General features: G+C 44.1%; 47 protein-coding genes (1 of these 47 running past the window's edge). 20 read left to right on the top strand and 27 right to left on the bottom strand.

Translation table 11 applies throughout. The annotated features are described in order from the left end of the window. From FFM80_RS09185 to FFM80_RS14715, 5 genes are all read left to right on the top strand, one after another. Nucleotides 1-262: the 3' portion of a phosphoglycerate dehydrogenase gene (locus tag FFM80_RS09185; RefSeq protein ID WP_137640513.1), read on the top strand. Its footprint begins 908 nt before the window's first position; only the last 262 of its 1,170 coding nucleotides appear in the window; its start codon lies beyond the left edge, outside the window; it ends in the stop codon at nucleotides 260-262. Nucleotides 263-274: 12 nt separating this feature from the next. Then, entirely contained in the window at nucleotides 275-709 is a 435-nt protein-coding gene (locus FFM80_RS09180; protein ID WP_137640512.1) for a GNAT family N-acetyltransferase, read from the top strand. Between the two features lie 151 nt (nucleotides 710-860). Continuing rightward, nucleotides 861-2,519: a peptide ABC transporter substrate-binding protein gene (locus tag FFM80_RS09175; protein ID WP_137640511.1), complete on the top strand. Its 1,659-nt coding sequence runs from the start codon at nucleotides 861-863 to the stop codon at nucleotides 2,517-2,519. A 678-nt stretch (nucleotides 2,520-3,197) separates the two neighbouring features. Further along, nucleotides 3,198-4,040 carry a helix-turn-helix domain-containing protein gene (locus tag FFM80_RS09170; protein WP_137634456.1) on the top strand — a complete coding sequence of 281 codons (843 nt, stop codon included), beginning with the start codon at nucleotides 3,198-3,200 and terminating at the stop codon, nucleotides 4,038-4,040. 87 nt (nucleotides 4,041-4,127) lie between these two features. Next, on the top strand, nucleotides 4,128-4,259 hold the full coding sequence (locus FFM80_RS14715; RefSeq protein WP_263390486.1) for a hypothetical protein: 132 nt from the start codon (nucleotides 4,128-4,130) through the stop codon (nucleotides 4,257-4,259). Between the two features lie 62 nt (nucleotides 4,260-4,321). On the opposite strand, the gene FFM80_RS09165 is transcribed toward FFM80_RS14715, so the two are convergent. Then, nucleotides 4,322-9,973, bottom strand: coding sequence for a SpaA isopeptide-forming pilin-related protein (locus tag FFM80_RS09165; protein WP_137640510.1), 5,652 nt, complete (start codon nucleotides 9,971-9,973; stop codon nucleotides 4,322-4,324). Between the two features lie 259 nt (nucleotides 9,974-10,232). On the opposite strand from FFM80_RS09165, the gene FFM80_RS09160 reads away from it, so the two are divergent. Then, nucleotides 10,233-10,442 carry a hypothetical protein gene (locus FFM80_RS09160; protein ID WP_137634458.1) on the top strand — a complete coding sequence of 70 codons (210 nt, stop codon included), beginning with the start codon at nucleotides 10,233-10,235 and terminating at the stop codon, nucleotides 10,440-10,442. Nucleotides 10,443-10,647: 205 nt separating this feature from the next. Here FFM80_RS09160 and FFM80_RS09155 read toward each other — a convergent pair whose 3' ends face one another. The 5 genes from FFM80_RS09155 to FFM80_RS09135 form a co-directional block, all read right to left on the bottom strand. Next, nucleotides 10,648-11,889, bottom strand: a complete 1,242-nt coding sequence (locus tag FFM80_RS09155) for an MFS transporter (protein WP_137640509.1) — start codon at nucleotides 11,887-11,889, stop codon at nucleotides 10,648-10,650. A gap of 1 nt (nucleotide 11,890) precedes the next feature. Further along, a complete protein-coding gene (locus FFM80_RS09150) occupies nucleotides 11,891-12,775 on the bottom strand; it encodes a shikimate dehydrogenase (protein WP_137640508.1) in 885 nt (294 codons plus the stop codon). A 26-nt stretch (nucleotides 12,776-12,801) separates the two neighbouring features. Further along, nucleotides 12,802-13,686 carry a shikimate dehydrogenase gene (locus tag FFM80_RS09145; protein ID WP_137640507.1) on the bottom strand — a complete coding sequence of 295 codons (885 nt, stop codon included), beginning with the start codon at nucleotides 13,684-13,686 and terminating at the stop codon, nucleotides 12,802-12,804. A 484-nt stretch (nucleotides 13,687-14,170) separates the two neighbouring features. Then, a complete protein-coding gene (locus FFM80_RS09140; protein WP_137640506.1) occupies nucleotides 14,171-15,010 on the bottom strand; it encodes an SDR family NAD(P)-dependent oxidoreductase in 840 nt (279 codons plus the stop codon). Between the two features lie 41 nt (nucleotides 15,011-15,051). After that, on the bottom strand, nucleotides 15,052-15,903 hold the full coding sequence (locus FFM80_RS09135) for a sugar phosphate isomerase/epimerase family protein (RefSeq protein WP_137634465.1): 852 nt from the start codon (nucleotides 15,901-15,903) through the stop codon (nucleotides 15,052-15,054). Nucleotides 15,904-16,120: 217 nt separating this feature from the next. Here FFM80_RS09135 and FFM80_RS09130 point away from each other — a divergent pair, with 217 nt between their 5' ends. From FFM80_RS09130 to FFM80_RS09120, 3 genes are all read left to right on the top strand, one after another. Beyond that, on the top strand, nucleotides 16,121-17,026 hold the full coding sequence (locus tag FFM80_RS09130) for a LysR family transcriptional regulator (RefSeq protein ID WP_137640505.1): 906 nt from the start codon (nucleotides 16,121-16,123) through the stop codon (nucleotides 17,024-17,026). 1,349 nt (nucleotides 17,027-18,375) lie between these two features. Further along, nucleotides 18,376-19,269, top strand: coding sequence for a LysR family transcriptional regulator (locus tag FFM80_RS09125; RefSeq protein ID WP_137640504.1), 894 nt, complete (start codon nucleotides 18,376-18,378; stop codon nucleotides 19,267-19,269). An 80-nt stretch (nucleotides 19,270-19,349) separates the two neighbouring features. Then, a complete protein-coding gene (locus tag FFM80_RS09120; protein WP_137640503.1) occupies nucleotides 19,350-20,789 on the top strand; it encodes a hypothetical protein in 1,440 nt (479 codons plus the stop codon). Between the two features lie 334 nt (nucleotides 20,790-21,123). Here the strand turns inward: FFM80_RS09120 and FFM80_RS09115 are convergent, their stop codons facing one another. After that, nucleotides 21,124-23,643: a PRD domain-containing protein gene (locus tag FFM80_RS09115; protein ID WP_137640502.1), complete on the bottom strand. Its 2,520-nt coding sequence runs from the start codon at nucleotides 23,641-23,643 to the stop codon at nucleotides 21,124-21,126. A 260-nt stretch (nucleotides 23,644-23,903) separates the two neighbouring features. Between FFM80_RS09115 and FFM80_RS09110 the strand changes: the two genes are divergently transcribed. Genes FFM80_RS09110 through FFM80_RS09090 form a run of 5 tightly spaced genes read left to right on the top strand, consistent with a single transcriptional unit; the run spans nucleotide 23,904 to nucleotide 26,930 of the window. Then, nucleotides 23,904-24,341 carry a PTS sugar transporter subunit IIA gene (locus FFM80_RS09110; RefSeq protein ID WP_137640501.1) on the top strand — a complete coding sequence of 146 codons (438 nt, stop codon included), beginning with the start codon at nucleotides 23,904-23,906 and terminating at the stop codon, nucleotides 24,339-24,341. 11 nt (nucleotides 24,342-24,352) lie between these two features. Next, nucleotides 24,353-24,847: a PTS sugar transporter subunit IIB gene (locus tag FFM80_RS09105; RefSeq protein WP_137640500.1), complete on the top strand. Its 495-nt coding sequence runs from the start codon at nucleotides 24,353-24,355 to the stop codon at nucleotides 24,845-24,847. Between the two features lie 30 nt (nucleotides 24,848-24,877). Beyond that, nucleotides 24,878-25,738 carry a PTS mannose/fructose/sorbose/N-acetylgalactosamine transporter subunit IIC gene (locus FFM80_RS09100; RefSeq protein ID WP_137640499.1) on the top strand — a complete coding sequence of 287 codons (861 nt, stop codon included), beginning with the start codon at nucleotides 24,878-24,880 and terminating at the stop codon, nucleotides 25,736-25,738. Nucleotides 25,739-25,740: 2 nt separating this feature from the next. Then, complete coding sequence (locus FFM80_RS09095) at nucleotides 25,741-26,586, top strand: PTS system mannose/fructose/sorbose family transporter subunit IID (protein ID WP_137640516.1); 846 nt, start codon at nucleotides 25,741-25,743, stop codon at nucleotides 26,584-26,586. Nucleotides 26,587-26,624: 38 nt separating this feature from the next. Next, complete coding sequence (locus FFM80_RS09090; protein ID WP_137640498.1) at nucleotides 26,625-26,930, top strand: DUF202 domain-containing protein; 306 nt, start codon at nucleotides 26,625-26,627, stop codon at nucleotides 26,928-26,930. A gap of 323 nt (nucleotides 26,931-27,253) precedes the next feature. On the opposite strand, the gene FFM80_RS09085 is transcribed toward FFM80_RS09090, so the two are convergent. Beyond that, a complete protein-coding gene (locus FFM80_RS09085) occupies nucleotides 27,254-28,930 on the bottom strand; it encodes a glycoside hydrolase family 13 protein (RefSeq protein ID WP_137640497.1) in 1,677 nt (558 codons plus the stop codon). A 603-nt stretch (nucleotides 28,931-29,533) separates the two neighbouring features. Between FFM80_RS09085 and recA the strand changes: the two genes are divergently transcribed. The 4 genes from recA (at nucleotide 29,534) to FFM80_RS09065 (ending at nucleotide 34,591) form a co-directional block, all read left to right on the top strand. Continuing rightward, nucleotides 29,534-30,613 (top strand): recombinase RecA, encoded by a 1,080-nt coding sequence (gene recA / locus FFM80_RS09080; RefSeq protein ID WP_137640496.1) that lies wholly within the window; start codon nucleotides 29,534-29,536, stop codon nucleotides 30,611-30,613. Nucleotides 30,614-31,071: 458 nt separating this feature from the next. Then, nucleotides 31,072-32,469, top strand: a complete 1,398-nt coding sequence (nhaC, locus tag FFM80_RS09075) for a Na+/H+ antiporter NhaC (protein ID WP_137640495.1) — start codon at nucleotides 31,072-31,074, stop codon at nucleotides 32,467-32,469. Between the two features lie 110 nt (nucleotides 32,470-32,579). Next, nucleotides 32,580-33,506, top strand: a complete 927-nt coding sequence (locus FFM80_RS09070) for an NADP-dependent oxidoreductase (RefSeq protein ID WP_137640515.1) — start codon at nucleotides 32,580-32,582, stop codon at nucleotides 33,504-33,506. 218 nt (nucleotides 33,507-33,724) lie between these two features. Further along, nucleotides 33,725-34,591 (top strand): fructokinase, encoded by an 867-nt coding sequence (locus FFM80_RS09065; protein ID WP_137640494.1) that lies wholly within the window; start codon nucleotides 33,725-33,727, stop codon nucleotides 34,589-34,591. Between the two features lie 766 nt (nucleotides 34,592-35,357). Here FFM80_RS09065 and FFM80_RS09060 read toward each other — a convergent pair. From FFM80_RS09060 to FFM80_RS09020, 10 genes are all read right to left on the bottom strand, one after another. Next, nucleotides 35,358-37,625, bottom strand: a complete 2,268-nt coding sequence (locus FFM80_RS09060; RefSeq protein WP_137640493.1) for a glycoside hydrolase family 65 protein — start codon at nucleotides 37,623-37,625, stop codon at nucleotides 35,358-35,360. 98 nt (nucleotides 37,626-37,723) lie between these two features. Further along, nucleotides 37,724-38,827: an ABC transporter ATP-binding protein gene (locus FFM80_RS09055; protein WP_137640492.1), complete on the bottom strand. Its 1,104-nt coding sequence runs from the start codon at nucleotides 38,825-38,827 to the stop codon at nucleotides 37,724-37,726. 36 nt (nucleotides 38,828-38,863) lie between these two features. After that, complete coding sequence (locus FFM80_RS09050; protein ID WP_137640491.1) at nucleotides 38,864-39,532, bottom strand: YesL family protein; 669 nt, start codon at nucleotides 39,530-39,532, stop codon at nucleotides 38,864-38,866. Between the two features lie 31 nt (nucleotides 39,533-39,563). Next, on the bottom strand, nucleotides 39,564-40,376 hold the full coding sequence (locus FFM80_RS09045; protein ID WP_137640490.1) for a carbohydrate ABC transporter permease: 813 nt from the start codon (nucleotides 40,374-40,376) through the stop codon (nucleotides 39,564-39,566). Then, nucleotides 40,376-41,236, bottom strand: coding sequence for a carbohydrate ABC transporter permease (locus FFM80_RS09040; RefSeq protein ID WP_137634483.1), 861 nt, complete (start codon nucleotides 41,234-41,236; stop codon nucleotides 40,376-40,378). The genes FFM80_RS09045 and FFM80_RS09040 overlap by 1 nt, the downstream gene beginning before the upstream one ends. Before the next feature lie 51 nt (nucleotides 41,237-41,287). After that, nucleotides 41,288-42,586, bottom strand: coding sequence for an ABC transporter substrate-binding protein (locus FFM80_RS09035; RefSeq protein WP_171001073.1), 1,299 nt, complete (start codon nucleotides 42,584-42,586; stop codon nucleotides 41,288-41,290). Nucleotides 42,587-43,380: 794 nt separating this feature from the next. Next, entirely contained in the window at nucleotides 43,381-43,518 is a 138-nt protein-coding gene (locus FFM80_RS14510) for a hypothetical protein (RefSeq protein ID WP_171001072.1), read from the bottom strand. A gap of 16 nt (nucleotides 43,519-43,534) precedes the next feature. Further along, on the bottom strand, nucleotides 43,535-44,815 hold the full coding sequence (locus FFM80_RS09030) for an alpha-amylase family glycosyl hydrolase (protein WP_137640488.1): 1,281 nt from the start codon (nucleotides 44,813-44,815) through the stop codon (nucleotides 43,535-43,537). A gap of 13 nt (nucleotides 44,816-44,828) precedes the next feature. After that, nucleotides 44,829-46,487: an alpha-glucosidase gene (locus FFM80_RS09025; protein ID WP_137640487.1), complete on the bottom strand. Its 1,659-nt coding sequence runs from the start codon at nucleotides 46,485-46,487 to the stop codon at nucleotides 44,829-44,831. A gap of 433 nt (nucleotides 46,488-46,920) precedes the next feature. Next, on the bottom strand, nucleotides 46,921-47,193 hold the full coding sequence (locus FFM80_RS09020; protein WP_137640486.1) for a helix-turn-helix transcriptional regulator: 273 nt from the start codon (nucleotides 47,191-47,193) through the stop codon (nucleotides 46,921-46,923). Nucleotides 47,194-47,300: 107 nt separating this feature from the next. On the opposite strand from FFM80_RS09020, the gene FFM80_RS09015 reads away from it, so the two are divergent. Beyond that, nucleotides 47,301-48,479 carry an AIPR family protein gene (locus tag FFM80_RS09015; protein WP_137640485.1) on the top strand — a complete coding sequence of 393 codons (1,179 nt, stop codon included), beginning with the start codon at nucleotides 47,301-47,303 and terminating at the stop codon, nucleotides 48,477-48,479. A 229-nt stretch (nucleotides 48,480-48,708) separates the two neighbouring features. Here FFM80_RS09015 and FFM80_RS09010 read toward each other — a convergent pair whose 3' ends face one another. From FFM80_RS09010 to FFM80_RS08975, 9 genes are all read right to left on the bottom strand, one after another. Continuing rightward, entirely contained in the window at nucleotides 48,709-49,665 is a 957-nt protein-coding gene (locus FFM80_RS09010) for a LacI family DNA-binding transcriptional regulator (protein WP_137640484.1), read from the bottom strand. 27 nt (nucleotides 49,666-49,692) lie between these two features. Further along, nucleotides 49,693-50,700, bottom strand: a complete 1,008-nt coding sequence (locus FFM80_RS09005; RefSeq protein WP_137640483.1) for a LacI family DNA-binding transcriptional regulator — start codon at nucleotides 50,698-50,700, stop codon at nucleotides 49,693-49,695. A 195-nt stretch (nucleotides 50,701-50,895) separates the two neighbouring features. Then, entirely contained in the window at nucleotides 50,896-51,258 is a 363-nt protein-coding gene (locus FFM80_RS09000; protein ID WP_137640482.1) for a hypothetical protein, read from the bottom strand. Between the two features lie 213 nt (nucleotides 51,259-51,471). Then, the gene (locus FFM80_RS08995; RefSeq protein ID WP_137640481.1) at nucleotides 51,472-53,712 is read right to left on the bottom strand and encodes a glycoside hydrolase family 31 protein; all 2,241 of its coding nucleotides are present in this window, start codon (nucleotides 53,710-53,712) and stop codon (nucleotides 51,472-51,474) included. A gap of 189 nt (nucleotides 53,713-53,901) precedes the next feature. Beyond that, nucleotides 53,902-54,201 (bottom strand): helix-turn-helix transcriptional regulator, encoded by a 300-nt coding sequence (locus tag FFM80_RS08990; RefSeq protein ID WP_137640480.1) that lies wholly within the window; start codon nucleotides 54,199-54,201, stop codon nucleotides 53,902-53,904. Further along, nucleotides 54,162-54,845 (bottom strand): FMN-binding protein, encoded by a 684-nt coding sequence (locus tag FFM80_RS08985; protein ID WP_137640479.1) that lies wholly within the window; start codon nucleotides 54,843-54,845, stop codon nucleotides 54,162-54,164. Before FFM80_RS08985 ends, FFM80_RS08990 begins: the two co-directional genes overlap by 40 nt. Before the next feature lie 151 nt (nucleotides 54,846-54,996). After that, nucleotides 54,997-56,493, bottom strand: a complete 1,497-nt coding sequence (locus tag FFM80_RS08980) for a DUF262 domain-containing protein (RefSeq protein ID WP_223877326.1) — start codon at nucleotides 56,491-56,493, stop codon at nucleotides 54,997-54,999. Nucleotides 56,494-56,502: 9 nt separating this feature from the next. After that, nucleotides 56,503-56,613 (bottom strand): DUF262 domain-containing protein, encoded by a 111-nt coding sequence (locus FFM80_RS14630; protein WP_223877325.1) that lies wholly within the window; start codon nucleotides 56,611-56,613, stop codon nucleotides 56,503-56,505. Nucleotides 56,614-56,738: 125 nt separating this feature from the next. Beyond that, entirely contained in the window at nucleotides 56,739-57,011 is a 273-nt protein-coding gene (locus FFM80_RS08975; protein ID WP_137640477.1) for a hypothetical protein, read from the bottom strand. A 215-nt stretch (nucleotides 57,012-57,226) separates the two neighbouring features. On the opposite strand from FFM80_RS08975, the gene FFM80_RS08970 reads away from it, so the two are divergent. Further along, nucleotides 57,227-57,628, top strand: a complete 402-nt coding sequence (locus tag FFM80_RS08970; RefSeq protein ID WP_137640476.1) for a folate family ECF transporter S component — start codon at nucleotides 57,227-57,229, stop codon at nucleotides 57,626-57,628. Nucleotides 57,629-57,671 lie beyond the last annotated feature (43 nt).

The raw sequence follows: 57,671 nt of genomic DNA, 5'->3' as shown, positions 1-57,671 counted from the left end.
GCCAACGTTAAACGTGCCCTTCAATGCTGCTTATCGCTTCACCGTCATCCATCAAAACGTGCCTAATATGGTCAGCCAAATCACGCAAAAGTTAGCCGCCGCCGGATTAAACATCGCCACGATGGCTAACGCTGCCAAGAAGCAGACCGCCTACACGATTATTGATGTTGATGACTTGGATCACGAAAGCAGTCAACAACTTATCGACGCGCTAAATAAAATTCCGGCAGTCAATCGCGTCCGACTGTTAATCAATCACTAAGGATTCGGTCAAATGCAGATACAAACCTTGAAACAACCTACGGATCAACAACTTAATCAGCTGATGTCACTCTGGTTAGCCGGCAACCTGCATGCTCACGACTTCGTGCGTGCTGATTATTGGCGTAAACAAGCCGCCGCGGTTCGTCAGGCGTTACCGCAAGCAATTTTGATTGCGGCGCTGGAAACCGACCAAATCCTTGGCTTTATTGGTCTACAAGGTAACGATATTGCTGGGCTGTTCGTCCAACCAACGGCCCAGCAACATGGCGTTGGGACCGCATTATTAGATGCTGCTAAAGCCCAGCATCATAAATTGCAGCTTTCGGTATATGTGGCCAATCGTAATGCCGTTGCCTTCTACCATCACAGCGGCTTTCACGTGCACAAGCAAGGTGTTGATAAAGCCACCCATCAACCGGAATACACGATGCGTTGGTACCGTTAATTCACAAAAGCCCGCTCACCCTTTAAATCAAGGCTGGGTGGGTTTTTGTGTCCACTAAATTAAATTATTAAAAAATAACAGTTGATTTTAATCCAATTCTAATGTATTCTCATACACATATCATAAAAAGAACTAGGGGGATATTATACATATGCAATTAAAAAAAGTTTCAACTGTTTTAGCCGTCACAGCGGCCGCCGTTTTCTTATTAACCGCTTGCGGTAGCAAAAGCTCAAGTTCTAGCAGCAGTGCCACTTCAGGTAATTTGGCCAAGTCCCAAGTCTTAAATTGGTCCGAAAACGGCCAAGACTTATCCACATTGGACCCATCATTGGCCATTGATGTTATCAGTGGGACGATGATCAACAATTCGCAAGAAGGGTTGTATCGTTTAGGTAAAGATAGCAAAGCGACCCCCGGAATTGCCACGGCCACCAAAGTCTCTAAAGATAAAAAGACTTACACCTTCACGTTACGCAAGAACGCTAAATGGAGCAACGGCGATAAAGTCACCGCTAAAGATTTCGTCTATGGCTGGCGTCGTACCGTTAATCCAAAGACGGCCTCACAATACGCTTACCTCTACTCTGGGATCAAGAACGCTGACAAGATCACGAATGGTAAAGCGAAACCCTCAACATTAGGGATCAAAGCAGATGGTAATTACAAGTTAACTGTCACATTGGAAAAACCCATGCAATACTTTAAACTCTTGATGGGCTTCGTGGTCTTCTTCCCACAAAACCAACACGCCGTTGAAAAGTACGGTAAGGACTACGGGACCAGCTCCAGCAAGATGGTCTACGATGGCCCATTCAAGATGACCGGTTGGCAAGGCACGAACTCAACTTGGACCTTGGTTAAGAACAACAGCTACTGGGATAAGAAGAACGTCCACTTGACTAAGATCAACGATCAAGTTGTGAAGTCGACCACGACCGCCTTTAACTTATTCCAAAGCGGTAAGTTAGACGTCGCTACCTTATCTGGTCAACAAGTTAAGAACGAAAAGAACAACAGTAAGCTCACGATTCGTAAATCATCACGGTTGAATTACTTGGAATACAACCAAAAGAAAGTTAAAGCACTCGCTAACAAGCAGGTGCGCCAAGCAATGTCCATGACATTGAACCGTAAAGAATTGGTTAACAATGTCTTAGGCGATGGTTCCGTAACCCCAACTGGCTTTGTTACCGCTGGTTTAGCTAAGGACCCAACTACTAAGAAAGATTTCGCCACTGAAAATGAAGTCAAAGCTTCGGTCACGCAAAACAACGCTAAGGCCAAGACCCTTTGGAAACAAGGTCTAAAAGAACTTGGCAAGAAGAAGCTAACCTTAACCTTGACTCATGACGATACTGACCAAATGAAAGCTTTATCTGAATATGTCCAAGGTCAATTGGAAAAAGAATTACCTGGTTTGACGGTTAAGAGTGTCACCGTTCCTTATAAGACCCGGATTTCACGCGAAGTCGCTGGGAACTTCCAGTTGGTCATCTCCGCATGGCAAGCCGACTTTGCTGATCCAATCTCTGACTTAGGGATCATGACTTCAACCAATGACTACAACTTCGGGAAATGGCAAAACAAGCAATTCGACGCTGCCGTTAAGACTGCTAACAGCACAACCAGCACGAAGAAGCGTTGGGAAGCTTTGGCAACAGCCGAAAAGACAATTGGAACTGACCAAGGGGTCGCACCACTTTCACAAAACGTGGTCGCTCAAATGGTCAATCCTAAGTTGAAGGGCTTGGTTTATAACACTGCCGGTATCAACTACAACTTCAAGGATGCTTACATGGCTAAATAGCTGACTAAGCATTCACATTTAAAACAAGGCTACAAGCTAATTTGATTTAGCTTGTGGCCTTGTTTTGGGTTATGGTGCTTAAATCTCGTTCCGCCAGGCAAGCACGCTATCCGGTGGGGACCGGTCATAGCCTAAGTACATCTACGCCCTCGCCTCAAGGCCGAAACCCACGTCTCTGAGGTCGTCCCATGCAGTAAACCAGCCCATCCCGCTGGCTAACTGCATCGACACGGGAGATACCATGCCTGCCCTGCTCCGCTTAAACTAGTCCTATTAATTAAATTCCCGACAATAGTCCTTTTAAAGCGCTAGAACACCATGAACCATTCTGAAGTTTTCAAAACTGTCGTTGTCCTAAGTCCGAGTATTTTGGAAATCAACCTCACAGCCAAGATAACTGATTAACAAAGATAATCGACTAAAGTCTTCTTTTCTGGTGAAAGTTTACTGCTACCTTCCATTCAGCCCGACCAAATACCGGCCTGATGCGGTCAATTTAGGGATATGTATTCATTTTTCATGAAAATCAATCAATAAAAACAATATATTTTCAGAATATCAAGTATGCTTTATAAATATTGACAAAATTATATAAACATTGTTTAATTAAAGATAAGAGCGCATCTCAGCCCCGATACTATTGGTAATCTAATTGCCTTTCAAGGGAGGAAAATATAAATGAATATCGAATTATTCATTGCCCGTCGAAAGGCACTAGGTTTATCCCAGAAAGCCTTATCCGACGGCATTTGTACACAAGCAACTTTAAGTAAATTTGAAAACAATGGTAAGGCGCCAGCGATTCGCATCGTTGCACAGCTTTGTCAGCGACTGCATTTACAATTAGAAGATGTCTTTCCAACTGAGCGTGTTGCCGATGCGGCGGTCTTAAAAGAACTCGCCACGATTGAATTCGACCTCATCACTAGTGAATATACGGACGCCGAAAATCGACTAAGTAAAATCACCGATAAACCGCGTCATGACTTGGAAACTAAGCTACAATACTGTTATCTAAAAGGCTACGTTGCCGCTTTAAATCAGCACCCAATCAGTGACGTGTTATTTAACTTCGATCAAATTATTACAGATTTAGATGAACCCCATGCCACAATCTATACCCAATTGGCTTATTGTGGTACTGGGATCGCCTATCAAAATAATCACGAACCGGATAAAGCCGAATATTATTTTGAAAAAGTCCGTCAAGCTTTAACCGATCTTTCATTAGAAACTACCGCCAGTGTTTGGCGCGTCATCAATTTGGCTTACTATACCGGTAATTTTTATGCCAAGATTGGCGAAGAAACTATCAGTAGAACGTTGCTCGCCTATGCAATTACCGTTTGCGCAGAACATCATGTGACTTACTACGTCGCAAAGATTAAATTCTTACAAGCACAATTAAGTGCCGGTGGTCCTGAACAACAAGAATTATTAAGCGATGCTTGTGCCTTTGCAAGAATCAACAATAACCGGCAATTACTTAAGAAAATTACAAATTATTCAAATTCGCTTTAAGGACCAGCTTATTAATTGCAATTCTTGCCCAAGTCGCCTAAACTGCAAGTATCAAGAAGCGGAAATGACGATAGGAGGTCCTGGATTATGTTACTAGCAGGTTTATTAGCGGCCGCGGGTTTGGCTGCCGTCGCCGGCGTTTTGGCAGGCGGGCGGACACCCGCTGCTCAACCAGTGCGAGTACGTCATGATGAGGAGTCTGGCCAGAATCGTCGCTAAACTTAAACAAGAAAAAAGTTCGTTCAGCACCTCAAAATTTTGAGATGTCGAACGAACTTTTTTTAGTCTAACCTTTTAAAACGTGCATAACTTAAGCCGCTTAATAACAAGCCAATTAGCCCTAATAACTTTAACCAAAGTGCAGTCGCATCATTAGTTTGTGGCAATTGTTGGTGGGCAACTTTCGGCGTGGCCGTTTTAGTTGGCATCACCGTCGCAGCACTGGCAGTCACCGTTGTGGTTACTACTGTTGGCCAATCGGTTGAAGACTTTGTCACCGTGGTTAACTGTGGTTGTTTTGGCGTAATGCCACCATAGTATTCACCAAACGTGACCCCCGCTGGTTGATCTGGCGTTACCGTCACGGTCACCACATCAGGGTATCCCGGTTGTTCTGGTTTAACCGGAACAACTGGTTTAGTCGGAATTGTTGGTGTTGTCGGTTGCCTTGGTTGTTCTGGTTTCGTCGGTGTTGCTGGCGTCACAGGAACAACTGGTTTAACTGGTGGTACAACGGTCGCGGTATCCGCAACCGTGATCGATTGCATGGTCGTCTCCCCGATTGTCACCAGTTGTGGCTTAGTATTTAAATCATAACCAGCTGGCGCAGTCGTTTCAACGACTTGATACGTCCCATAAGTTAAGTTGTTAAACATGACTTGACCGTTTTCAGCAGTCACACCACTCGCAACCAAGTTTCCACTGACATCGCGCAAGTCAAAAGCGGCACCGGCTAAACGATGTTTAGTGGTGGCATCAACTTTAATCACTTGCAACGACCCAGTTGGGATTGGAATAACTGGTACCTTGACCCAAGTGTTGGTAATATCAGCAACCCCGTTAACGACGTTGCCACCAGTTGTGGTATAACCTGCAATTGGAGTTTCAACAACCGTATAAGTCATCGCTTGGTCATTGGCATCGTTCACTGCTAAGTTCGTGAACTGGCCCGTGTACCCATTAGCTGCCGTCAACGTTAAGGTTTGATCAGTTAACGTCCCATTAGCCACTAAGGTTACCGTGACACTTGGCGTCGTCGTTGACGCTGGCACTTGTACCCAGTGTTTGTTAACGGTAATTGTGGTCGTTGGTGGCACAACAATTACGGGTACTGCGACATCCGCCACCGTAATACCAGCCGCTTTAGCACTAGTCGCATCGACCGTTACCATTTGATCAGCGGCTAACTGATAGCCAGTTGGCGCGGTCGCTTCATGTAACGTATAGGTGCCGCTAACTAGACCAGTAAAGGTTAATCGGCCTTGCACATCCGTGGTGCCAGTCTGAACAAGCTGTCCATTAGCATCACGCAAGTCAAAGGTCGCACCAGCTAAAGCTGTTTGCGTCTGACTGTCAACTTTTGTAATGGTCAACGAACCCGTTTGTAGCGTATTCGTAAAGTCAACCACACCGTCAACTAGCTGACCACCACTCATCGTATAACCTGCAACTGGTGTTTCACTAACTGTATACACAATCGGTGTCCCATCAGCAGTAGTCATGGCTAAGTTCGTAAACTGACCCGTATAGCCAGTTTCGGCCGTTAGGATTAACGTTTGTACCGCCTTGCCATTCGCTGATAAGGTCATCGTCACCGGCGATGTTACCACCTTGCCTTGGGTATTGGCCCAATGCTTGTTAACCGTAATGGTCGTCATTGGGATAACTGGATCAGTGATGGCTAAGTTAGCGGCATAACCATTAGTATAGTCAACTGTAATTGTTTGATCAGCAACTAGCTGGTAGCCAGCTGGCGCATTGGTTTCTTTCAAGGTATAACTACCTTGATTCAAATCAGTGAACGCTAATTGGCCTTGATTATCAGTCGTCCCAGTCTTAACAATCTGACCATTTCCATCAACTAAAGTAAAGGTCGCACCAGCCAAAGCAGTCTTCGTATCACTACCAGTTTTGACAATGGTGATTGTCCCAGTTTGATAGGTATTGGTGATAGTCACTTGATGACCATCAGTTGTTTGTGCACTCGTATAACCAGTCGGCACGGTTTCAACAACCTTGTAAATAATGGTCTTCCCATGCGCATCGGTGGCATCCAAGTTACTAAACGTCCCTTGATAATTATTAGCACTGGACAACGTCAATGTTTGATCAGAGGTAACACCGTTGATATACAACGTCACTGTAACAGCGGGCGTTGTAACACCAGCTGGAATTACCCAAGCTTTAGTAACATTAACAGTCGTCTTTTCAATCACTGGATCAGTGATGGCTAAGTTAGCCGTATATTTATTACCGCTATTAACAGTAACCGTTTGAGCATCAACAAACTGATAACCTGCTGGCGCACTAGCTTCTTTCAAGGTATAAGTACCCTGAAGTAAACCAGTAAACGTCAATTGACCTTGGCTATCAGTCGTCCCAGTCGCAACGGCCTGACCACTACCATCAACTACGACAAAGGTCGCACCGCTCAAACCAGTCTTGGTATCACTACCGGTTTTAACAATATTGATTGTCCCAGTCTGATAGGTATTGGTGATGGTCACTTGGTCGGTCCCAGTTTGTGCACTAGTGTAACCAGTCGGCACGGTTTCAACAACCGTGTAAATAATGGTCTTCCCATGCGCATCGGTGGCATCCAAGTTACTAAACGTCCCTTGATAATTATTAGCACTAGATAGCGTTAATGTTTGGCCAGTGGTAACACCGCCAGCTTGCAACGTCACCGTAACGGCGGGCGTCTTGACACTAGCTGGCGTTACCCAGGTCTTTGTCACATTAACCGCTGTCTTTTCAATCACTGGATCAATGACAGCTAGGTTCGCAGTATAGCCATTACCGCTATTAACCGTGACCGTTTGATCATCAACGAATTGATAACCCGCTGGCGCACTAGTTTCTTTTAAGGTATAAGTGCCCTGAAGTAAACCAGTCAACGACAATTGACCATTAGCATCCGTTGTACCACTCGCAACCGTTTGACCATCCTGATCGACTAAAACAAACGTTGCACCGCTCAAACCAGTCTTCGTATCACTACCAGTTTTAGCAATGTTAATCGTCCCAGTTCGATAAGTATTGGTAATCGTAACTTGATTACCAACAGTTGTTTGTGTACTCGTATAGCCATCTGGTACGTTTATTTCACTAACCGTGTATTTAATGGTCGTTCCGTGAGCATCGGTAGCATCTAAATTACTAAATGCTCCCTGATAATTATTAGCACTAGATAACGTTAATGTCTGATCAGAAGCAACGCCATTGATATACAACATCACTGTAACAGCGGGCGTTGTAACGCCAGCTGGGGCAACCCAAGCTTTCGTCACCTTAACAGTCGTTTTTTCAATAACTGGATCAGTGATGGCTAAGTTCGCCGTATAACCTTGTGTGTCATCAAACGTGACTGCTTGGTCAGCAACAAATTGATAACCCGTTGGCACACTGGTTTCTTTTAAGGTATAAGACCCTTGCTTCAAACCAGTAAACGTTAACTTACCTTGACTATCAGTCGTCCCACTCGCAACGGTATTGCCACTATCATCAACTAACGCAAAGGTTGCACCGCTCAAACCGGTCTTCGTATCACTACCAGTTTTAACAATGTTAATGGTTCCAGTTTGATAGGTGTTCGTGATAGTGACTTGATTACCAGTGGTCGATTGTGTGCTGACATAGCCAGCTAACGTCGATTCAACAACTGTGTACTTAATATCGGTGCCATTAGCATCCGTTTTATCTAAGTTACTAAACGTTCCTTGGTAATTGTTAGCACTAGACAAACTTAATGTCTGACTAGTGGCAACACCATTAGCCCATAACGTAACCGTCACAGCTGGTGTTGTGACATCGGTTGGCACTTGCGACCAAACTTTCGTTACATCCAAGGTTGTTTGTTCAATCGCCTTATCCGTAACCTTGACCGGCACAATTGTCGCAGTCGTATTACCGGCCGCCGTAATCGTTGCCGTATCGGCACTAACTGTAAAGCTGACCGGCGTTGTCGATAGCAAATAACCAGTTGGTGCATTGGTTTCTTTCAACACATAATCACCAGCGGCTAAATGACTAATTGAAATCTGACCATTTTTATCCGTAGTCAAGCCTGGTTGCATCAGCGTAGTCCCAGTTCCATCGTATAAATCATACATGGCACCAGCCAATACTTTAGTCGTATCAGCAGCATCGGTCTTCGTAATTAACACACCATAAACAGTTCCATCAGCCGTGGCACTGCCATCAAAGGACAGTGCTGGATTCGATTGTGCCGTTTCTTGATTATCATCAGTCCCGGTACTTGGATTACCGCCATCACCAGGCGTCGTCGTCCCACTACCATCAGGATCAGTCCCGGCAGCCGGGGTATAAGCGACTTTGGCACTGTTCGTATACAAGTGACCCGGATCCATCACAACGGTGTAATACAGGTTAATCTCCGTCTTGATTTGTGAGAAATCAAAGGTTAAGACATTCCCATTAACCGTTAATGTATAGTCAGCTGTCGTTGTATGTTTACCAGCCGTATCAACGGTTTCAACCGTAACAGAGTTAGTGTTAAGTGTCTGATACAGCCCAAGTTCATCTGTGATCTTGACCTTATTCCAAGTTTCACCGTTAGGATTGATCACAATGTTCCAGTACAACTGATCTGGATTGCTAGAATCAATCCAACCGACCTTGTTGATTTTGTAGTTATCATCACCAGCTGTCGTATCGGTACCAGCCGTACTGAATTGAACGGTCCCATGACGGCTATCAAGTTGGTGATCGGCAAAGTATGAATTAAACGTCATCGTTGCAGTCGTCGCATCTTTGTCTGTAGTAACAGTCCCAACTTGATTACCATTCATCATAATCGCAAAGCTGATAACTTTAGATGGAAACCTTAAGCTATCCGGCAATGTAATCGTGGCTGTAGCACCATCCGCAATGTCAACGCCATCTGCAATGGACCAATTATAAACAGCAGTATAACTCGCATAAGCACTTAAAACATCACTGGCCGTATACGTTTTACCATTAGTATCCGTGATTGAAACGATATCATCGGCGTCAATACCATTAACAGGCAACGCTGATTTAGCTAGTAACATTTTAAAACTGGCAAACGGTAATATGCCAGTAGCTAAATTACTGGCAAATAACGATCCTTTCTGACTTGTAACTGCCGCATTATACATCTGTGTGGCCAGTTGCGAGTTAGCAAGCGTCGCACTAGTCGATTTGGCTTGACTTTGAACAAGTAATTGCTGTTGATTAAGTTCACTGGCAGCTGGATTCGCGGCTGATGACACATCGGAGACCGTCGTATCGGGCGTTGCGTCTTTGACTGTTGAATCGGCTTTTACCGGACTAACCGGTGCTGGTGTTGACGAACTTGAAGCACTGGCACTTGGCGTACTAGAACTTGAATCGTCAGAACTTGAGTTACTAGAACTCGAAGCACTAGAGCTTACAGAACTAGAACTTACAGAACTAGAACTTACAGAGCTAGAACTCGCAGAACTAGAGCTTGTAGAACTACTATTATTAGCCGTGGTACCGTTACTAGTGTCGTTGCTACCACCACTAGAGTCAGCGCTACTATTATGTAACGTGACAACTTGTTTCGTTGTCGTAGCTGAACTAGTCGCAGTCGTATCCGCATCACTAGTTGCTGTTGTACTTTGACTAGCAGCCTGAGCTTTCACTGTATTGGCTGCCATCAAAGTTAACAACGTCGCGGTACCGGCTAAAATTGTTTTTAATCGCATGTATTTTCCTCCTTTCTTCAAGGATTGGCAGTATTAGTTCAATCTAAATAAACTAACACCACGATTTAATTATAAATCACTTTATCTATTACAGACAATGATTATTATTAAATATTATTAAACCCGTTAGTCAATTCGCCTAATTAAGTCGTTGACTGTCCAAACTTGTCAAACGAATTGACTTGTAAACGTTATCGCAATTATACTTAGTTCCAAATTGTAAGTAAGTTTGCTAGCATTACTTGAGAGGAAAATTACCTTGGATCAGAAATTTATTATGACTAATGGCCGCTTGATTTTCGCCTTAATTAGCGTCATTGGCGCCGCTTTGATTACATTGCGAGTTAGCCCTGCAACTTTATATCCGACACTACGATTATATTTAACCGGTATGGTTATTCTGGGTATTGGTTTAGATATCTTCGGCCGGATTGAATTGGCTAAGTTTGATACTGACGATGATGATTAAATAAGTTAATGGTGGTGATTCCTACAAAAACTAGGGATTACCACCATTAGCTTATTTTTTCATCTTTATTGTATAGGCTAGCTAGTGATGGTTCCTGCGTTGAAACCACGAATCCTAGCTTTCAAGCTTAATTGATTAAACAATCGCACATCACTCAGTGAACACAAAAAGCACCCGAACAAGTCGAGTGCTTTTAAATTCAGTATTAAGCTTTCGCCGCTTCAGCGTTCCCTTTGCCTTGGCTACGGCGCTTCACGATAACCGCTAAAGCGACCCCAATCAACGTAATCACAACGTTCAGCAAAATAATCATCCGCGGTGCGCTGGCACCAGTGGCCTTAGTCAAGTAAGCCGCTAAGGATAAGACGGCATAGTTGGCTACACTTGAGGCAATCATGACTAACGACGTGGCCAGTCCCTTACTGTCTGGGAAGAAACCAACTGTCGTTGAGGTGGCGAGTTGTAGAACCCCACCAGCCGCGGCATAACCAATCACGAAACTACCGATATACAAGATAACCGGTGTTTGAATGAAGTAGCAGAGTAACAACATCACTACTGAAATACTTGGATATAAGATCAAAACAGTGGTTTCCTTTAAGCCCATATGAATGAACTGAGCGGTTAACAAGACCGCGATCGTCGCCCCAACCGCATAAAATGATTGCAACACACTTGGATCTTTAATCCCATAACTAATCCCTAATTCTTGATTACAGTTCAACCAAATCATAAAGGTTGCAGAACTCGTAAATCCGATTAAGATTGACGCAATTGATGCCGCCGAAAAATGAGTTTTCGGCTTAGCAGTCGTCGCATCGCCGTTGGCTGGCGTTTTACCAGCTTGCTTAGGAAATGGCAGAATCAAAACTAAGATGGCATCGATAATCATCAAGATCCCACAGCCAATGAAGATTGCTTTATACGACATATTGGCCGTTGCCACTAATCCAATGACAAATGGTAATACGAATTGGGCAACCGTAATGGCAAACTTTGTAAACAAATTGGCAATCGACGCCGAATTTGGAAAGATTTCCATGACACTCGGTGACACACAGGTATCCAAGAAAGAATTAGCAACCCCATTCATAATTCCGACACCATAAGCGAACCACATACTGTGGGCACTAATCATGCCGAAGAAGAACGCTGCGTATAACGCCATCCCAATGAAACCACTGACCCGCCGACCGACTTTATCGGAAACGGGACCGGCAAATGGATAGGCAATCAAGCGGCCTAACCCATAAGCCGCAATGACGGAAACGACCATACTAACATCGATCGCCCCGCTAGGTAAGGTCGAGGCCCCCCAGGCTTTGGCGAACTCGGTCTTGTATTGCCCCATAATGGAAGACGCAATTCCTAAAATAAAGTAAGCAAAATATAACGCAAGTGCGGTCGGGTAAAACTTTTTATTCGAACTCGTCGGTGTTGTTGACATGTTAATGACCCCCAGTATCGCTGAAGAAGAGCCGTTTGACATCATCAACTGGCATTTCTTGACCAGTGTACAGCTTGAAGGCTGCAGCCCCTTGCCAAACGAGCATACCTTTACCACCGATAGCTTGACTACCATGGGCCGCCGCATCGGCTAACATCTTCGTCGTTGCGGGACTGTAGACCGTATCCGTGACAATCAGATTATCACGAAAGACACTTAAATCTTTAATATTACTTTGGTCAGCATGCGGATTCATCCCAACTTTCGTGGCATTCGCTAAAATATCACTGGCTTTAATGGACGCAGCTAATGCGGCTTGGTCATTAATATCACCAACTTCAACGTGGCAAGCTGGGACCTTTTTCATAATCTTTTGTGCGGTGAGTTCCGCATTCTTATAAAAGTCATCTTTCGGGTTAAAGATCCGAATCGAAGCAGCGCCTTCTAAGGCCATCTGAACTGCAATCGCCGTCCCAGCGCCACCAGCACCAAGGACCGTCAATTTCTTACCCTTGGGATCAACGCCATGGTGCCGTAAATTCTCAACATACCCCGCGCCATCAGTATTATGACCCACTAAAACGCCATCATTATTGACGATCGTATTAACCGCGCCAATTAATTCAGCGGCTGGCGAGAGTTCATCAACCAATTCCGCAGCGACTTTTTTACAAGGCATCGTCACATTGGCACCGCGCATATTGAAGATGCGCATCTTTTCTAAAGCACTAGCCATTTGATCGGCTTGAATATCAAATGCCAAATACGCATCGTTAATCCCCGCTTGTTCAAAACTGTAGTTATACATGGCCGGTGACCCGGAATGCCCCACTGGCGACCCAAATAATCCTAACATTGTCGTATGTCCATCAATTCTTGCTTCCATCAGCGTTAATCCCCTTTCAGTCTAATTTAATGTTGTACTGCCGCTTGTTTCGCTTCGTAAGCTTGATACTCATCCGTTGGCATGTCTTTGCCAGTAAACAAGGTATAAGCTGCCGCACCTTGCCATAAGAGCATCCCTTTACCAGGTGCCACCGTGCAACCAAGACTTTCGGCATCTTCGATCAACTTCGTCTTCAATGGGTTATAAACCGTATCTGCAACGACTAAATCTTGCCGTAAGAAGGCTGGATCAACCAATGATTGACCATCTAATGGCTTCATCCCAACAATCGTGGCGTTAACTAAGATGTCGGCACTGTCGATTTCGGACTTTAGCTTTGCTTGGTCAGCTAAAGGATAGACGTTAACCTCAACTTCAGGCTTAGCTTCCTTAATCTTCGCCTGTGTCTTTTCAGCATTAGCATAGAATTCATCATCTTGGTTAAAGATTGAGATAGCTTTAGCCCCATCCAACGCACTTTGGACTTGTAAGGCTGTCGCCGCACCGCCAGCACCAATCACTACTAGCTTTTTGCCAGCAACCTCGACGCCGTTTTCTTTCAAATTACGGACAAAGCCAATCCCATCAGTAATGTGACCGGTTAATTTGCCGTTATCATTAACGATGACGTTAATTGCGCCGATAATCTTAGCAGCTGGTGAAAGTTCATCAACCAACGTCGCTGCGACACTCTTGCAAGGCATGGTGACATTGCTGCCCCGAACTTTAAATAACCGTAAGGCATCGATGGCTTGTGGCATTTGTTCTTTTTTAACATCAAACGCCATATAAGCGTAATCTAGCCCTTGCTTTTGGAAGCTAAAGTTATACATGGCTGGTGAGCCAGAATGACCCACGGGGGTACCTAGTAACGTAAATAAACCGGTTGTTCCTGAAATGCGTTTTTCCATAATCAAAGACACTCCTATCTCGATTTGATTGATCAATGAATCGAATAAAAGAGACCGAGACAGTTGTCCCAGTCTCCCTTCGACTTAAACGTTCAATTTTAAATGGTGGTTCATTGTCGCCGACCGGTTGGCCAGGCTGACGCTGGAACGTGGTGGACACGTTTTCGAGCCAAAGGACGGTCTCGAAAGCCGGCCTTTAGCTAAGTCACCAGCAAATCACTGGTAACTAAGCTAAATTTCACCACTGAGCATCAGCCTGACCGCCCTCACGGCTAAGTTAGTTTCTACTATAATTAAGTAGATTGAAATCTAGCCGAGAGGGCGGGCGCCAAAATGCTCAGCCGTGTCGTTGGTCTTAATCCGGGTGAACTTCCCGGATTTAGACCAAGGTCAATTTGGAAGACCGCCTCTTGGCTTCCAAATGACCCATGGCGTTCCAGCATTTTGGCGACCAACCGGCAGGCGGCAATCACTAACTCAACCCTTATTTTTTGGCTGGTTGATGGTGATCGATGGCGTATTGACGACGGCCACCTGGCTTTGGAATCATGTCAGAAATCATCATGTTCAACCCACCATCAACGGTAACTTCGCCACCGTTAGTGTAGTCAGAACGATCACTGGCTAACCAAAGCACCGTGTTCGCGATATCGTCTAAGTTACCAATCCGCTTGCTGGCAACTAAGCGCTTGCGGCCATCTTCAACTTTAGGATCACTGTAGAAGTTAGCGGATAATGGTGTCTTAACTAAGCATGGGAGGACACAGTTACTGCGAACCCCGTATTGGCCCCATTCAGCCGCCATTTGCTTCGACATCATGTTGACGCCGGCTTTAGTCGTACTGTAAGCGCCACTATATGTTTCAGGATAACGCGATGCAACGGTTGAAATGTGAACCATATTGCCGTGCTTTTGTTGAATCATAACTTTCCCGAAACGTTGTGACATTAAGAAATAACCAGTCAAGTTAACGTTCAAAGCTGCTTGCCATTCATCTAAGCGCAAGTCTTCTAATGGTGAGAAGCGCAAGATAGCTGCGGTATTAACTAAGACATCGACAACACCGAATGTGTCAACAACAGTCTTAACGGCTGCATCAACATCGGCTTCACTCGTCGTGTTGCAGACAACGGCAACGGTCTTAATACCGTATTCGTCAGCCAACTTCTTAGCGGCCGCTTCCGTCTTATCTTTTAACATATCAACTAAAGCAATATTGGCACCTTGCTTAGCAAATTCTTCACAGAACTTTGTCCCCATCCCACCGACAGCACCGGTGATGACAACAACTTTACCGTTTAATCCTAACCAACTGTTACTCATAATTTAGTTCCTCCTAATCAGTTTTCAATCGTTATTAACAATTATGCGTTTACTGGATCTTGTAAAATTTCAGGCCAAGCTTTCTTCAAAGTTGCGACCGTTTGTTTGTAAGTGTAATCGGCAACGTAATCAATGCCTTTAGCCATGTAAGCATCGGAAATAACTTCAACCCCGATCACCTTTGGATCAACGCCGGCATCCTTGATCATCTTAACGAAGCCCGCGGTATCTAAGTCGCCAGCACCTGGTGCCAAACGATCGTGCATGGATTCGTCACGTAAGATGGATTCAGCGTAAGGCCGAGTGTAAGCGTCATCAATTTGGATTGAAATCACCCGCTTAGCTTGTTCCTTAGTCAATAGATCGTATGGTTGGTTAGCGCGGACCCAGTGCCACATATCTAATAACATATAGACATTGTCGCAGTTAGCCTTTTGCATGATCTTCCAAGTCTTATCCAAGTTTGGTAACCCACTGTATGGCATTGGTTCCAACGCGATAATATGCTTACCAGCGCGAGCGGCCAATTCTTGCAACTTCTTAGCGGTGTAGTCGATGGAGTAGTCTTCCATTAAACCAGTATTGATATGTTTAACACCAAACAAGTCACACATATGGAAACAAGCTTGTTCCTTGTATTTTTGTTCGTATGAGCGTTCCGGTTCACACCATTGCACGATATATTCGACTTCGGTACAACGAATGTTGTATTTAGCTAAGGTATCCAAGATATCTTGGTCGCTCAAGCCTTCGTTTACAGCGTCAACGTAAGTTTCAGCCCGTAAACCAATCCCATCATAACCAGCTTCACTAGCGGCTTTGCACCGATCTGCGAAACTGCATTTGTCACCTAAAGTCCATGAACTAACTGTAATTGGATGTGTCTTTGTCATAATTGCTTCCTCCGAATCGTGGATTTTTCAACATGCATGCTCTTTAATTCACATAATTTATTTTACAAGACTAATGTAATCGTTTTCTAAAGCAGCGTCCAATTGCTTTTATCCGCAGTGAACGATAGCTAAAAGTTATCAATTCTGTTATATTAGCTATAGTAAGCGCTAACGAGTCGCTGATAACTCGCGATTTCACGGGAGGTTGTTGTTACTTATGAACTTAGATCATTTACGTTACTTCGTGGCTCTATCCCGAACCGAAAACTATACCCAGACCGCTAAACTGTTACATATTACACAACCAAGTTTAACTAAGGCCATTCATTCGTTAGAAAATGAACTGAATATCGCCCTGTTCAAGCGGACCGGCCGTAATGTCGCTTTAACCCCAGCTGGCAAGCTATTTGCCAACGGTGTGGAATCTTCCTTAATCACCTTGGATAAGAGTATTGCCGATGTGAAGACCTTTAATCTGCAAAAAGCCATTATCCGTGTGGCGGCCTTACGAACATTAAGTATCAAATGGCTACCGGATATGGCACAACGCTTCCTACACGCAACCGCTAATCCGGCCATCCGCTTTCAATTCAATACCGATACCGGCCTATCCCCGGACATTCTGAATGGGCTACGGTCTAAAAAATATGATGTGGCCTTTTGTTCGAAGATGGATAATTATCCCGATATTAACTTTTTCCCAGTCGCTGAACAGACCATGGTTTGCATCACCCCATTGGATCATGCGCTGGCGACGCGCTCAAACATTAACTTGACCGAAACGTTGGCCTACCCGCAAATTACATTTTCTGAACGCAGCGGTCTACATCCAATTATGACCAAACTATTCAATGACTGTGGCGGTCAACCGATTAGTGCTTATTCAGTCGAAGAAGATCAAGCCATTGCTGGATTAGTCGCCAATGGGTTTGGGATTGCCGTTGTCCCGAATATGTCGATGCTACAAACCATGCCCGTCAAGATTATTCCATTGTCATTCCCTAAGTGGCAACGCATCCTATACATGGCCGCTTTAAAAAATGCCACACCGCAACCAGCCATCACGCAGTTCATCGACTTTGTCCGCGAACAAAGTAAGCAGCTGTCAGTTAATAATATCTAAAGCCGATACGCTTGGTGCTAGTTCGATTAATTTGCCACTCTGGTTGGCCCAGAATCGGCTGGAACGTGGTGGTGGCCACGTTTGCGAGCCAAAAATCGGTCTCGCAAGCCGGGCTTTATCTAAGTCGAAAACCACGACTAAGATAAACGACACCACTGAGCCAATTCTGGACCGCCCGGCGTTAACTAACGGGGATTAAAAAGTTAACGATTGATTATTTTAAGTTCAGTTGGTTAGCCGAGAAGTTGGCTGCTAAAATGCTCAGCCGTATCGTTGGCCTCAAAATGGCCCATGGCGTTCCAGCATTTTAGCAGCCAACTGGCAGGCGGCAACGTTAACTAGCACTAAGCGCAAGATCGATGACATTGCCACTCCAATTAACTAGTTTCTATCAAACGTCCTGCATTCGCAGGGCGTTTTTAATTAACCGCAATTAACAGTTATTATAATTTAAATTAATACTCAACTTACGAACCCCCTTTTATAACGGCGTTTACGTGTGGAAAATTGCCTTTAGTATTATAATTACTTATAGTAATTAAGAGGTTATGGCCACTTTAGCCACTTAAATGGCTAAATCAGCGGTATCTGATAATTGTGACACCCCTTTAAGAGATAAATCGAATTTATTTAGCTAAAGGAAATTCCTTAATCTAGCAGGCTTTAGACGTTACTAACTGAAGATAGTATTACAGACGATTATAGCTTTGACCCGTTAACTAATTTAGTGACGTCAGTCGAATGACCAGTTCTGTGTGAGTCGCCACTAGAATCCAACAACCCCTTAACTGATAACAAATAATTATAGCCATTTATCATGCGATAGCGATTTAGCAGTTGATAATTGACTCATTAACTGCTAAGGTATTATAAGTTTTTATACTTTAAACCCATTAACTATTTTTAAATCAGCCTTGTCAGTAACGGGCTTTTCATCAACAATTAATAATCATTATGAACCTTTAATAATTTGACTTAACAAATTAACAGCCCTACTTAACCAATAAGCCAAAATCATAGCTAAAAACTAAACACTCCGCTATGATAGAGCGTGGACCAATTTGTTATTTCTGAGTATTAATTTCTGTTATAGCTTTAAGCCATCAACTATTAGCAGTTAACTAGCGGTTAAACACGCCCTTGCGACTATAAATTGCGCCCTTTCGTGATTAATCGTGGTATGATTGAGTGGTCGATTGATAATTAAACTAACCAACGACCATAATCGAACACCACCTTAACTGATAACCTTTATTTATACATCGTCGTCAGCGGGTCACTTATTTTGGACTGCTACTGGCGCTTATTGTTAATTACTGATTAATAATCTTTATGGAGGCTGCGTTTTCATGAATATTAAGGATTTGTACTATTTTCAACGTTTGATTAGTACGCAGAGTTATACGCAAACGGCCGCCGATTTCCACGTCAGCCAGCCCACGATTTCTCAAGCCATCAAACGCCTGGAACGACATTTTCAAACAACCTTATTCTTCCGCCAAGCTAAGACGAAAGCTTTAGTCCTAACTCCTAGCGGTCAACAACTGTTACTAGCAGCAAATGATATCATCGCCAATTGGCAACATGTCAACGAATCGATCGGTCACTTGCGGCAACATACGTTACGGTTAGGCGTTGAACCTTCCGTCGGTGAACGTTACTTACCAGCCTTAACTCAACCTATCGTTGAGCAAGACTTACTTAAGAGTATCCATACAGTTGAAATGGGAGCTAACCAATTGGTCAAGCAAGTCTTGGGCGGACAATTAGACCTCGCCATCAGCTGTAATCTTGACCAAACATTAGACGAACGACTTGCGGTGACGCCGTTAAAGCCGTTCCATTTCAAGATTCTTTGCAGTCCGGAACACGCTTTAACCAAGTTGGAGAAGCCAACATTTAAAGACGCCTTACAGTATCCGTTCGTCATCTTGAATGCGACCTACTTAAACAAACTCGTCTTCCATCAATTGGCAGAACAGTTATCAATTGAGCCACAAGTCATGTTTGAATCTGATAACAGTACCTTGATCAGTGGTTTAGTTCGCGAAAACCTCGCGCTCGGCTTTATCTCCGATATCGGGATGGCGCCAACGGATGATCTGGTCGAAATTCCAATCACAGATGTCCAAGCACCGAGTGTGCATATTAACTTGATTCGTCGGGCACATCAATTTCCAATTGGGCTCTTCAAGCAAGTCATGGATATTGTCGAAGATACCTTTAATGTTAAAGTCAACTAAATTTTCAGAAAAAAACCCACCTGCGCTGAAAAAAAGCTACAATGGACATTGTAGTTTTAAAATCAGCGGGGGTTTTATTTATGAACAGTAAAGTTATCGGGGGACTAATTGGCAGTGCCCTGGTTCTAGGTCTCAGCTTACCGGCGATTACCGGGCAAGCCGCTACCAAGACCTATCAAGTGAAAAAGTTAACCAAAACGGCCCATCATCATTATTATGTGCCCACTAAAAATTTCAGTCAGCATAGCTGGTACTTAGGCTTACATGGCAAACATGCGACCTTAAAGCATGCTCATAGTTTAGCTAAAACGGCTCGCAACACCTATACCAGCAATAAACAAATCAAGTTAAAGACGGGCAAGAAAACATTCAAGTTACTTGGCGTTAAGCCGAGTGCCCATGCGGCCGTTGTTTGGATCAACACCAAATATTTACACAGCGGTAAGAATCCAAACCGGATCCGGTCAACCCGCACGACTAACGGCCATTACACGCAACACGGCGATGCCTTAGATTGGTTTAATAGTCGGCATTTCAAAACACTCAGCAACGCGGATTATTATGTCACGACCTATCCCTTCGCGCGCAGTAGTGATTATCAACAATCAGCTTACCAAAAGACACCATCGACCATCAAAGCGGTCGCCGGCAACCATTTAGCCAGCTTCAAGACCTTAACCTACTTACCAATCACCATGCAGACCACGGGTGACTATAGCAATCCCCAAAGTATCGTGATGACCCCACATGGGCAAGGCATGTACATTATGCAAACAACCCATAGTTATTCGACGACCGGCCGAGTGGTTTACTATAATTTAGCTGGCTTAAAAAAGTATGGGATTACGAGCACGCATATGGACCGCTTGCGACGGGCTACCCATAATCATGCAACCAACAATCTAACAGCGACTGATCGCGAGATTTTGGCCCAAGTAAAGGTCGGCCCGCAATTCAACACTGGCCATGGCCAATCCTTAGCCTATAACCCACATAATCGGCAACTTTGGTTCATTGGGCACGGCGGTAAGCATGCCAACGTGCAACGGCTCTCAAAGACGACACTTAAGCCGATTCGCAAGATTAGCTTTCACCTGAATAATCATCTTAAAGTGGGCAGCGTCTTAACGTTTGACCAACACGGGACGGCCTATTTCTACAGTCAAACCGCCACCGTTGGCAAGTCCCCCAAGCGGTCGGTTAAGCTATTCGCTGGTAAGATTGGTGCCAAGACTGTCCGGTTCCACTTAATCATGCAAGGTCTCCGTTATAGTCCTGGTACGATTACCCAAGCGATGAGCTATAATCCACATCGCAACCGGCTTTACTTGGTCTCAAACGGCAGTATTACTTCGCTACCCGTTGCCCATTTAGGGCATCTCAAACACGGCAATATTGAATCGACCATGTTCCAAACGACCCGCGAATTTGAAGGGTTGAGCTTTACCACTAACGGCCAAGCTAATCTACTCGTTAACCGGGGCGCGGAAGTCTTAAAAGCGACTAGTAATGATTTCTAAGGATAATTAAAAAGGTACCAACTTGATTTGAATGACGAAATCAAGTTGGCACCTTTTTGTTCTGACACTAGTTGGATTAAATTGCCACTCTGGTTGGCCTAAAATCGGCTGGAACGTGGTGGCCACGTTTTCGAGCCACAGAACGGTCTCGAAAGCCGGGCTTTATCTAAGTCGACAATTCACGACTAAGATAAACGACACCACTGAGCCAATTCTAGTCCGCCCGACGTTAGATAACGGGGCTTAAAAAGGTAAAAATTGATTATTTTCAGTCCAGTCACTTAGCCGAGAAGTGGCAACTTTAACTATCCTCAAGCGTGACTAGCATGCTTCATCAATTTGCGATAAAGATAAAATCTTTCAACAGCTGATACAAAAGTTCAATCTCATAATCTTGAATACGAATATTAAATTTTTGTTCGATTGGTTGAAAAATACCACTTGAAAGTGAGAAGAATTCTTGCTCTTTAGTCGTTAGGGTTGCCTGTTTAATAACATTCTCAGAGCCCTTAGTGTCCATGATCATCCGCTCAATCATTAATGACAAGTGCATATAGAGATTAAGTTTGAGGCGTGGACTGAACTTCACGTTATAGAAATCCTCATAATGCGCCACTATGTCCTGACTATCCTGAATCACAATATCAGGATTCAAGATTTGTAGCCGCCCACGAATACCTTCAATCGATAAGAAACGAAGGAGGCGTTCAATCAACAAATCACTAGATTCTTGATTTTCACCAGCATAACGTAACACTGACTGTAATTTCAGCGAAGCCGCCTTGTCAAAAATATTATAGATATTCATAATATTTAAATCGTAATCGCCACTGACATCGGTGGTGGTCAAGATTAATTGCGTATTAGCAAAAAACTGCCGATCGTGATTTTTGAGTAAGTCATGCAATTTCTTATAGTCCACCGCAATGACTTCCAGTGATGGTGACAACGTAGATTCGATCAATTTCTTAAGTTCCTCTGATAGCCCCACACCAGACATACACGAAACAATAATATTCTTCCGATTCGACAAGCCTTCGTAATATTGCGCATCGGTCGTTGAACTATACTTTTTGCTGGCCTCCGCAATTGATTGGAACGTCTCGTTACGTTGCACCCGCAAGCCAATATCCAAAGCCATCGCCGTTGTCACATTATTCACAACCAAAAGTTCTTGATTCGATATTTTCTTAATCTCACTAAACATCTCGCGTAGTGAGCCCATATCAAATAACACAATATTCCCCTTCGTCGCTGGGGCCTGATCGACTAAATAACTGCGCACGTACTCATTGATTTTTTCCAATGAGACATCAATTGGCATATCAAACGCTTCAAAAAAGTAATTGCCACATAATGTGTTGACAACCTGCTGAATACTTGAGGCCGTCTTTTCACCATGTGCCAACAGAATCGCATTATAGTGAACCGATTCGACTTTACCCGTACATTGCACCATCAGGATAAAGAACGGCAAACAATAATAATTGCTCTGAGTGTACTGTGGCCCTAATTGCTTTAAAAACTGGTTAAACAAATAGTAACTTCTAGGGTAACGATCCTTGAGTTCAATCTCTACCTTGGTCAGCACCTGATTAGTTGGTAGATTATCATTGCATAGGCTTGCAAATATAAAGGCTAAGGCTACATTATGCCAAAATACGGCATCCGGCGGAAACCCAATACCGTATCGGTGGGTAATTGTCGTGCGAGTGGCCGTTTGAAGCCGCTTCGCAAAGGCTACAAGTAAGGTCTCACTGGCTGTCGTATCAATCTGATTGAGGACTTTCAATACGGCAAAGTTCTGCTCAGTCAAGGTCTCTCCATTAACTAACGACTCTGATAATGACTTAAATAACAGTTCCGCCGTGGGTCCCAATTGCAACACACTAATAATCAGTGACCGAATCCGATCCGTTAACATAGACTGATTAGGGGTAATACAAATTGCATCGGCAGTAGCGCCGGCAATGCTTAATTGCTCAGCATCTGGCGTCTGAGCATACGTCGCCGCACAAAGTAGTTGAATCCGATTGTTGAGTTCCCGAATGTTAGTCGTATGTTCCGAGGCCGCCAATTCAATCAACTTATCAGGCGTAATCATGATTTTTCGACCAATTTGGTCCGCCTGTTGCTGTAAAAACATCGCAACAAAGGTAATCCGTTCATCAAATGGACGGTCATTTAACGGTTTTAAGTTAATTTGAACAGCTGCTGCCTTAAAAGATAAACCATTAGCCTTCGAATCCGCGTGAGTTGCTGAAAAAATATACCGAATACCAGTTGCCTCTTGTTGATTAGCATCATTGAACAAGTAATGCTGGGCTGACGAATTCAACGCTTGCAGGTTTTCAATATACAGATAACCAGTCTTTTCCGCTGTAAACTCCTGAATAGTCGTGTTCAAAGCCTGTCTAAATGCTTCGGGTTGGCCTTTGTAGCTCGCACAATCAACGATCTTAAAAATGGCCGTCACCGGCAAAATCTGCCGACGCACCGCTTCGCGATAAATTGCCCGGGCTAACGCTAACTTACCGCTACCAGCAATCCCAGTCATAAAAATGGGTAAGCCGTTGACCGGATAAACAATGGCTTCGAGGGCATGCTGAATATCAGTGCTTAAACTGCCCCGATAACCGATTAACCCATCAAAAGCTGAGTGCGCACGTCTAACCTGCCAATAAACTGGCCGCGTTCCAGTTTTGATTAATTTTCCACGTTTATGCAGTTGTGATAAATAACTACTGGTGACGCCACGAGTTAGTCCGACCGCCGTTGCGGCTTGTTTAGTTGTAATCCGTTCATTGGGAAATTGCTGCGAAATTGTCGTATAAAGCTTATCGATTGCATCCAATACGGTTCCTCCTTAAGCACTATTTTTGATAATTAAGCACAACATACAGGTGACATTTGACTTGCATGTGATTAACATAGTCATTGTAAGCGTTAACTTTATTTAAGTCCAGATGAGTATGGCCAGCGACCTACACATTTCAAATTGAAAGGAGGTGCTTCCTTGACGGTAACAATCATCGTGACACCACGTCACCGTGGTTGACAATTACCGTTTTCTGCAAGCTCGTTTAACGACACTACAGATTAGGAAGAAATTAAATGAAATATTTGTTACTCGTTAGCCACGGTGATTTTTCAAGTGGGCTAAAACAAACCTTAAGTATGTTTGCCGGGGGAGATCCGATTAACTCGGTGATTGCAGTCGGGCTGAAGCCTGACGAAGCCGCTTCAACATTAGGTAAACAGTTTGAAGCCACTTTAGCAGAGCTTCCCGCTGACGCTCAGTTCATCGTTTTGGCTGATGTTATTGGTGGTAGCCCGCTCACCACAGTCTGCAACGTTTTAAATAATCACGGTAAGTTACAAGACAGCCTAATCATCGGTGGCATGAACTTTCCAATGGCCATCACCGCCACAATGTCTAAAGATACTTTAGATAACGCGGCCTTAAAAGAAAAGATTTTCGCTGAAGCAACTAGTGCAATCAAGGTATTTAATACAAACACATCATTAGATTTTTCAGATGATGATATTTAGGAGGATACATCATGGCAGTTTCTTTTGTACGAATTGACGATCGAATGATTCACGGTTTAATTACGGTACGTTGGGGTAAAGAATATCCTTGCGATGGCATTATTGCCATTAATGATAAAGCCGCTAATAACCCGATCTTATCAGAGGCTTACAAAGCCGCATCTGATAAGAAGACCTTTGTTTGGACCTTAGCTCACTTTGAACAAGTAAAAGACAAAGTCTTAAATTCAGCAACCAAGTACTTCGTGATTACCAAGAATCCGCAAGACATGAAACAAATTTTAGTTGATATGGGCTTCAAACCTGGCACTATCAAGACAATCATCGTTGGCCCTGGGAATGATCGCGAAAATGCAATCAAACTTGGTGACAACCAATCCTTTACCCAAGCTGAAGGTGATGCCTTTGAAGCCATCGAAAAAGCCGGTTACAAAGTTGAATTTGCTTTGTTACCAGATCAACACATCGGTAGCTGGGACAAGTTCAAGTCAAAATTTGGTTATTAACAGCTAAGCTTTCAAAGAAGGGGTATTAAAATGACAATTAGTTGGTTTCAAGCAGCTATTTTAGGAATATTCGCTTGTTTATGTTCCAACTCATGTATGGCCGGTCAAGCAGTTGGTAATTATACGATTGGTCGTCCATTAGTTGGTGGACTTGTTTGTGGGATCGTCCTTGGCAATATGCCATTAGGGATTGCTTGTGGGGTTGCGATGCAATTAGTTTATATCGCTTTAGTAACGCCAGGTGGGACGGTTTCAGCTGATGTTCGGGCTATTTCTTATATTGGGATTCCTTTGGCCATGGTCGCTATCTCCGCTCAAGGCTTAAATCCATTAGGTGGTAGTGCTGCTGATTTGGCTAAGTCAGTCGGGACTTTAGTCGGGACTGTTGGAACGGTGCTCTATTACGCCGTTGCAACCATGAACTTGGTTTGGCAATCATTCGGTTGGAAAGATGTTCATAAAGGTAAGTTAAATAAGTTAACTGCTGTTAACTTTGGCTGGCCTTGGATTTCACATGCCTTATTCTCATTCTTACCGACCATGTTTTTAACTTACTACGGTGCAACCGCGGTTACAGCTTTACGCAATGCGTTACCAATGGATGGTATCGCAATGAAGACTTTATTTACAGTTGGTGGCATGTTGCCATGTGTTGGGATTGCAATTTTACTTCGTCAAATTATCGGCCATCCAATTGATTTCGTGCCATTCCTAGTCGGCTTTACCTTAGCAGCTTCATTACATCTGAACTTAGTTTCCGTTACCGTTATTTCCTTATTGTTCGCCGTTATCTTCTATGAAGTTGAAATGGCTAGAGATGCTGGTAATGGTTCTGGCAAAGGCCCAGTTGCTGAAGGTCCCGCCAATAACGATGATGAGGAGGATATTTGATGATGCAAAACACTAGTAATTCGAATCAGCTTGATAAAAAGACCCTTACCAAATCATTTCATCGTTGGTTCTGGGGTGCATTGACCTGCTTCTCTCAAGAACATATGCAAACTTTTGGCTACATGGCTTCCATGTTACCAATCCTTAAAAAGTTATATCCTAAGCATGATGACCAAGTTAAAGCGATTCAAGCCTATACCGCCTTCTTCAACACTAACCCAATGCTTGGGACAGTGATTGTTGGGATTACCGCTAGTATGGAACAAGCTCGCGCAAATGGTCAGGATATTGACGGCGAAACGATCAATGATATGCGGGCCGGTTTAATGGGTCCTATTGCCGGGATCGGTGATTCATTGATTGATGGGACCTTGATTCCAATTCTCTTAGGGATTTCCCTAGGGATGTCTTCCGGCGGTTCACCAGTTGGGGCAATCTTCTACATTGTCGCTTGGGTCTTAATTGCTTACTTTGGCCAACGTTTCCTTTATTTCCGTGGTTACAAATTCGGTGATCAAGCGGTCAGCTTCCTAGTTGGGAAGCAAGGTGCCGCCATTCGCCACGCGATTGGGATTGTCGGTAGTATGGTCGTTGGTGGGGTCTTGGCTTCATGGGTCAACGTTACAACATCACTTAAACTATACGGTTCAAACGGCAAAGTCTTCTTAAATCTTCAAGATAAATTAGACAGTATCTACCCTGGTATCTTAACCGTTGCGGTAACATTCTTCTGCTGGTGGTTAATGACTAAGAAGCATGTATCTGCTATTTGGACCATGTTAATTCTAGTGGTTATCTCACTCATCGGGGTCTTATTAGGATTCTTCAATCCTGGTCTTTCATACTAAATTTCAAGTTGACGACAAGCTGGAGGAGATGCAGTAAAATGACACTTAAAGAAATGAGAACCGGTTATGAACAAGAAGTTGCTTACCAGAAACACATGCTCAGAAATCTTGGGTATTGGTTTCAACTTTGGACCATTACTGGCGGTATTGGCATCGTCCTCACTTACTTTTTCCATGCCAAAAGCTTGGGGCTAACGATCTTTGGTATTACCCTACTTGTCATTGGGGCATTAGGCATGTTAATGTTTGGCTATTCGGGCTGGAAAGGCCAACAGAATATTAAAGCATTGGTGAATGATTACGAGTTAAAAATTGATTATCTACAAAAACATGCTGCTAAATAAGTCCGTGTCCAGTCGATTAATCAAAATAGTATGAGACTGGAATTCAGGTATTAGCGTTGCTAAAAAGGCATCTTGAGAAATTTTCTCAAGATGCCTTTTTGTCTTAGAAGTTAATCACTGATCACGCTTGATGCTAGTTAGATTAAGTTGCCACTCTGGTTGGCCTTAGTGCGAGTGTCTTTTCTCAGACTTAGGCCAAGGTCAGTTTTGAAGACCGTTTTTTTGGCTTCAAAATGACCCATGGCGTGCCAACGTTTTAGGAACCAACCGGCAGGCGGCCATTGTAACTAGCGCCAAGTGTATTTCTATTGAATAAGTCTACTTTAAAACTGATAAATCTTCGCTTCATACGGCCGCAATGTCGCGCCTTGATCGTCGATATAATTACCAATCAATCGTTGCACATCACTAGGCAACTGGTCGTACTCGCGCACTTGATCATGCGCCGTAAAGTTACAAATCACAAGTAACTGCTGAGTACCGGCTGTCCGCAAATAGGCATACACAGCCCCATCATCAGCGTCCAATAGTTGATAATCGCCTGTCGTCAAAATAGCATTCGTGTGCCGTAACTGAATCAACTGTTGATAATAAGTGAAGATTGAGTTGGACTCAGCTAAGGTTTGCTGGACATTCAATTGCGGATAATTCGGATTAACTTGTAACCATGGCGTCCCCGTTGAAAAACCGGCATTTAAGCTATTATCCCATTGCATCGGTGTCCGGGCGTTATCGCGTGACATATGCGCAAGGTCGGCCAACATCTGTGTACTGCTGAGCCGGTGTTCTTCATCAACTAAATGGTGATACGCATTTAAGCTTTCCAGATCTTTATAATCACTCAATTCCGTAAAGTGCGCATTCGTCATCCCGATTTCTTCACCTTCATAAATGTATGGAGTGCCTTGTAGGCCATGCAACATCGTGGCTAACATCTCAGCCGAGATGACCCGATATTTTGGATCATCATTGCCAAACCGGGAAACAATCCGCGGTTGGTCATGATTATTCCAATACAAACTATTCCAAGCTTTACCGTGCAGCCCCGTTTGCCACTTGCTTAAACTCTGCTTCAAATCAACCAAATTAACCGGTTGATCGTTCCACTTGCCTAAAGCCGGGTTCGAATTGCCATCCAGATTCATATGTTCAAATTCAAAAACCATATTTAATTCGTTGGTCGTCAATCCGGCTGATTGTTGCGCATCTTTGATTGTCGCATTCGGCGTTTCACCGACCGTAATCAAATCCGCGCCAGCTAAGACTTGGGTATGCATTTCTTGTAAGAAGGCACTTAACCGGTGCCCATTAGCGATAATCGGGCCGATATCTGCATACGGTTCGCCAGAATTTGGTTGACCATCGACAAAGTCAGTCGGTTTCGAGATTAGATTAATGACATCTAACCGAAATCCGTCAACGCCTTTTTTGACCCAAAAGTTCATCATGTCGTAGACCGCTTGCCGCAACTTAGGGTTCTCCCAGTTCAAATCTGGTTGTTCAACGGCAAAGGAGTGCAAGTAATATTGCTGCCGCGCTGGTACATACGTCCAAGTAGAACCACTGAAGAACGAGCCCCAATTGGTCGGAGCATGACCATCGACGGGGTCACGCCAGATATAGTAGTCAGCATAAGGATTATCCCGGCTCTTAGCACTTTCAATAAACCAGTGATGCCGATTCGACGTGTGATTAACCACAATATCCATCATCAACTTTAAGCCCCGTTGATGCAGTTGTGCCAATAACTGATCAAAATCAGCCATCGTCCCAAACTCAGGATTAATCGCCTCATAATCACTGATATCATAACCATTATCGACACCGGGTGATTGATAAATAGGATTGAGCCAAACGACATCGGCACCGAGCTGCTTGATATAGTCTAACCGACTCGTAATCCCCGGCAAATCACCAATTCCATCACCATTTGAATCCTGAAACGATCGTGGATACACTTGATAAACGACCGCTTTTTGCCACCATTGCATTGTTGCCATCTTAGTCAGCCCCTTTTTGTTTGCGCTTACATCAAAGCCATTCTATCATGTTGGTCATCCCATTCGTAGTGCTTACCGCCATGTTAGCGGTAACTAAATGCTAGTTGGTTTAAATTGTCACTCTGGTTGGTTCAGAATCGGCTGGAACGTGGTGGCCGCGTTTTTGAGCCACAGTTCGGTCTCAAAAGCCGGGCTTTATCTAAGTCGGAAAATCATCGACCAAGATAAACGGCACCACTGAGCCAATTCTGGCCCGCCCGTCGTTAAGTTATCAGATCTGATAACTTACGGTTTCTCATTTTAGTCAGCCAACTTAGCCGAGAGGTTGGTTTCTAACATGTTCAGCCGTATCGTTGGCCTTAGTGCGAGTGGGTCTGCTCGGACTTAGGCCAAGGTCAGTTTTGAAGACTCTGGCTTCAAAATGGCTCATGGCGTTCCGGTATTTTAGGAACCAACCGGCAGACGGAAATTTCAACTAACACCAAACGCTAGCAGCCATAAATTTTAGCGCTATTTAAAATAGTTAAGCCCAAATAGAACATATGTTTGGATTTAATGGTATACTTAAAACATTAACAAACGAGTTAAAAGGAGGATTTGACCATGGGTAAGAAATCACTAGCAACCGCGACTCCCAGTGCGATTGATCAAACAGAAACATCCGCCCGTAAGACGGCTTTAGATAAGGCTTTGGGTAAGATCAAAAAAGAATTCGGTGACGGTGCCGTGATGAAGATGGGTGACAATCGCCTAGCTAACGTCGAACGGCTCAGTACTGGAATCCTTTCACTGGATCAGATTACCGGTGGTGGCTTACCACGCGGTCGTATTATCGAAATGTACGGTCCCGAAAGTTCTGGTAAAACGACCGTAGCCCTACAAGCAGCCGCAGCTGTCCAAAAAGCAGGCGGCAAAGTGGCCTATATCGATGCCGAAAATGCCTTAGATCCGGCCTATATGAAGAATCTGGGTGTCGATCTGGACGACCTCCTTTTGTCACAACCGAATACCGGTGAAGAAGGCTTGGAAATCGCCAATACCCTAATCGAATCCGGTGCCATTGCACTAGTTGTCATTGACTCGGTCGCCGCTTTAGTACCGAAAGCCGAAATTGATGGTGAGATTGGGGACGCTCACGTGGGGATTCAAGCCCGCTTGATGTCTCAAGCGTTACGAAAGATTTCCAGTGCTGTCCATTCGACGCAAACCGTCGTTATTTTCATCAACCAACTCCGTGAAAAGGTCGGTGTGATGTTTGGGAGTCCCGAAGTAACCCCTGGCGGCCGGGCGTTGAAGTTTTATGCTTCAATCCGGCTCGACATTCGGCGAACCGGCCAAATCAAAGATAAAGTGGACGGTGAAGTCCAAGTTGTCGGGAATACCGTCCGTTTAAAAGTGACTAAGAATAAGGTTTTCCCACCATTTAAAGTCGCCGAAGTCCAAATGGATTATGGCTATGGCATTTCCAGAACGGCGGATATCTTAGATCAAGCGACCAAGGCAGATATTGTCCAAAAATCGGGCGCTTGGTACTCATACCATGATGAACATATTGGCCAAGGCCGCATTAATGCCATTAAATATTTGAATGACCGACCAGAACTAGTCGAAGACCTGATGCAACAAGTGTTACACCCTGCCCCAGACCCTGAACCGGCCGAGCCAACGACCAAAGACGCTTGACGGTAGCCCGTACAACATGCTATCATCACAACAACTTAATTAATGAACGCTACGTCCCCTCCCAAGTAAAACAATAGCTGAGCGTCAGGAAGTCGGTGGTTGCTGCGAACCGATCAGGCTATTTGCTTTGAAATACGGGGGATCACGTCCGGATACGTCCGGCGGTTAATAACTAGACCCGTTACCTTGCTAGTGAGTGGAAAAGTCTTCGGATTTTTCAAGCTGGGTGGTACCACGGTCCAATCAATCGTCCCTGTTGTCTTTATCGACAACGGGGACGATTTTTTTGTTGTAAATTGCCGCTACAAGCTCATTTGCTCAAAATTCAATCAAAACCAATGGCGCTATCTGCTATATGACCACCAATCATAGTCGCAGTGACCAGCAGGTTCGGTCTGCAGACTAACGGAGACGGACAACTTAATACAATACAATCATAAACTTTGGAGGAATCTACAATGCAAAAACAACGATCATGGCGGCCAGTGAGCTTACCGGAAGCCTTAATTATTTTATTAATCATGTTAGCCATTATGGGATTAGGGGTCATTAAGTTTGGCCTTTCACCACAAACACCAGTGATTCTAGTAATCGCGCTAGTCATCCTATGGGCACGGATTCGGGGTGCTGCTTGGGATGATATTCATGGCGGCATCATTGAAGGGATTAAGACTGGGATTATTCCCATCTTTATCTTCTTACTGATTGGGGCCTTAATCAGTGTCTGGATTGCGGCCGGAATTATCCCCTCAATGATGGTATTCGGCTTTCACCTAATCTCGGCTCAATGGTTTGTGCCCTCAGTCTTTCTCGTCTGTGCCATTATCGGAACCTCAATTGGGAGTGCTTTTACGATTATTTCGACGATTGGGATCGCCCTTTTCGGGATTGGCACAACCATGGGCATTAACCCGGCCTTGATCGCCGGAGCCATTATTTCTGGAGCTATCTTCGGTGATAAGACCTCACCGCTCTCGGACTCCACTAACTTAGCCGCCGCGATAGCTGAAAGTGATTTATTCAGCCATATTCGGAACTTGATGTGGTCGACAATTCCCGCGTTTATTGTGTCTCTAATTGGCTACACGATTCTCGGGATGGGTGCGGCGACTGAGACCCATCTCGGTAAAATCAACACCACGTTAGCCGTATTAAATCAGCATTTTACCATCAGCTGGTGGGCGGCGTTACCGTTAATCTTAATGCTAGTCTGTGCTTTACGAAAGATTCCCGCGATTGCCACATTATTAATGAATATCACCTTAGCAATTGTGATGATTTTTATTGAACAACCGCATATCGCCATCAGTAAAATTGCCACGATGGTTGAAACAGGCTTCGTCGCTAAAACTGGGAACGTCGGCGTTGACCAATTACTCTCGCGTGGTGGGATTAGCGCTATGATGGGGACCGTCTCTCTAATCTTATTGACGTTGTCGTTAGGTGGCCTTCTAATGCAGTTTAACTTGATTCAAACCGCTATGGTGCCGTTAGCTAAGCGCTTAAACAACAGTGGTTCGACCGTTACCGCTGCTATCTTAGCTGGGATTGGCGTTAATATATTCGTTGGGGAACAATACTTATCCGTCATTTTACCAGGGAAAGCCTTCAAAAAAACCTTTAATGACCAAGGCTTAGCGAACTTAGCGTTGAGTCGCGTGCTGGAAGATGGCGGGACCGTCATTAACTACCTCGTTCCGTGGGGGGTAGCCGGAGCCTTTGCCGCTAACACGTTGGGCGTCTCAACCTTAGCCTACTTACCATTTTGCTTCTTCAGTCTACTTTCACCAATCTTCTCCATTATTAGCGGGGTCACTGGTTGGGGGCTCAAGCGTCAAGCTAAGGCCACAGTTTAATCACTAACTAAACAAAGTCTCGAATGTAATGGTTCTGACTTGTGGTTTCGCCCTCGTGCCCGCTACAATTGGGCTAAAGGATTTTTCGCCACAAGGAGGGGGATTAAATGATGCTTGCATATGGTTATCGAAAATTTGGGGGACCGGCCGTTTTTGAAACAATTCGGCAACCGGCCTTAGAACCTGCACCGAATGAAGCGGTGATTGAAACACTCGCCGTTAATTTAAATGACGCTGATCGGATTGAACGTTTGGGGGCCACGCCAACCACACCGTTACCACTGATTCCCGGCCATGATGTTGTTGGTCGAGTTATCAAAGTTGGCGCCGCCGTCACAGATTTGCCACTCGGTACCATCGTGGCCGCACATACTGACCACACTTACGCTGAGCAAGTCTGCTTAGACGCTGACACCGTCGTCACTGTACCTGATAATCTCAGTCCGGCTCAAGCGGTTAGCCTGATTACACCGGGAATTACGGCCTACAAGGCGGTGCGTTACTTTGCGGATATCCATCCCGGGCAAACCGTTATCGTTAAAGGCGCCGCGGGTGGCGTTGGTTCATTGGCAGTCCAGTTGGCACAACGTTTAGGGGCAAAAGTCATTGCTATTGCTAGTCAGCGCCATGCCGAAACCGTTAAAAACTTGGGTGTGGCTCAGTTCGTGGCTTACGACCATCATGATCCAGCCCACGTGCTCGCTGACCGTGGCGATGTGATTATCAATGTGTCCTTAAATGGCGCCGACGGTAAAACTGATCTGGCAATGGCCCGCTTTGATGCCACCATTGTGTCGGTGGCGAAACGCCTGCCTGCGACCAGTAAGTCGATTGAGTTTCATTCGATTCATCCAACTAATGCGATTTCAGATCAGGCCGCCTTACAAATGTTATTTAAGTTACTAAGTACCGACCAGCTACAGACCAATATCGGCTACCACCTGCCATTCACTTTAGCGGGCTTTATCCAAGGCCACGCGTTGTTAGATGAACCGCACAATGGCCGTATCATTATTGAAAAAGATATTACTGAATAGCAAAATCAGACTAGGGTCAATCGCCCTAGTCTGATTTTTTTATATAGCATTTTAGGCAACTGTCAGCCCAGCCATCATTTTGATTGGTAATGGATATTGCTTCTCAATAACTAAATCAACATTTAAATGTAACCGTTCACAAATCGCCATAAAAAGTGTATACTAATAATCAAAAGTATATACATTTATTGATAACTGAAATTTTGGAGGAATTAATTATGACATTAGGCGCAATTGAAGCCGGCGGGACTAAATTTGTCTGCGCGATTGGCACTGAAACTGGGGACGTTTTGGATCGAGTTTCGATCTCCACGACGACTCCTGATGAAACGATGGCCGCCGTTGATGCGTATTTTAAAGCACATCCAGTCGAGGCGATTGGGATTGGCTCATTCGGTCCCATTGGCGTGAACCCAACTGATCCTAAATATGGCTACATTACCACGACACCTAAACCCGGCTGGGGTGACTTCGACTTTCTCGGTCACTTAAAACAACACGTTGATGTGCCGCTTTATTGGACGACCGACGTTAACGAAGCCGCGTATGGTGAAGCCGAGCTAGGGATTGCTAAAGACGTTCCGAATAGCATTTACGTGACGATTGGAACGGGGGTTGGCGCTGGTGTCATTAGCAACAACCAGATTTTTAACGGCCGCACGCACACTGAACTAGGTCATATGCGCTTGAATCGCTTACCGGGTGATGACTTTAAAAACAACTGCCCGTATCATGATATTTGTCTTGAAGGCATGGCAGCTGGCCCGGCAGTCGGCAAGCGGACCGGTAAAGCCGGTAAAGAAGTCGCCGCGGATGATCCTGTCTGGACCATTGTGGCCGATTATATTGCCCAAGCCTGTGTAAACTTAACCGTCTCCTTTGCTCCCGACAAGATTATTCTAAACGGTGGCGTCATGAAGCAAACCCAACTTTTCCCAATCATTCGTGAAAAGTTTGACGCCTACTTGAACCATTATGAAGACGTGCCAGCTTTGGACGATTACATTGTCCCAGCCGGTCTCGGTGACAACTCAGGCGTCGTCGGTGGGCTGTTACTAGCCAAACTTGCATTAAGTCAAGCCTAAATCTTTACACATTCCATACACAACCTTTATCAGAACTATGTAATCGATTGGTACACTATGTTTGTAAACATTGTTAGCCAACCCCTATAAATGTTTTCGGTGTGATGCGTTACCACACCCACCTCGTTCAGGTTAATCTAACGAGTAAGCGCGCGACTCACAGCTTGTTGTGAGTCGCGCGCTTTTGGGTTGGAGAAAATGCGATAATACGCTTGGCATTCGTTAAATTGCCGCCTGCCGGTTGGTTCCTAAAATGTTGGAACATCATAGGGCAACGAGCTAGCTGAGCATTTTTGGAACCAATCTCTCGGCCAAATGACTGGACTAAAAATAATCAATCATTAATTCTTCAATACCCACTACCTAACGCCGGGCGGGCCAGCATTGGCTCAGTGGTGTCGTTTATCTTGGTCGGTGATTTTCCGACTTAGATAAAGCCCGGCTTTTGAGACCGCACTATGGCTCAAAAACGCGGCCACCACGTTCCAGCCGATGCTGGCCCGCCCAGAGTGGCAAGCTAAAACTTAACTGGGTTATTTTTTTCGAGTCGAAACGTGTTCGGGCCGACTGGGGATTCCGCTTGCTAGGCAATGCTCATCCCCAACCCGTCGGCCCGAACACTCTGCCAAAAAAAGAGAGCCACGTGACAATACATCACGCAGCCCTCAAAGGAGTAGGTTAGAATGAGTTTGACATCATTCCAGGGTTTGGGACTTGATCCCGACAAGTTTCGGACACGTCGAAATCAAGTTTAAAGTTAGCAATTTTAAGCTTTAACCGTATCATTTAAAGCAACATCCTGCCCGTTTAATTCAATGGTTAATGGATCCCCATTAACCAAGGTAACGGTTGTTTCTTGTTGATTGACTTCAACCTTTAGCAAACGCCCACGGAAGTTGACGTGGAATTGATACTGCTGCCAGGCTTTAGGTACAAATGGGGCAAATGAAATCTTATCATCACGGACTCGCATCCCAGCGAAGCCTTGCACAATCGCCAGCCATGACCCGGTCATTGACGTAATGTGTAACCCATCGACCGTATCATTGTTGTAATTATCCAAGTCTAGCCGAGCCGTCCGGGCATACATTTCAACCGCTTTGTCTTCATAGTGCAAGTCGGCAGCTAAAATCGCATGGACTGCTGGTGACAAGCTGGATTCATGGACCGTTAATGGTTCGTAAAAGTCAAAGTTGGCTTTCTTCTGGGCATGCGTGAAATCGTCCATAAAGTAGTAGATGCCTTGCAACACATCCGCTTGCTTAATATAAGGCGACCGCAAGATTTTATCCCATGACCAGTTCTGGTTAATTGGCCGTTGATCGATTGGAATCGATGAAGCCGGTTTCAAGTCTTTATCCAAATACGTATCGTTTTGGACAAAGATGCCAAGCTTGTCATCGTGTGGGAAGTACATCCGATCGATGATATCTTGCCACTTAGCTAATTCCGCTGCCGAGATATTCAACGCGGCCCGCTTCGCTGCATCCACCTTATCCAGGCTAGCTAACGTATATCGCAACGTCCAGCGCGCCATAAAGTTGGTGTACCAGTTGTTGTTAACGTTATTTTCGTATTCATTCGGGCCAGTGACCCCATGAATCATATACTGTTGCTTGCGTTCTGAGAAGTGGACCCGATCTGCCCAGAAACGGGAGATCGCCGTTAAGACATCGATGCCTTTGGTCTTCAAGTAAGTCTCATCGCCAGTATAGCGCGTATAGTTGAAGATGGCATAGGCAATCGAGCCATTCCGATGAATTTCTTCAAAGGTAATTTCCCATTCATTATGACATTCAATCCCGTTAAATGTCACCATTGGGAAGAGTGCTCCATCTAAGCCTTGCATCTGGGCGTTGTGATAGGCGCCATCTAGTTGATTATAGCGATAGGTCAATAAGTTCTCGGTCACTTTGGGTTTCGCCAATGACAAGTAGAACGGCACGCCAAAGGCTTCAGTATCCCAATAAGTTGCCCCACCGTACTTTTCACCGGTAAAGCCTTTCGGACCAAGGTTCAACCGACTGTCCTCGCCATAATAAGTCGAGAACAGCTGGAATAGGTTAAACCGAATCCCTTGTTGCGCCGCATCATCACCGCTAATCGCGACATCTGCCAATTCCCAGCGTTTCGCCCAAGCATCCGTATGCGCTTTTAACAGCTCTTCATATGATTGGACAGCTACGCGTTCACTGATTTCAGCTAAGCCCTTGCGTAACGCTGGTAATTTTTCGTAATCACGCGACGTCACCACGACGACCCGCTTTTCAAAATTTTTCGTTTCGTCAGGTTCCAAGCGTCCACGGAAGATATTAGTGACGGCTTTTTCGGTTTCAGGCGCATTGGCCCCCCGTAAGTCCGTCTGATGGATCATCTGCATACCCAGCGTGAAGCGCGGCGTTCCAAAGTCATTGGGCTTAGTCTCCGCAATCATACTGCCACCCGTAATCGCATGCTGCTTACTTAAAACTTGCCAGAACTGTTCATCATAATTCGCATCTTCATTGAACACATCGGCATCGATCTGTGAGATAAAGCCCAGTTGAACGGGTTCCTCACTTAAGTTATGCACGCTGTAATGAACGTCGAATAATTCTTTTTGAGCCACACTGACGAAGCGGTCAATCATGAATTGGACCCGCTTGTCACCTTTAGTGACGATAAATGAACGGCGTAACACCCCAGTATGCATATCTAAATCTAACGTAAACTCACTAATCTTATCTTTGGCGAGATCGACCTGGTCACCATCAATTGTCAGGTTAACTTTGATAAAGTTGACCGCATTGATAACCTTACCGAAGTAAGCCGGATAACCATTCTTCCACCAGCCGACCCGGGTCTTATCAGGATACCAGACGCCCCCGAGGTAAATGCCTTTAAGCGTGTCATTGGAGTAATGCTCCTCAAACATCCCGCGCATCCCCATATAGCCGTTACCAATACTTGTAATACTTTCTTGTAGTCGTTTATCCGTAGGGACCAGTTCATGACTGATGACGTGCCACGGATCAACTTCAAAAATTCGTTTCATTACTTGCGTCCTCCTAATTGGTCCCGATAAAAAGAGCCTGAGACATTCCTGTCACCAGACTCTTTTCAGCAGCACTAACTTAACCGCCTAACGCTTGATTATTCAATCGTCAATTCGGTATCGTCATCGAAGAAATGAGCCTTACTCATTTCAAAGGCCATCTTGACTTCTTCGCCTGGTTTATGATAATCACGAGCATTAACTTGAGCGACAAACTCAGTATCGCCAGTCCGTGAATAGAGCATTGAATCAGTTCCTAAGAATTCAGAAACTTCAACCTTCGCATTCACCACGGCATCAGACATGGCTTCTAAGGCCACTTGTTCCGTGTGAATATCTTCGGGACGTACCCCAACAATAACTTTCTTGCCGTCATAACCTTTGTCGCGCAAGACCTTCAAGCGGCCTTCTGGCACGGCCACATCGAGTCCTTTACCGTTTGAGACCCGGCCATCTTTGAGGACAGCATCGAAGAAGTTCATCGATGGTGAGCCCATAAACCCGGCCACAAACTTATTGACTGGCTTGTTGTACAAATCATCAGGCGTGCCGACTTGTTGCACTTTACCGTCATTCATAATGACGATTCGGTCCGCCATCGTCATGGCTTCAACTTGGTCATGAGTGACATAGATCATGTTGGTCTTCAAACGCTGATGCAATTGGGCGATTTGTGTCCGCATTTGCACCCGTAACTTGGCATCCAAGTTAGATAAGGGTTCATCAAGTAAGAATAACTTGGCATCCCGGACAATCGCACGGCCTAAAGCGACCCGTTGCCGTTGCCCACCAGATAAAGCGCCTGGTTTACGCTTCAAGTATTCTGTTAAGCCCAAGATTTCAGCGGCATTATCAACCCGCTTTTGAATTTCATCTTTAGGCATCTTACGAATCTTTAACCCGAAAGCCATGTTGTCGAAAACGGTCATTTGAGGATACAAGGCATAGTTTTGGAAGACCATCGCGATGTTCCGATCTTTAGGGTGGACATTGTTCATGACTTCCCCATCGATCTTCAAATCACCTTTAGTAATATCTTCAAGCCCGGCAATCATCCGTAACGTTGTGGACTTCCCACAACCAGATGGCCCAACGAAGACGATAAATTCATTATCTTTAATATTTAAGTTAAAGTCAGTTACCGAATCCGTATCGTTGCCAGGATAACGTTTATAAATGTGTTCTAGTTTTATTTCTGCCATTATGCAAACGCTCCTTCAATTTCCATATTCATTTCGTCAGCTTTGCTGTTCAGTGGCATCCTTGGTGAGTGGTCGCGGAGTAAACAACCGATAAGTTGCTAACGCCGCTAACGACATGCTGAACAACAGGATGAAGAAGATCAAGTGCAACTCAAAGTTGAGTGCAAATAAGATCACCGTCGCCACTGCTGATAGCACTAATTTCACGGGATGCGCCACCATTAAGGCTAATAAGGACTGCTTTTCAAACTGACTGTAATTCCATCCGTTCCAAACGGTTAAGAGCACTAAGCCATAGACTAACGTCGCCACATGGAGCATGACATTGCCGGTTGTTGTCCGTAACAGGATCAACCAGCCGCTAGCAAAGACCGCGCCTAACAGGTTGGGCTGCCAGTGCATTAAAGCTTGCAAGTAAGCGTGCCAAGTCACTTTGATAAAGGACCCGCTATCCGTTGTCTGCCACTCATGAACGGCATGGTACGCCGCCGTGGTTGCTGGCATCGTGAAGGCCACTAACATGATGGTGACCAAAGTCATCGTGACCGCATACGTTTGATTCAGCGGCAAGGTGAAACTTAAGATCAACATAATCAACACCGGCAGGTTAATGACAAACCAGACCAAGTTAATTGTGACCAGTGACGCCACCCAATTGCCAATCGTCATCAATTTTTGACCGAATTTCGATTGTAAATTTAACATTAGGACCCTCCTTTCGCTTACGAGCCTTTAATTACTTAACCGCACCATCGGTAACACCTTTGATAATGTAACGTTGGGCAAAGATGTAGAAGAGGATAACTGGGATAATCGACAAAGTCAATCCGGCTAAGGCTAAATGCCATTGCTTCGTGTATTCACCGAAGAAGAAGAACATCTGCAGTGGAATCGTGTATTGATTTTGCGGTAAGACCAGTGATGGTAACAGGTAGTCGTTCCAAATCGCAATGATGTTTAAGATCCCGACCGTCACCGTAATTGGTGTCAGCATTGGGAAGATAATCTTAAAGAAGATTTGGAACCGGTTGGCGCCTTCCAATTCGGCGGATTCATCCATCGCGATTGGAATACTACCCATCGTCCCTTGATACAAGAAGATCGATAAGCTGGCGTCAAAGCCTAAATACATAAACATTAAGCCCCACATGTTTAACATGTGGACGTGACCAAAGTTAGCAGTTAACGGAATCATAACCGTTTGGAAAGGAATCAGCATCGCGGAAACGAATAACATTAACAAAGCGCCACTTAACTTACTCTTATTCCGTTGCAAAGCGTAAGCGGCCATCGATGAGAAGAACACGATGATCAATACGGAAATCACGGTAATTAAGAGTGAGTGACCTAATGAATTCATGAAATCCAACGCTTTAAAGGAGTTGCCGTAGTTCGCGGTCGTCCCATTAGATGGGAGACTAAGGACTGAAGCGAAGATCCCTTTGGGCGTCTTGAAGGAGTTCGTTAAAATCATGTAAAACGGGAAGATCCAGATAATGCCTAAAATGAGACCGAAGATTCCCAGAAAGAACCGACTCGTCTTTTTCATTACAGATCCACCTCCCGCTTACGATTATAGTAAACTTGCAATAATGAGATTGCCGCCACAATCAGGAAGAAGATCAAGGCTTTAGCTTCCGCTAAGGCAAAGTTATTTTCCGAATAAGCGGTATTAACAATGTTCATCGCTAACATTTCGGTTGATTTATAAGGACCACCATTCGTCAAGGACAAGTTTTGGTCATAAATCTTGAACCCGTTAGAAAGCGTTAAGAACATGCAGACCGTGAAGGCTGGTGCAATCATTGGGAACGTAATATGAACGAACCGTTGCCACGGTGAGGCGCCATCCATTTCAGCAGCTTCAATAACTTCACTCGGAATATTTTGTAAGTAGGCAATGTAGATAATCATGATATACCCACTCATTTGCCAGACCGTCACGATGACTAAGCCCCAAAAACCAGTCTTGCCATCGGTCAGCCAGCCGGTCAGCCAAGCCATATGGAAGGCCTTGCCTAACGCGTCAAAAGCTTCGGTGAAGATAAATTGCCAAATGAATCCTAAAATCAACCCACCAATTAGGTTTGGCATAAAGAACACGGTTCGTAAGAGATTACTACCCTTGAATTTCTGGGTAACTAGTAATGCCAATCCTAAACCGATCACGTTGAGTAAGATTACGGTTACAATTACAAACTTGACGGTAAACCATAAAGCGGCTAAAAAGCCGCTATTATGGAAGAGCGTGATGTAATTTTTGAAACCGAGCATCTCAGTATAGCCAAGGCCGTCCCAGTTAGTGAATGAGTAAAAGATCCCCATGATGGCTGGAATAAAGACGACCAGTGCTAACGCAACGAGGGTTGGCGTCAGAAAGAGCCAGAACGATAAGCTTCGATTCTTCATAAATAAATCCCCTCTATCTGAAATACTTTTTCAATGAGTTAACAGCTCACGCTAGTTGGACGCTTGTTGTTCATTCCAACCCTTAATTGAGTTCTTAACTGTAGTGTCCCAATTTTGCTTACCTGAGAGATACTTTTGTAAGTTTGGTTGGAACGTGTTTGGATCCCATGAAGTCCCGGTGTAAGCAGGGAAAGCCCAGCCGATCGTCTTGTGTTGTTGTGAGTACTTGAAGACCACTTGAGTCAAGGCATCTGGCATCTTCATACCGGTGTAACCTTTGTAAGCAGGTACAAAGTGTAACTTGTTAACAACGAGCTTCTTACCTTGTTTCGAAGTGTATAACCAGTCTAAGAAGTTCTTAGCAGCGGTTTGTTCTGCTTGTGACTTGTTCTTGTTAACACCCCAGTAGAGTGACGTCCCAACAGGCATCTTGTTTTCATAACCCTTAACAGGAATTGGAATCATACCAACATCATTTTGAGCAAACTTCTTATCGATTTGTTCAACGGTTGGATAGATCCAGTCACCTTGTTGAATCATGGCAACTTTACCTTGTGAGAAGTTTTGGTTAACTTGAGCGGAGTAATCCAATTGCATAACTGGGCCAACGGAGTACTTCTTTTGTAAGTCGATCATGGACTTCATTTCTTTGTTAGCAGTGAACTTCATGCTCTTTGACTTGTACATCTTTTGCGCATTGCCGCCAAATTCTTGGCCAACGTATAAGTTAGCTAAATGGTCAGACAAGATCCAAGTTTCCTTACCAGGTAAGGCGAAGACACCCTTGATGCCTAACTTCGACTTTTGTGAATCAATCTTCTTAACCGCAGCTGTTAACTTCGACATAGTGGTTAAGCTAGTTGGGTTAATCCCAGCCTTCTTGAAGATGGTCTTGTTATAAACAAAGCCGTAACCTTCAACGTTAAATGGTAATCCAACAGTCTTACCATTGGACTTAACCGCATCCAAAGTCCCTGGTTGTGCGGCTTTGGCAGCTTTGGTGTTGGACAAATCGGCTTCTTGAGAAGCAAATTGTTTAACATCGGCTGGACCAGCCAAACTGAAGATTGTTGGGGCATTCCCAGAAGAAATCCGGGTCTTTAAGACAGGACTGTAATCCGTACCGCCACCAACTGATGAAACTGAAATTGTTACATTTGGATGTAACTTATGATATGTTGCCGCAATTTGTTTGAATTGCTTGTTCGATTCAACCTTCCCTTGGAAGATCGTAATCTTAACTTTCTTGTCAGACGAACTTGAAGAATTGCTTTTACCACATCCGACCAATGTTAATGCCATTGCGCCGGCTAAAACAGAAACGCCTAACTTTTTCCATCCCTTTGTCATGATGTTACCCCCTACTTAATTTTATTAAGATATATAACCTTTATGACACTTTCAATTATGCCAATCTGAAAGCGGTTTCGCAACCCTTTTCACAATGTTACCGATAACAAGATTTATGACCTTTTTATAAACGCTGTTATATCAAGGTCGGTAAGGGCTTAAACTGAATGCAATCGGTTGCAGAAATTCATGGTTCTATCATATTTTCATCAAATAAAAAGCCTAAAGTGTCGGCCTATACCAGTTGTATTGTGTAGGCTTTCACTTTAGGTTTTGGGGTTTAAATCCTGAACTTTTGAACTTGAGCGCTGATTGCTCACCTGCGCTGACCAGGACGTTCGCGGTGGGGCAACCCTGCCAGCCACAGCCCGGTCTGCCAGGCGCTGGTCAGCCGTAACCCACGTCTAACCAGTCGGCCCAGTCACTAAGGTCGGCAACCCACCGACCTAACTGACTCGACACGGCGAACATCCTGGTCGACTCCGGCTATGATTGGCGATGACTTGCAGCTTTAATAAAACGCTAAGCCCTAAACCATAACTATTAGCTTGATACTATCCACCATCGATACTTGCGTAATCGACTGTAATCATATTAAGTCATCATAGTTGGTAAATTAACTGTCCTAATGATGAGCTAGTCTTGTCAAATCACAGACAAGCATTCCGCTTGGTGCTATTTGAAATTGCCGACTGCCAACTAAATGACTGAACTGAAAATCACTAATTATTAGTTTTTTAGCCCCGTTAGTTAACGTCGGGCGGGCCAGAATTGGCTCAGTGGTGTCGTTTATCTTAGTCGGTGATTTTCCGACTTAGATAACCCCCGGCTTGTAGAAAGACCGCACTTGGCTTCCAAACGCGGCCACCACGTTCCAGCCGATTCTGGGCCAACCAGAGTGGCTTTTTAATCCAACTAGTACCAATCAGCATTAATCACCTCACTGATCTACTGCACAAAAATCAAGGGTTCGTTATCAAGGCTGACTTGATGGTCCGCAACATCGATAACTTGGCCGGTCAATTGGTTGCGATACTGACCATCTGCTAATTCACAACTGATCGTGCCACTGAACGGCCGTAGTGCAAAGTAGCCTAACGCCACTTTACCTGCCGCTTGATAGCGAATTGCCATCACTTGGTCATTGACTGGTTGGACGCTATAGGCCCCACTGACGAAGAGTTGGTTATGCTTCACCGACGTGATCCGTTGAATTGTCGCCGTCAAGTCAATCGGCCCTTGTAACGCAACTGGATCGGCATCAAACAGACTTGGTAAATGGTCTGCACCAAATTCTTCACCCGCATAGATCAGCCCACTGCCCTTTTCGAATAAGTTAAAAGCTAACCAGTTGCGTAATAATTGCGGATCACGTAAATAACTAGCAGCGCGCGGAACATCATGATTTTCAAGGAATCGCATCTTGACGTAATTCTTTGGAAAGGTCACATCTTGCTTCATTAAGATACGAGCAAATTCGCCCAAGCTGCGTTCGCCCATCGCCGTGGCATGTAAATCATCCAAGACATCATAGTCGTAGACCATATCAAAGGCTTGGTAAAGTTCGCTATCGGATAAATCTTCAAAGCCGCCATCGCGAACTTGTTTTAAGAACCCAGAGTCATTGCTTTCAGCCAGCCACACCAACCCCGGCTTATAATCGGCCAAAGCTTGCCGCGCCGCTAACCAGAAGTCTAACGGCACTAGCGGAGCCACGTCACAACGGAAACCATCCACATAGGTCGCCCACTGTTTGAGGGTCTCAATCTGATAGGCCCACAAGTCATGATTACTGTAATCCAAATCAATAATATCTGACCAATCGGCCACCCGATTGCCAAAGCTCCCATCAGCCTTACGGAAGAACCATTCAGGATGGACCTGACGCAACTTTGAATCTGGCGAGGTGTGATTATACACAATATCAATCATCACTCGCATCCCTTGAGCATGGATGGCCTTGGTCAAATTAATAAAGTCGGCCATCGACCCTAATTCGGGATTAATCGCCCGATAGTCTTTGATAGCATAAGGTGACCCCAAAGTACCTTTGCGATTCATCGCCCCGATGGGATACATCGGCATTAGCCAAATCATATCGGTTCCTAACGCCTTGATCCGCGGCAAGTCAGCTTGGACCGCCTTGAATGTGCCAGTCGGGCCATAATTACGAGTAAAGACTGAATAAATTAATTGTTGACGTAAATTCGTATCTGTATCACGTGCCATTGCGAAATTCCTCCTAATTCTGAGTCACGGTTAAGGTCCACGGTTGGTAAGTCGTCTGCTGGCCACTGTGGCTCACACTGCCTTCCAGCAACTGTACTTCCGTCGTCGTATCGGTCATCACTGTGACGGGTTGATTACTTAGGTTGCAAGTGACGGTCGCCGCTGTTTGGTCAAGTTGCCGAGTAAACCGAAAAATACCCGCTGGGGTGGCTTGAATGATTTCATTACCTTGTGTGAATAGTGCTGTTTGCTTTAACCGCAATAAACGCTGATAAAAATGTAATAGGCTCTGAGAATCAGCCTGTTCACTGGCCACATCGGCTATTTTAGTCGTGCCATGTAACCATGGCGTGGCCGGTGAAAAGCCAGTATTCGGTTGCTTAGCATCCCATTGCATCGGTCCGCGCGCTGCCATCTTATGCGTTTGATTCAACATCGCTAAGGCTTCGGCAGACGAATAACCGACTGCTAAGGCCCGATCATAGAATGGCTGCACAGTCCAATCATTAAAGGACGTTAGATCACTAAACTGTAAGTTCTCTAAGCCCAATTCTTCACCATAATAAATAATCGGAATACCCCGTTGCAAATACAACATCGTCGCTAAGCATTTCAAGCTGCGCTGGTGATATTGCGGGCTGGCGTACCGCGTCGCAACCCGGGCCATATCATGGTTACTCCAATACAGAACGGGGAGGCTCACACCGGCCAACTTAGTTTGAATCGTGGTCAACTGCCGCTTCATGCCTTCAACATCTAAGCCTTTAGGTTGAAATTCAGCGGGAAGCTGCGGGTCTAACTGGTCTTCACGATCAACCAAGGACCGGAAAGTGATGACCGCATTACACTGATTATTTTCCGGTCGACTATAATCAATCAGTAATTCTGGACTCGCCGATGCCGCCTCACCAAGAATAAAGATATCTGGTTTGAGTTCCCGCAAGGCACCACAAAACTTACTAAGATAAGGTTGCACATGCGGTAAGTGTGCATAAAATTCTTCAGCAATCGTCGGTTCAGTTGACTGATTAGGGACATTTTGATGGAAATCGGCTTTATCAATGTGAATAAAGGCATCTAATCGCAGCCCATCAATCCCTTTGTCGACCCAAAACTTAGCAATCTCGAGCATCGAATGACGAACCTCTGGATTTTTCCAATTCAAATCCGGCATATGTCGATCAAATAAATGGAAGTAATATTGATCAGTCGCACCGGGATCAGGTTCCCAGACACTACCGCCAAAAAACGAGCCCCAATTGTTCGGTAACTGCTTGGCCGGGGCATCCGCCCATAAATAATAATCCCGATAAAGACCCTGCGGATGCGCCACTGCATCTTGGAACCACGGATGTTGGTCCGACGTATGGTTCATAACAAAGTCTAATAATAAGAACATGCCATTCGCGTGTAACGCGGCAATCAAGGCCTCAACATCGGCCATCGTCCCGAGCGACTGGTCAATGGCATAGTAATTCGACACATCGTAACCATTATCAACTTGCGGTGACACATAGATGGGATTCAGCCAAATCGTCGTGACACCGAGCTGCTTTAGATACGGAATCCGCTGAATAACACCACGGAGATCCCCAATACCATCCTGATTGGTATCTTGAAAACTTTTCGGATAAATCTGATAAATCACTTGTTGGTCATACCACTTCAACATACCAACACCCCCTAGCCACTTTATAAAGCGGTTTCATTAATAACTTTAGATTACTGATTATTTTAGCGGGAAACAAGGGGGGATATGGTGTTAACGGTAACAGGTTTAAGCCGGTGTTAGTTGGCATTGTTATTATTTTGTCAACTTACCCGGTTGATTCCTACAATGCGGAACGTCAGGAGCCATTTTGAGGCGCCAAGTCCGGTCATTAACGGCGGGCGGATCAAAATTGGCTCAGCTAAATCAAAAATCAGCTTATGAAACCAAGCTGTGGCTAATAAACGCGGCCGCCACGTTCCATCTGATGCTGAGCTAACTAGAATGGCTAGTCCAGCCACAACTACTTTCCAAAATTACCAACAAAAAACGGCTCCCGAAATAACAAATAAGTATCAAGTTATCATCTAAAGGTTGGAAGTTAATCAATACTGCATTATTGATTTCTATATTCATCAATAGCTGCAACAACAATATAGTCAAAAAGCATGCTGAGTGTAATATTTTTATCACGAAACATGGTTTCCATCTTAATCAACAGGTTTATAGTTAAAGTATTACGTCCATTCTCACAATTCCATACAGTTTTATAATCTACATTCATTGAATCTGCCAATGCTTGAGTAGTAATTCCATTCTCTTGTAACAGACACGACAAATTATTTCCAATTAAACGATCTAACGTACTAGGTATCTTTTTTTGAGTCACCTACATCATCTTCCTCTAAAACTTATGGTCTATGGACCATATGAATATTTATATATTGGAAGTATATTATACCCATGCACTAAATACATTTTCAATAGGAGCAACTTATGAAAGAATTACAGTTTAATATTCCAGCCGCTAGTATTGTCCGCATCAAAAGTCCTTATGTTGGTTCAAACAATTATATCTGGCATGCCTATGTAAATGTTATGAATATGCCTGATAACATTCCTACAGAAGTTAATCCACGTAAAACAAATATGAACACTAAAGTTGCCACTACGATGGAAAATGGATTACTTAAGAACGATCAGGCATTTTATAAAAAAAATCGTGGCATCCTACTCTCGGCCAAGACAGTCACCGATAATATGGGAGCACTACAGATTGATATGGGACAAGACACTGACGAAGACTTAAGTAAGTACGGAATTTTAGATGGTGGACACACCTATCGTGCTATTTTAGACAAACGTTCAAGTCTTGATCCAGAAAACATACAATTTGTTCATCTTGAAATCATGACTGAAATTGATGACATTGATGGGATGGCCTCGGCACGTAATAGTAGCATTCAAGTTAATGATAAGGCCATAGCCGAACTAGCTCACAAATTCGAATTCGTAAAAAATGCCATTGCAAATGAACCTTTTAAAGACAACATTGCATACAAACAAAACGAATCAGACAAAGATATCGATGCAGTCGATCTTATTCGCCTAATGTTTGCAATGAATTTCAAAAAATATGGAGAAGATTCGCTTAAACAGCCAATCCAAGCATACAGTGGCAAAGCCCAAGTACTGAAAGATTATTTAAATGAATTTGACAAGGCTCAAAAAGCCCAACATCCAAACAATCCTTACGAAAAATTGGCTCTACTATTGCCCGACATCGCTAAATTATATGACAGAATCGAGATGGATATGCCGAAAGTTTACCGAGAAAGCACCGCTGGTGGACAATTTGGTCGGATTAAGGGGGTTGATACAAAAGGTGGCTTTACTAAATATAGCCATGAAAAGTTGGACTATCAAATTTCCACTGGACTTATTTTCCCAATTTTAGGCGGCTTTAGAGCACTAATTACCGAGGATGGTGAGTGGTCGGTTGATCCCCTCAAAGTTTGGAAAAACGTATCCCCAAAAATGGTTTCCAACACAATCTCTATGTCAAGACAATTAGGAAACAATCCCCAAAGTGCAGGTAAAAGTATTACATTATGGGCCCAAAATTATGACACTGTTGAGACGGCCAAAATCAAATTAACTTACACGCGCAAATAGTGCTGCCAAACCTAATTCACTAACATTCAAAATTCAATCCTCGTAACTGTTAGTAACAGGCTTTACCCAAAACAATATTGCACTAAAAACACAGGATCTAAATACAATCAATATTTTAGACTAATTATATTGCAAATCTAAATACCCTAATATATTCTTTTAGATCTCACTAAATAGGTCACATGTCTATGTACAAAAGGCGTGTGGCCTATTTTGATGCTTTCAGCTTTTAATTATCGTTGCGCGTAGACCCAGCAATCGATAAGGTCGGCGCTAATTGTTCAATGCCTTGGGGCTGCCCGTCTTTGGCAATCTTAGCCAATAACATTCGAGCACATTGAACACCCAATTCAAAAATAGGCTGCTGAACCGTCGTCAACTTTGGCGTCGCGACTTGGTTCAAAAAGACCCCATCAAAACCAATAACGCCAAAATCATTAGGAATATCAGCATTAAACAAATTCAATGCTTTTTCAACGCCAAACGCCAAGCGGTCACTGGCACAGACAAAACACGTATTCGGCTTTAATTGTGACCACTGGCTCTGAATATATTCCATCGCCAAATGGCTGTGGTTACTGAACCGTTTAATCTCCGTTGGTAGCTGGTGTTTTTGCATCGTCATCATATAACCCGCTTCACGCGAATATTCAAATGGTTCCTTTACGTTAATCCCGATAAAAATCACCTGCTGATAGCCTTGCTTTAACGCGTATTCCGTCGCCATCTTGGTACCCAGCGTATTGTCAGTATCACAATAGTCAAACTCCAGCCGATTTTCACCGAATAAGACAACTGGCCGTTCCAATCGTTGCAGCCATTCATAATCCGAGTGTCGCATACCAGTCACGATATAGCCATCGCAGCCACCAATATCGAAATGATGCTCCGTCACCAGTTGCAGTGCGTATTGTTCTTTCCCCAGCTCTTTGGAAATCCCGGTTAACAGGTTCATGTAATACGGTTCCGTTGTATCCATGTCTTCCAAGATGAATAATTTTATAATCTGGGTCCGGTTATTGACTAAGGCCTTGGCCGCGACATTGGGGCGATAATCAAGTTCCCGCATCGCGTTAAAGACGCTGGTCTTCAATTCATCACGGACTTGTTCGGGATGATTAATCACCCGCGAAACCGTCATTTTTGAGACATTGGCTTTCTTGGCCACATCTGATAAAGTCGTCACCCTGCCACCCCCTTCAACACTTTTATTTTACACCGTTGCGACTGAATGCCGTTCAATAATTTGGTGCGGGACGATTAATTTTGTCGATAGATTTTCACTCATTTGTAGACTGACCGCAATCTTGGCGGCTTCATTACCTAAGCGCCGCGGAAAGACTTCAACGGACGTTAATGCTGGATGGGCCGCTTCTGAATAAACTGAATTATTAAACCCAATAATTGAGACTTGTCGGTCCGTCACCATTTTCGCTGACCGTAAGACTTGCTGAATCCGCAGTCCCAACATATCATCGACCGTTTCAAAGGCCGTAATCTCTGGATGTTGCGTCAAATACTGGATAACCAATTGCCGGCCGCCCGGATATTCTTGTGCGGGCAGTTCGAACGAGTTAATTAACAAGCCATTTTCCATCATAACCCGTTGATAACCTAGCATCCGGTCATTTTGGACCATTTTTTTCAAATCATTATACACAAAACAGATATTTTTATGCCCATGGTCAACTAAGAATTGGGCCGCGTCTGAACCTGCCAAGATATTGTCATTATCTACGTATGGTGTCTCGTTGACTAACTGATAAGGCTTGCCAATCATGACATACTGCGCATCTAATTGGCGCAACTTCAACAAAATCGGGTCATTTTGTTCAGAATACAACACGATAAAACGCCGAATCATCCCCTGCGTCACCATAATATCAATACTATGTAACAATTCGGCTTGTGACGACCCCGTGGCTAGATTCACCATCGCCTGCGCATGATAGCACGCTTCACTAATCCCACGCAGGACTTTTAAGAAAAATGGATTCGTAAAAATTTCGTGATGGTCGACCGGCAGAATCACGCCAATCGCATTGCTGCGTTTATTCGCTAGACTTTGTGCATTGAAATCCGGGGCATAGTGCAACGTTTGCATGGCTTTACGCACCCGGGCTTTCGTCTTCTCACTAATCGCCGGATTATCATGCATCGCCCGTGACGCGGTGGATGGTGAGACCTTAGCTAATTTCGCTACATCTTTAATTGTCGCCATAAAATCTCCTCCAATATAACGCTTTCATAAGCCCATTGTAACGGTTTCGTAGTCCTAGTGCAATCGGTTGCAAAATATTGCATACAAAAAGAACCGCCAATGACACGACGATTCTTGACCGATTTTATCTACATCATTAAAACCAACTAGTTTTTACTATCTAGCATCACTTTTAAATAGCTTTTGCACTTACTATTATTGTTCTAACAACGTTTTCTTCGCCAGTTCCGTCAAAGTCTTCTTGTAAATTCTCTTTGGAACCTTATCATACTTTGATTTAAGAACCTTTTCTAACAACTTACAGATGTAAGCCCATGTATCTATTCCCTGCTGATCCTTACTCATAAACTTTTCATTTCGGGTTGTTCTAGCTACTTTCAAAAAAGCCGTTAATTCCAACCGATTAAAGTAACGTAAATCATTAAATCTGTATAATTTTAATTCATCTGGATTAAGTGAATACTCGACTCCTCTCACTTTAGTGCTTGTTTCAGAATCAAAAAAATGACAGTAGGTGCAAAACATAGTGTAGTGGCCGTCAACAATTGCATTTATCATAGTTCGCCCACAAATTTCACATACCGACACAATAAGCCATCACTTTCTTTCTCAAAAATTATACAACCGCATCAGCACAAAAGCTTTTGGTGCTCGGCATCCATCTTAAAGTGATTACACTTGTTATTACCACGACTCATAATCGCAATCTTCTACTTACTAGTGCTCACCACTAGTTCCACAAAAAATAATATTATAACACTCTCTAACAGGCTAACGCCCAATTAATTCTGAAATCATACCCTTGATGCTTTCCGTATCGAGGGTACTTAAATAACTCAAGACCCGAGCCGGATCTTCGGCCTCACTATAGGCTTGCCAGATCGACCATTTGGCTTCAAAATCCAGCTTAGCAAACTGTAAACGTTGCTTGATTAACTCTGTGACTAGCGAATGTTGGTCAACCGCTTTAAAGTCTTGATAGGTCCAAGCCGTCGCTGTCTGATGATCTTTTTTCGCCACAGCCCCAACCAGCACGATTTGATACTCCCGGTCAGCAGGTAACAGGTGGTGCGGATCATCAGTTGTGACCGTTAATTTGTGTTGCAACTCATCCCAAGTCATCTCAGTAATCGCCACTTGTTCGCCTTGATGTTCCACCAATTGATAGTGGCCATCTGCACCCGGATAAACTTTTAAAACCAGCTTAGTCGGTAAGGTCGTTAGTGGCGTCATAAAGTTCGGATTCATCGGAATAATACTGCCCGCTTTAACAAAGACGGGATAAGTTGCCTTTTCCCGATAAGCCCGGAAATACCGGTCACCCTGGTAACGCAAGCCGGTAAAGAAATCATACCAGCCACCTTTTGGTAACCAGACATCCGTGCTGGCAAGATTGGTTGCCGGATCGGCTGGCGATGTAATCGGTGCGACCACCATCGCTGGCCCAAATTGGAATTCATTAGGCACCTCATAGGCCAATCGCGTCTCTGGATGCCCATAATACATCGGTTGCACCAATGGGAGGCCCGCCGTATGAGTCTGGTAGTTGGCGCTATCCAGATAAGGCACTAACTGGCTACGTAATTGTAGAAAATCAATCATGACCGGCGCAATCGTCTGGTCATAGTTCCACGGTTCCTTGCCCATAAAGATATTATTCGAACTATGCAGTCGTAAGATGGGACTAAAGACCCCTAGTTGCAGCCATCGTAACGATAACTCGCCATCATACGTGCCCCGCATGTGGCCACCGATATCATGACTCCACCAGGTATAGCCAATATTGCTGGCCGTCGCGGTGAAATACGGCTGGAACCGTAACGAGGCCCACGAAGCCACGGTATCACCGGAAAAGCCAATGGGATAGCGGTGACTGCCTGGACCAGCGTAGCGTGACAAAATCAAGCCTTCGCCCGGATGACGGCGGGCATTATCCGTATAGTGATCAATGTTGAGTAACCATAAAGGATCAATTTTTTTAGCGCCACGTGCACCACCTTGTTGCCAATCAACCCACCAAAAATCTACACCTTGTTGTTCTAGGGGATGATGAACTAGTTTAAAGTAAACCGATTTGAATTGCGGATCTTGGAGATTGAACAAAGCTGGTTGCTCTTTTTTCGAATCTAAGTGTAATTGCGCCGCTACGGCCGGATAACAAGCTTCACTTGGCCGAATACCAGACGCTGGATGCACATTCAACGTCACTTTACGCCCCTGCGCATGGAGTTGCTGCATCATTTTAGCCGGATCTGGGAAATAATCTCGATTCCACGTGTAACCCGTCCAGCCACTACCATATCTAACCGGAATTTTCGTCGTATGCCAATTCATATCAAAGACCGTCACCGCAATCGGTACTTGCTGCCGGTCAAAAGTCTGCATCAGCTTTAAATATTCACTTTGGGTGTAAGGATAGAAGCGACTCCACCAGTTGCCTAACGCATAACGCGGCACTAACGGTGGGAAGCCCGTCAGTTGATAATACACCTTGAGTGTCTGCCGATAATCGCGACCATAGGCAAAATAATAAAGATCCGTTTCTGAATCAGTCCGGGCTGTCACTTGGTCGCCGTCTAAAATAAATGACTGGGAATCATCCAAAACACTGAAACCATCCTTTGACATTAAGCCATCTGCTAAGGGAATCGCCCCGTCTGCTCGGTCTAATGTGCGCGCGGTTCCTTTTAAGTTCTGTTCATTAGCTTCACCAAAATGCCAACGACTATAATGCACACCATAATTGGACGCTGCATCAATAAACAAACTCCCCGCATCAAATGGCCCACCATCGTAGTAAAGGTGCAAGCCTGTCGTTATAATTTCTACCACATGACCCTGTTCATTTTGACGCACCTGAAACGTTGGCGCTGGAAAATCTCGATGCTGGACCATTTGCGTTAATCGGTCTTCAAACTGACCGCTTGCCGAGTATTCCATCCGAATGAGTTGCGGTGTTAAGACCGTAAACCGAACGTGAGCACCTTGTACCATCTTGTCTGTCACTTGCATCTTATTTGACCCCTCCAACGACTTTTTTATGTATGTCCCGGATATACCGAGATTGGGTAATATGTTCAGTGTAATGTAAAACGGTTACATTTTAAAGTGGTGATTTTCAAAAGGGTGGCTCAACTACAGTTATGAGTATCAAAAGAAACCACTAAATTTTAACTTTAGTGATTTCTTTCAGTCATACTTTTATTCAGTTAATACTGCCTGTCGTCGTTGTGCGGGCGACTCACCGTAACGTTCTTTAAACTTTTTGTAGAAAAATGACTTTGATGAATAACCGATGTACATCACAATCTCATCGATTGAAATATGGGGATTAGCTAGTAACGTCATTGCTGCTTCCATCCGCCGACTATCAACCAGTTGGATAAAGCTTTGACCAGTAACCGACTTTAACCGGTTAGACAAATAATTAGGATTGTAGTGAAACGCTTGTGCCATTGTTTTTAAAGTACAGACATCATAGTCCTGATCAATATACTGCAACAGATCCGCCGAACCAAAACGCCGTTCATATAACCTTGTGACGCATCCAGATATTTATCATATAACCACTTTTTCGAAACTGTTTTATGTTGGGCCTTTTGTTGGGCACTATCGGCGGCAAACATCCCGCCAGCCAATGTGCCAGCACCCATTGGAGAAGCTGTCTTTTCCATTAAAACAACATTAACCCCTTGTTGCCGAGCTGCGAGTGCTGCCGCGGTCCCGGCCGCACCAGCACCAACAACAGCAACATCGGTGTGCGTTGATTTAGGTTTGGCTGCTTTATTCAGTTGGGCATCGGTAGCGCCTGCTTTCTTCAACGCTTTTTTAGCCCCGTCGATAATCCCATTAGACGAGTGTGTTGCCCCAGAGACAACATCAACTTTAGTCGTTTGATCAGCGACAATTTCTTTGGTAATCTTCTTGGTTGCTTCAGCTGATAAGACCTGATTGTCATGAATACTAAGCACTTTGACTTGTTTAATCTTATTCTTATCGACTGTAACTTGAACCTTAACTGGACCATCCTTACCTTGCCCAGTCCCCGTATAAGTTCCCGCTTTATAAAGACCATTACTACAACCTGCAACCCCTAGTAACAGCGCTGCTAAAGCTAATCCTGTTAACCCTTTTTTGAATCGCATCTTAATCCCCTCCAAGAGATATTGTTCTTAAGTAAACGTTACCAAACTGGGGTAACCCTTGATAAGACTAATATCACAGGTATCGATTCCGCTTTTCACAGGTTAGAAAAAAGCTACCCTCAATTTGAATTGAAAGTAGCTACTTTTGAATTTACCGCCAAAAACTAGCTGCCGGACTTAAAGCTGCTAATTGCCGTTCAGTCACAAAATCATCATCGATAATCTTCACCTCAGCTAACTTACGGGTACCCGCAAACTTGGACTCAGCCAGAACCGTTTCAATCGGCTGATTCTGTTTTCTAATACGGACATTTTCTTCCTTTGTAATTAAAACCTTATTACCAATTTGATTAGCATTTTCAATGTTGCCATTCAATATCAGCACCTTAACGGCATTAATATCAATCTTAGCCTGTTCATCTTGATAGTACGTTTCGAAGAGCAAATGCTTCGCTACCTTCTCTGTCTTCACTTGGAAATGTACCCAGCTTTCCTTAAACTGGTCAACGGATATCATATCTTCAGCAATCGCGTCATTGATCGCTTTAACGGAAGTTAACCGATGATCATTCACCTGCTCAGCAATCGTCGAAAACGTCTTTTCATACTTATTGGCCACTAGACCACCAACGGTAAAGTTATAGACAATAAAGCTGTAAATTTTTTGTAGCACTGGTAACAACTCTGCCTCGGAATACTTATTTTTCACCATGGCTAAGACTAAAGGATAGAACGTCTTACCACCCATATCTTTTAAAACCATCAGCATATCAACAACTTTAGTATCGCTAAAATACGCATTATTTTTTGGGCTAGTCATGGCCACAAACACATCCGCCAATCCGGCTAATTCTTCAGTAAATTGAACAGCCTCACTGCTAGTCGTAATATGATTATGAATCGCTTTGTACAGTGACTTTTCAGTCGCAAATTTACGAGTTGCATTCCAATAAGCCCGAATAAAACGGGTTGTTGCCCCCGAATCATTATTCAGTGCATCCATCATCTGGTTCCAAGTTTCTTGTACCAGTTCTAGTTCATGTTGCGCTGTTCTGAAAATATGATTTTTCAATAAATCACTAGCATTTAGATCCCGTCCACGCGCATTTAATGTTTCAAAAATCACAAAAGCCGCTGCTTCATCCGGAGTGACAATCGTAATCACAAAGAAACTTTGTGTTAGGTGCCGATAAAGCATCTTCAAGTAATTCAAACGTTCATTACTCGTTGTATATTTATGCAGTGCATTTGTCACGTTTTTCTGCAATAACGTAAATGTCTGATTAATATTCTTCAATGATTGCTTATTCGTTTTAGGCGCCTTACTAAAGGCATTCGGCGTTTGCACATACGTATCAAAGTAATCTCGTACCGAGTCGCTTTGCTCTAAATGAAACTTCCCACGTTTGCCAAGAATATCATCCTGCAAATCGTTCGCACGAATCAATGCTTCTGAACCATTTTGATCATCACTAGCTGCCAGCGCCAGCAAAGCATCACGAATCACGGCTAAAAAAATAACCGTCGTCGTTAGCCGCTGTTGACCATCGATAATGTATTGCTTACCCTCACTATTGTTCATCACAATCTGACCAAAGAAGTGATCAGACTGATCATCATCCATCACTTCCATTAAGTCATTCCACAAATCATCAACCTAATCCGCACCCCATGCGTAGCCACGTTGGTAGATTGGAATCGCCATATTGGTGACTTCTTTGAAAAGTGCCTCTAAACTGTACTGCGTAAAAGATAGATTGCCTGCCATGAGAATCCTCCAAGTTTTTTAGGTTTTCTATTAGTTAGTTACGCAAGGTCGGTTGGTTTCCACGTTAAAAGTTATGATTTAATTCATACCGGAATAAAGAACACTACAGCCACCATCTAGCTTATCTAAATCAACCCACTCTCCTCTAACAATTCTTCATAATCTGCCTCAATTCTAGCCAACAATTCCTCGTCCCACCGCTGGTAATCTTGAAACCAAGAATGCGTTTCTAACCGATACGAGTCCGTCACGGCATTAAACCTGACTTCGAGCCAAAAATCTGCATTCAAATTTTCAGCCATGGTCATTGTCAACGCAATCGCTTTTTGAACGGTAATTTGATGATTGGGTAATCGAGTTGCCATAAATTCTAAATAATTCACAAGTGTCGCTGTCATTCACTAAAACGCCCCATCTTAAAATATTTTATTTTTAATGCGATCTGCTCCTAACATGAGTGCCTACAGATCAAAACCATTTTCACTTGTGATTTTTGATCAATTAGCTAGTATAAAAATAATTATTCATGATTCAACCCTCACCTACCACCGCTAGCTTTCACCACAGACAACCGCTATAATACGATCAAAATCACTGAGGGGGCTTCACACTAATGACCACTAGTACACCTGTAAAATCACTCACGACGCTTGGCGTTTTAACGGCCATGCAAATTATTCTCGGTAGTCTGCTATCGATTCAATTCTTAACCACCAAAATTGCCTTTGCATTTATCGTTGTCGCCATTACCGCCCGACTCTTTTCACCACTCGTTACAGCTGGCAGTACTGCTTTAGCATACTTCTTAGGGATGCTACTGTTTCCCAAATTCACATTCTTCCCAGGCTTTATTCTGACAGCTTTTTTAACCGGTCTCGTATTCGGCTATGCATTTCAACATCAGACTTCATTTATCCGTATCTTAATCGCTAACTTCATTGTGACGTTTATTTTGAATCTTTTCTTGAACAGTCTTTGGTTCCCAAATTGTCAAATCAAGTGCAACACTCAGTAAAGTAGTCCAGCCATGGAGTTATGCTTTAGCGCAGTTTCAGTTG

The sequence above is a fragment of the Lactiplantibacillus dongliensis genome (genome assembly GCF_005405105.1).
Taxonomy (GTDB): domain Bacteria; phylum Bacillota; class Bacilli; order Lactobacillales; family Lactobacillaceae; genus Lactiplantibacillus; species Lactiplantibacillus dongliensis.
This window is presented reverse-complemented; position numbering and strand designations above follow the sequence as displayed.

Excerpts from the sequence above, each read along its gene's own strand:
- FFM80_RS09125 (WP_137640504.1), top strand. The coding sequence starts at position 18,376 with ATGAATATTAAGGATTTGTACTATTTTCAACGTTTGATTAGTACGCAG.
- recA (WP_137640496.1), top strand. The coding sequence starts at position 29,534 with ATGGGTAAGAAATCACTAGCAACCGCGACTCCCAGTGCGATTGATCAA.
- FFM80_RS09110 (WP_137640501.1), top strand. The coding sequence starts at position 23,904 with ATGAAATATTTGTTACTCGTTAGCCACGGTGATTTTTCAAGTGGGCTA.
- FFM80_RS08970 (WP_137640476.1), top strand. The coding sequence starts at position 57,227 with ATGACCACTAGTACACCTGTAAAATCACTCACGACGCTTGGCGTTTTA.
- FFM80_RS09030 (WP_137640488.1), bottom strand. The coding sequence starts at position 44,815 with ATGGCACGTGATACAGATACGAATTTACGTCAACAATTAATTTATTCA.
- FFM80_RS09105 (WP_137640500.1), top strand. The coding sequence starts at position 24,353 with ATGGCAGTTTCTTTTGTACGAATTGACGATCGAATGATTCACGGTTTA.
- FFM80_RS09035 (WP_171001073.1), bottom strand. The coding sequence starts at position 42,586 with ATGACAAAGGGATGGAAAAAGTTAGGCGTTTCTGTTTTAGCCGGCGCA.
- FFM80_RS09180 (WP_137640512.1), top strand. The coding sequence starts at position 275 with ATGCAGATACAAACCTTGAAACAACCTACGGATCAACAACTTAATCAG.
- nhaC (WP_137640495.1), top strand. The coding sequence starts at position 31,072 with ATGCAAAAACAACGATCATGGCGGCCAGTGAGCTTACCGGAAGCCTTA.
- FFM80_RS09130 (WP_137640505.1), top strand. The coding sequence starts at position 16,121 with ATGAACTTAGATCATTTACGTTACTTCGTGGCTCTATCCCGAACCGAA.
- FFM80_RS09045 (WP_137640490.1), bottom strand. The coding sequence starts at position 40,376 with ATGAAAAAGACGAGTCGGTTCTTTCTGGGAATCTTCGGTCTCATTTTA.
- FFM80_RS09055 (WP_137640492.1), bottom strand. The coding sequence starts at position 38,827 with ATGGCAGAAATAAAACTAGAACACATTTATAAACGTTATCCTGGCAAC.
- FFM80_RS09135 (WP_137634465.1), bottom strand. The coding sequence starts at position 15,903 with ATGACAAAGACACATCCAATTACAGTTAGTTCATGGACTTTAGGTGAC.
- FFM80_RS09175 (WP_137640511.1), top strand. The coding sequence starts at position 861 with ATGCAATTAAAAAAAGTTTCAACTGTTTTAGCCGTCACAGCGGCCGCC.
- FFM80_RS09140 (WP_137640506.1), bottom strand. The coding sequence starts at position 15,010 with ATGAGTAACAGTTGGTTAGGATTAAACGGTAAAGTTGTTGTCATCACC.
- FFM80_RS14715 (WP_263390486.1), top strand. The coding sequence starts at position 4,128 with ATGTTACTAGCAGGTTTATTAGCGGCCGCGGGTTTGGCTGCCGTCGCC.
- FFM80_RS09155 (WP_137640509.1), bottom strand. The coding sequence starts at position 11,889 with ATGTCAACAACACCGACGAGTTCGAATAAAAAGTTTTACCCGACCGCA.
- FFM80_RS09070 (WP_137640515.1), top strand. The coding sequence starts at position 32,580 with ATGCTTGCATATGGTTATCGAAAATTTGGGGGACCGGCCGTTTTTGAA.
- FFM80_RS09015 (WP_137640485.1), top strand. The coding sequence starts at position 47,301 with ATGAAAGAATTACAGTTTAATATTCCAGCCGCTAGTATTGTCCGCATC.
- FFM80_RS09065 (WP_137640494.1), top strand. The coding sequence starts at position 33,725 with ATGACATTAGGCGCAATTGAAGCCGGCGGGACTAAATTTGTCTGCGCG.
- FFM80_RS09145 (WP_137640507.1), bottom strand. The coding sequence starts at position 13,686 with ATGGAAAAACGCATTTCAGGAACAACCGGTTTATTTACGTTACTAGGT.
- FFM80_RS09095 (WP_137640516.1), top strand. The coding sequence starts at position 25,741 with ATGCAAAACACTAGTAATTCGAATCAGCTTGATAAAAAGACCCTTACC.
- FFM80_RS09100 (WP_137640499.1), top strand. The coding sequence starts at position 24,878 with ATGACAATTAGTTGGTTTCAAGCAGCTATTTTAGGAATATTCGCTTGT.
- FFM80_RS09040 (WP_137634483.1), bottom strand. The coding sequence starts at position 41,236 with ATGAAGAATCGAAGCTTATCGTTCTGGCTCTTTCTGACGCCAACCCTC.
- FFM80_RS14510 (WP_171001072.1), bottom strand. The coding sequence starts at position 43,518 with ATGCTGATTGGTACTAGTTGGATTAAAAAGCCACTCTGGTTGGCCCAG.
- FFM80_RS09060 (WP_137640493.1), bottom strand. The coding sequence starts at position 37,625 with ATGAAACGAATTTTTGAAGTTGATCCGTGGCACGTCATCAGTCATGAA.
- FFM80_RS09090 (WP_137640498.1), top strand. The coding sequence starts at position 26,625 with ATGACACTTAAAGAAATGAGAACCGGTTATGAACAAGAAGTTGCTTAC.
- FFM80_RS08985 (WP_137640479.1), bottom strand. The coding sequence starts at position 54,845 with ATGCGATTCAAAAAAGGGTTAACAGGATTAGCTTTAGCAGCGCTGTTA.
- FFM80_RS09150 (WP_137640508.1), bottom strand. The coding sequence starts at position 12,775 with ATGGAAGCAAGAATTGATGGACATACGACAATGTTAGGATTATTTGGG.
- FFM80_RS09085 (WP_137640497.1), bottom strand. The coding sequence starts at position 28,930 with ATGGCAACAATGCAATGGTGGCAAAAAGCGGTCGTTTATCAAGTGTAT.
- FFM80_RS09170 (WP_137634456.1), top strand. The coding sequence starts at position 3,198 with ATGAATATCGAATTATTCATTGCCCGTCGAAAGGCACTAGGTTTATCC.
- FFM80_RS09005 (WP_137640483.1), bottom strand. The coding sequence starts at position 50,700 with ATGGCGACAATTAAAGATGTAGCGAAATTAGCTAAGGTCTCACCATCC.
- FFM80_RS09025 (WP_137640487.1), bottom strand. The coding sequence starts at position 46,487 with ATGTTGAAGTGGTATGACCAACAAGTGATTTATCAGATTTATCCGAAA.
- FFM80_RS09120 (WP_137640503.1), top strand. The coding sequence starts at position 19,350 with ATGAACAGTAAAGTTATCGGGGGACTAATTGGCAGTGCCCTGGTTCTA.
- FFM80_RS08975 (WP_137640477.1), bottom strand. The coding sequence starts at position 57,011 with ATGACAGCGACACTTGTGAATTATTTAGAATTTATGGCAACTCGATTA.
- FFM80_RS08995 (WP_137640481.1), bottom strand. The coding sequence starts at position 53,712 with ATGCAAGTGACAGACAAGATGGTACAAGGTGCTCACGTTCGGTTTACG.
- FFM80_RS09000 (WP_137640482.1), bottom strand. The coding sequence starts at position 51,258 with ATGATAAATGCAATTGTTGACGGCCACTACACTATGTTTTGCACCTAC.
- FFM80_RS09050 (WP_137640491.1), bottom strand. The coding sequence starts at position 39,532 with ATGTTAAATTTACAATCGAAATTCGGTCAAAAATTGATGACGATTGGC.
- FFM80_RS09165 (WP_137640510.1), bottom strand. The coding sequence starts at position 9,973 with ATGCGATTAAAAACAATTTTAGCCGGTACCGCGACGTTGTTAACTTTG.
- FFM80_RS14630 (WP_223877325.1), bottom strand. The coding sequence starts at position 56,613 with ATGGCAGGCAATCTATCTTTTACGCAGTACAGTTTAGAGGCACTTTTC.